A 50055-nucleotide genomic window follows, 5' to 3' on the forward strand; every position below is an offset into this window, starting at 1 on the left:
GGTCCAGCCTCTGGCCTAGGCCCAAGGCATCAAGCAGTTCCTTCGCCCGCTCTTCGCAAGCAGATCGCGGCTTGCCAGTGATGAGTTGCGGCAGCACCACGTTCTCGACCGCAGTGAAATCCGGCAAGAGGTGGTGGAACTGATAAACAAAGCCGATGTGATCGCGCCGGACTGCCGCGCGCTGATCGCGTCCCAGCTTGCTCGCATCGATTCCGGCGATCTCTATGCGCCCGCCAAAACCGCCTTCCAGCAAGCCAATCGCCTGCAGCATCGTTGATTTGCCCGAACCCGAAGGACCGAGCAATGCGACGATCTCACCAGGGCGTACCGCAAGGTTTACCCCCCGCAGGACGTCGATAGTGACGCCGCCTTGCTCAAAGCTGCGCGTCACATTCGCGAGGCGCACGACCGGATCAATGAGCGCATCACTCATAGCGCAGCACCTGCACAGGGTCAGTGCTTGCAGCCTTGAAGGCCGGATAAAGCGTGGCAAGGAAGCTGAATACCAGCGCCATCACGCAGATCACCGTAATCTCGACAGGATCGGGCCGGCTGGGCAGTTCGGTGAGGAAGCGGATGGACGGATCCCACAGGTTCTGCCCCGTCATCCGTTCGACCGTGTGAACGATCGGCTGCCGGAAATAGAGCGAAACCAGCCCCAGGAGCAGCCCGGAAACGGTGCCCAATGCGCCTATGCAAAAACCGGTGGTGACGAAAACCTTGAGCAGGGATCGCCGCGTCGCCCCCATCGTGCGCAGGATTGCGATGTCGCGCGTCTTGGCCCGCACCAGCATGATAAGAGATGACAGAATGTTGAACACCGCCACCAGCACGATAATCGAAAGCACCACGAACATTACAACGCGCTCCACCGCCAGGGCTTCGAACAAAGAGGCGTTGATGGTCTTCCAGTCGCTGATGATGGCGCGGCCCGCAAGTTTACGCTGGAGCGGAGCAAGAAGCTGGCCGACATGATCGGGATCATTGGTCGTCACCTCGATCATTCCGATCGTATCGCCCGTCAGCAGCAGGGTCTGCGCGTCAGGGATGGGCATGACGACGAAGGCGCTGTCATAGTCATAAACGCCGATCTCGAAGATCGCGGCGATCCTGTATGCAATCTGGCGCGGCACCGTGCCGAACGGCGTGGAGCGCCCCTGCGGATTGATGACGGTGATCGTGTCGCCCACCCGCGCTCCCAAATTCTGCGCCAGCTGCGACCCGATGGCGACATTGTTGCTGCCCACCCGCAATTCGTCGAGGTAACCGGCCTTGACCTTATCCTTAAGGCGATTGATGTCCTGCGCCGTGTTGCCACGCGCCAGGATCGCTTCCACCCGGCCATTGAAGCTCGCCAGCAGCGGCTGCTCTATCAAAGGGGAAGCACGCACCACGCCGGGCGTGGCGCGCACGTCCTTAAGCACGCCCTGCCAATCTTCCAGGCGGCCGCCGTAAGCCTGGATGATCGCATGACCATTCAGGCCAACGATCTTGTCGAACAGTTCGGCGCGAAAGCCGTTCATGACGCTCATCACGACAACCAGCGCCCAAACGCCGAGCATGACCGCAACCAGACTGATGCTCGCCACCAGCGTGATAAACGCCTCGCCTTTGCCGGGAAGCATGTAACGCTTGGCAATGGTCCATTCAAAGGGGGATAGGATCAAGCGACGGGTCCGTCTGTGATCGGGCTGATGCTGCGGCATTAGGATCATGGAGGGGCGCTGGCAAGCGGTGCGAAGGCCGAGAATAAAGTCATGAGAGAGCCAAGAAACGAGGTCGAGGCCATCTCCGGTCGAAAAGCGCCATCCGCCCCTTGCATTTGGATGCAATCGCTTCCAAATGCGCGGGCGTTTTGACGCGCCAGCGGGCCGGACGATTCCATGAACATAACACACCCCTTTCGAGACGCCGACGGGGACAAGCTGCGTGAAGAATGCGGCATTTTCGGCGTTATCGGTGCCAAGGACGCGGCTAACATCGCCGCTGCCGGTCTCCACTCCCTGCAGCATCGCGGGCAGGAGGCGGTTGGCATCACCAGCTTCTCCGGCAGCGAGTTCCACTCGCATAAGGGCCTTGGCCATGTAGCCCAGGTGTTCTCCCAAAAGGAATTGGACACCCTGCCTGGCACTATGGCGTCCGGCCACGTGCGCTATTCCACCACTGGTGGTTCGGGCCTGCGTAATGTCCAGCCGCTTTTTGCGGATCTCGCTTCAGGCGGATTTGCCATCGCGCACAACGGCAACATCTCCAATGCGATGGCGCTGAAGCGAGACCTCGTATCGAAAGGTTCGATCTTCCAGTCGACCTCCGATACGGAAGTCATCATTCATCTCGTTGCGACCAGCCGCTACCCTACCCTGCTGGACCGTTTCGTCGACGCCTTGCGGATGGTCGAAGGCGCCTATTCGCTGATCTGCATGACAGCCGAAGGCATGATCGCCTGCCGCGATCCCCTCGGCATCCGTCCGCTGGTGATGGGCCGCATCGGCGATGCCACGGTCTTCGCTTCCGAAACCGTCGCTTTCGATGTGATCGGGGCCGAGTTCATCCGCTCGATCGAACCCGGTGAGATGGTGCAGGTCGATCATAAGGGCACGATCTCCAGCCACCGGCCTTTCGGCAAACTGGCGCCGCGCCCATGCATTTTCGAGCACGTCTATTTCAGCCGCCCCGACTCTGTGATGGACGGCCGGTCAGTCTACCAAGTACGCAAGCAGATCGGCGTGGAACTGGCCAAGGAAGCTTTCACCCCCGCCGACGTGGTGATTCCGGTGCCGGACAGCGGTGTGCCGGCGGCCATCGGTTATGCCCAGCAGTCCGGCATTCCCTTCGAACTCGGCATCATCCGCTCGCATTATGTCGGCCGCACTTTCATCCAGCCAGGCGAGCAAGCCCGTCACGCCGATGTCAAACGCAAGCACAACGCCAACCGCGCCGTCGTGGAAGGCAAGCGCATTGTCTTGATCGACGACTCGATTGTTCGCGGCACGACTTCCAAGAAAATTGTCGAAATGATGCGCGATGCCGGCGCGGTTGAAGTGCACATGCGCATCGCCAGCCCGCCGACCGAACATTCCTGCTTCTACGGTGTTGACACGCCCGAGCGTTCCAAATTGCTCGCAGCGATGATGAATACCGAGGCGATGGCTGACTTTATCAAGGCAGACAGCTTGGCCTTCGTTTCGATCGATGGACTTTACCGCGCGGTGGGCGAAGCAAAGCGCAACCCCAAATGTCCGCAATTCTGCGATGCCTGCTTCACCGGTGACTATCCCACCAAGCTGACTGACTTTTCCGAACGCTTCGCCTCCGAACGCGACGCGGCGTGAGCATTGATGTGACGAACCAGCCATTCGACGGCGAAATAGCGCTCGTCACTGGGGCAAGCCGCGGAATCGGCGCTGCGACCGCCATGGCGCTGGCGGCAGCGGGCGCACATGTAGTGCTCACAGGGCGCGACACCAAGGCGCTGGAGACTGTCGAAGAGCAGATTTACCGGGCGGGTGGATCAGCCACTATTGCCCCGGTCGATCTTGTCGAGCCGGATGGCATCGCCCGCCTCGCCACGGCTTTGTCGCACCGTTGGCGCAAACTTGATATCCTTGTCATCAACGCCGCGATCCTACCGGAACTGACCAGCGTTGCCGATATCGACCAAAAGGCGTTCAACAAGGCGCTGACAACAAATGTCCTAGCCACGCAGGCGCTGATCGCTAATTTCGATCCACTTCTACGCAAAAGCGCAAATCCGCGCGTGATCGGCATGACATCCACGGTGGCGGCGGAGCCGCGGGCCTTCTGGGGCGCTTACGGAGCGACCAAGGCGGCCTTCGAGGTGCTGCTGGAATGCTATTCACAGGAAACCGCCAACATTTCGAAAGTGCGCGTCGCCATCGTCAATCCTGGCGCAACCCGCACGGCGATGCGCGCACGCGCTTATCCCGGCGAGGCGCCCGAATCCGTGAAACCGCCCGAGGTAGTCGCGGAACGGCTTATCGCCCTGCTTGGCGAATCCTTCATTACCGGACACCGCGAATCCGTTAACCCGCCGCGTTAAGTTCGCGGTAACCCATTGCTGACATCTTTTGCCAAAGCAGCGCCGAGGCGCTGCAAGGCTTGGGACTCAGCGTCGAGATGGTCCACACCGAACAAGAAAGATATGCGGCAGCGTCTCAGGAAGACCGCAGCGCGCCGCGCATCAAGATTTCGATACCGGCCACATTAAGGGCCTCGGGCTCAAAAGGGTTTCAGACGACGGTACGAGACCTTTCGCTTTCTGGCTTTTCCGCGACCGCCATCACTCGAATCCATCCTGGCACTTATTGCTGGTTGACTTTACCCGGTATGGAATCCCTGGCGGCCAAAACGGTGTGGTGGGACAGCGGCCTGATCGGAGGGGCTTTCGAACATCTGCTCAGCCCTATAGTGCTTGACGATATTCTCACGCGCTGGCGCGACAAAGGGATCTGAGAACGCAGGTCGTTATCTGGCCTGTTCCATCGAATGGAACGCCGTAAGTACACAATCGGCATTGGCTCGCCGCTCGATCTTTCCGATCGGCGTTTCAAAAACCTGATAGTCGACGAGCCTTGCCGTTTTTCGATCGAAAGCGATGCGACGAACCTCGCCACCTTGATCCAGATCGGCGAGCTTGAGCGGACTGGAGACCGGATCGGCAACAGGGTACGTCTGATCCGGACGGCAATAGGCATAACAATAGGATTTCAACGTCAGATCGACGCTGAAATCCAGCCGATAGGGTAATGTCCTGGGCTGGCCGTTGCCGATCCTGATCGCTTCGAAACCTCGGCAACTCTCACCGAAACGATTGGGAGACGGAGCCGCAGCAATAAGTGCGGCGGCGAGGATGACCAGGGCGACTTGCTTCATGCCGTTCTCCTGCGCCCCGAATGCAACGGAGCACTCCGGCGCATGAACGACGATTGAACGAGCCGGGTCAGCCCATCTTGACTAAGGTGACTTGCACCACGTCGATGCCGCCCCCCAGAAACCCGCCTTCGCAATACATCAAGTAGAAGCGCCAGAGCCGCACGAAACGATCGTCGAAACCGGCCGGTAAGCGTCCCTCCTCCACCGCCCGGTCGAAATTGCGGCGCCATTCGCGAAGGGTGCGAGCATAATCGGCGCCGAAGCCGCGACGATCTTCCCAGCCGAGTCCCCGCTCCGCCGCAAGGCGCCGAATTTCGCCCTCGTTAATCAGCATCCCGCCCGGAAATATGAAGGTCTGAATGAAATCGGCGCTGCGCGCATAACTCTCAAAGATCTCCTCGCGCATGGCGATGTACTGGATCGCGGCCCTACCGCCGGACTTGAGGTTACGGGCGATGCAATCCAGGAAATCGGGCCAGAACCGCCGGCCCACCGCCTCAACCATCTCGACTGAGATCACCGCGTCGTAAGCCCCGGCAACGTCGCGATAATCCTGCTTGCGGAAATCGAGGCTGCTTGCCGCGCTGCGCCACCGCTGCCGCGCAAAGGCCAGTTGTTCGTCCGAAAGGCTGATCGCGTCGACATGGACTCGCGCCTGCTCGGCTAGAAAAGCGGCCAGGGTGCCCCAACCGCAACCGATCTCCAGGACCCGGCCACCTGGCTCCAAATCTAGCCGTTCAACGATAGCCGCGACCTTCGCGGATTGTGCTGCATCCAGCTCGCTGACGAACTGAGTGAACGCATTGGGGCCGCCGCCCGCATCAGACCACAAGGCGCTGGAGTAAATCATCGATTCACCCAGCCACTGCTCATAGAAGTCATTACCAAGGTCGTAATGCGCGTGAATATTGCGCAGCGAGCCTGCGCGAGTGTTGCGGTGCAACCAATGGATGACGCGTGAAATCAGTCGCCACGGGCCGCGGGCTCGGCCCGCATCGCCGAGCGTCAGTGCGTTATCCATGAACAGCGCGAAAAGCGGAACCGGATCGGGGCTATACCACTCCCCAGCCTCCCACGCCTGATACCAGCCGACTGAGCCCGCCGTCGCCAACCGCAACAGCGCCCGCCAACTGCGTATCTCGACCACCGCCCCGAAGCCTGGCGCCCGTCCGCCCAGCACGCGCATGGTCCCACCGGGCAGCGTCGCCTGGATCGATCCTTTTACAAGGCCCTGATCGATTCGATCCAGGACCCGGTTCACCCCGCCCGACCATAGTAGCGCAAGCCAGCGCAAGCCAATGCCGACGGCACGGCCGCCCGCCACCAGCTCTTCCCCCCTGCCCGGAGATTGCGCATTCATAGGCGCGGGTATGGACCGGAATGAATGGACGGGCAATCCTGAGCGCTTACCCGTAGCCGCTGCCCAAACCCCTGTATGCTGCTAGTGATCGGTCTACTCCTCACCCACGTCGATTAGGCTGGAACCAGATCGTTCGAGGTGCGCGCATCCGCTCTCAGATCACTCCATCAGACCGTGCGCGGCCGCCTTCTCTTCCACTGTCCAGGTCTGCCCCTTGGCAAGTAACTTGCCGAGATCGGCGGTTTTGCCCTCGATCAGCTTGGCGCGTTCGGCCACGATGGCGCTTTCGAAGGTCGGCGCAGGATCATTGTAGATCACGCCGAGCGCCATCGGGAACGGACCGAAGGGCATTTCCACCAGCATGTGCGCCAAGCCGCGGTTCTTGACGTTGTGGATGGCGACATCAGCCGCCTGCCAATCGCCATCAACCACATCGACCACCTTGAGCGTCAGCGTCTCATGATCGAGCGACAGACCCTTCGTGCCCTTGGCGAAGAGCAAAGGTTCCCCATCATTGCACCACAGCTGCATGTCGTCAGACACGGCCTTCGCAGTGAAATCGTCGAAACGGTCCTTGTTATAGACGATACAATTCTGAAAAATCTCGACGAAAGCCGCGCCTTGATGTTCATAAGCGGCCTTCAGAACGTTCGGCAGCTCCTTCGATACGTCATAGCCGCGTGCGATAAAGCGTGCGCCCGAGCCAAGGGCGAAAGCGCAAGGCAGCGCCGGGCGGTCGACCGAGCCGATCGGCGATGACGGCGACGACGTGCCCACGCGGCTGGTCGGCGAATACTGCCCCTTGGTGAGGCCGTATATCTCGTTGTTGAACAGCATGATCTGGCAGTTCAGGTTACGGCGCAGCACGTGCATGGTGTGATTGCCGCCGATGGACATGCCATCGCCGTCACCTGTCACCAGCCAGACATCCAGATCAGGGTTGGCCAGCTTGATGCCAGTCGCAAAGGCCGGCGCGCGCCCGTGAATCGTGTGAAAGCCATAGCTTTCGACATAATAGGGGAAGCGACTGGAACATCCGATACCAGAGACGAACACGGTATTCTTCGGGTCCGCGCCGACCATCGGCAAAGTGCGTTGCACGGCCTTGAGGATCGCATAGTCGCCGCAGCCCGGGCACCAGCGGACCTCCTGGTCCGATTCCCAGTCCTTCAGCGTGGTCTGGATGGGGGTCATGTCATTCATTATCTGTCCCCTTAAGCCAACATGTCCCCAATCGCCGTTTCGATCTCGGCGATGGTGAAAGGCTGACCGCTGGTCTTGTTGAGGGGCTTGGCGTCGATCAGGAACTGATCGCGCAGCACGGTCTTGAACTGGCCGGTGTTCATCTCAGGCACCAGCACCTTATCAAAGCCCTTGAGCAGTTCGCCTAGATTGGCCGGCAATGGCCAGACGTGGCGGACGTGAATGTGCGAAACGGAAAGACCCTTGCGCCAGGCGCGGCGCACGGCCTGGTGAATCGGGCCGAAGGTCGACCCCCAGCCCACCACGGCCAGCTTGCCGGTCTCTTCACCCAGACACACCTCCTGCGCGGGAATGGCTTTCGCCACACCGTCCACCTTGGCCTTGCGCGCGTCCGTCTGGGCCTGGTGAACTACCGGCGAGTAATCGATGTCACCTGTGTCGATGCCCTTTTCGATGCCGCCGATACGGTGCATCATGCCTGCCGTTCCAGGTTTGATCCACGGACGTACTCCGCGCTCGTCGCGCTTGAAGGGCAGCACTTTACCGCTCGGATTATTTGTTTCCTCGAGGAAACTTATCGGGAACGGCGTGAAGCTTGCCGGATCAGGCACCTTCCACGGTTCGGAGGCATTGCCGATATAACCGTCAGTCAGCAGCATGACCGGGGTCATGAATTGCACGGCGATGCGGCATGCCTCTATCGCGCACTCGAAAGCGTCGGCGGGCGAGCGGGCTGCGATAACAGGCAGCGGCGCATCGCCGTTGCGGCCATAGACCGCCTGATAGAGGTCCGACTGCTCGGTCTTGGTCGGCAGGCCCGTGGACGGGCCGCCCCGCTGCGAGTTGACGATGACCAGCGGCAGTTCGGTCATGATCGCCAGGCCCATCGCCTCACCCTTGAGCGCGATACCCGGCCCGGATGAAGACGTTACGCCCAGTTGGCCCGCATAGCTGGCGCCAATCGCCGCACAGATGGCCGCGATTTCATCCTCCGCCTGGAAGGTGGTGACGCCAAACTCCTTCATCTTCACGAGGTTGTGAAGGATCGCGGAGGCTGGAGTAATCGGATAGCCGCCAAAGAACATCGGCAAATCCGCCAGCCGAGCGCCGGCGACGAGGCCCAGCGATACCGCCTCCGCGCCGGTAATGGTGCGGTAAAGTCCCGGCTCGGTCGGCACCGGATCGATATGTTGTTTCTTCAGCGGCCCGGCCAATTCCGCCGTCTCGCCGTAGGCGTGGCCGGCATTGAGCGCAGCGATATTGGCCTCAGCCAGCACCGGGTTCTTGGCGAACTTGGCGTTAAGCCAATCGATCAGCGGCTGCCGGTCGCGATCGAACATCCACAAGGCCAGGCCCAGCGTCCACATGTTCTTGCAACGCAGCGCTTCCTTGTTGCCGAGGCTGAACGGCTTCACGGCTTCCAGCGTCAATGCCGAAATATCGAAGGCCAGCACGTTCCACTTGGCAAGGCTGCCATCTTCCAGCGGGCTCGTTTCGTACTTCGCCTTTTCCAGGTTGCGCTTGTTGAACTCCCCTGTATCCGCGATCAGGAGCCCGCCAGGCTTCAGCGCCGGCACGTTCACCTTGAGCGCTGCGGGATTCATCGCGATAAGCACATCGGGGGCATCGCCAGCCGTGGTGATCTCGCTGGATCCAAAATTGATCTGGAAAGCCGAAACGCCGAACAGCGTGCCTTGAGGCGCTCGGATCTCGGCAGGGAAATCCGGGAACGTCGCGAGGTCATTGCCCGCAAGCGCGGTGGACAGCGTGAACTGGCCGCCAGTAAGCTGCATACCGTCGCCCGAATCCCCGGCAAAACGCACCACCACCGCTTCGGGAGCGGCGTTCTGTGCGGATGCCCCGATTTCGTGCTCGGCTAAAATTGTCGCCATCATAATCCTCTTCGGCAAGACCGCCGGAACCATTGTGTCATCTTCGCCCTGCGCGTCGGAGCCTTGCGAAGCAATTTAGAAAATCTCTCAAGGGAACAACCCTGACATTCTGCGTTGAATACCATAAATCCAGCTAGTCAAGAGCAATGCCTTGGGCCATTCTCCATTTCATGCACAGCGCCACGGTTACCGCCCCACCGAACGCAAAGCGCCCCTCCTTCTCCATACTTAGGAACCCGTTCTGAAGATGAAAGATCTCTCGAACTTGCCTTATCGCCCTTGCGTGGGGATCATGCTGGTCAATGCGGACGGCAAGGTCTTCGTCGGCAAGCGAATCGACAATCGCGAAGGCGACTGGTGGCAGATGCCGCAAGGCGGCGTCGACGACGATGAGGACCTGAAGGCCGCCGCTCATCGCGAGCTCTGGGAAGAGACGGGCGTGGCGGAACGCCACGTGACCTTCATTTCGCAAACTCGCGAAGAACTGCTTTACGATCTGCCCGAGGAACTGATGGGCAAGTTATGGGGCGGCAAATACCGGGGCCAGCGCCAATACTGGTTCCTTGGGCGTTTCGAAGGCAGCGATGCCGACATCGATCTCAATGCTCACCGGCCGCCAGAGTTTAGCGAGTGGAAATGGGTGGAATCCGAATTGCTGCCGGACATCATCGTCCCCTTCAAGAAGCGAGTCTATCGCGCCGTTCTGGAAGAGTTTCGCGAACTGATCTAAGCGCCCATTCGTGCCGGGCAGGATCAGTTCTCGCTGACCGCCGACTTAGCCGTGACCGCGTCAGCTGCTACCATTCGTGGAGATGGGCCTTTGGCGATAGCAGCCGCAAGGGTCTTTGCCTCGATACAATCCTTTCCGCACAGCGTCTGCAAGCGGGCCAGATTACGATTGGCTTTCTCCGTCGCGCCTTTCTCCGCCAACGCCATTCCTTCTCCCGCCAAGGCCGTCAGATTGCGCGGATCGCTGGCGAGCGCCACACGATAATAATGCAGGGCCTTACCCTGCAGCCCCTCGTTGCGGGTGGCATCGGCCAGCGCAAGGAGCACCGTGACGCTGCCCGGTTCCACTGCAAGGGCGGCTTCATAGGCATCAATCGCAGCGTTGTAATTGCCGCTGGCGGCAGCAGCGCGCCCCTCGCCCAGCAACGCGCCCGCCCGAGGATCAAGAGCTTCGGGAGCGGCCGAATAGCTAACACTTGAAGAAATGGCGGCAATTAGAGAAAGGGCAACGGCAATGGGCGTGTAACGCATCAGCAGGTCCTTGGCCGAGGGTTTCGTCCTCATCATGAGGGCGACGCTATCACAGCAAATCGAAGCGCGCGACGAAAAACCCGTCAGTGCCGTCACGGTACGGAGACAGCCGCAGTCCTGATCCTCGCGGTGCTCCAACCGGCAAGACCGGCGCCCGTACCAGCCAACCGGGATGTCTCTGGAGAAACCCTTCCGCCTGGCCGGCACCCTCTTCATCAATCAATGAACACGTGACGAAAACCAGTCGTCCGCCCGGTCGCACCAGCCCCGCCGCAATATCGAGCAGCCGGGCTTGCGTTTCCACGTAGCGCGCCAATTGCCGTTCCGTAAGGCGCCAACGCGCTTCCGGATTGCGCCGCCAGGTGCCAGTGCCCGAACAAGGCGCATCAACAAGAACCGCGTCAGCCTGACCGGAAAAGGAAGCAAGCTCTCCCGCTTCCCGGCCGGGGTCGAGAAGCACCGTTTCGATCCGCGAAACTCCTGCCCGTTGGGCGCGCGGTGCAAGACGGGACAGCCGAGTGCGATCGCTGTCACACGCGATAAGCCTCCCCTGATCCTCCATCGCGGCGGCGAGCGCCAGGGTCTTGCCTCCGGCGCCCGCACAGAGATCGATGACGATCTCGCCGGGTCTGGCGGCCAAGACCTCGCAAGTAAGCTGCGAGCCCGTGTCTTGAATTTCGATGGCGCCGGAAAGATAGGCGTCGGTATCCTCGATGCGTGTCTCGGGCGGATAACGCCAACCGTTTGCGGCCACTGTCCTTTCCCCCCCTTCCGGAAGCGAAAGGCACCCTGCCTTGAGCGTATTGACGCGAATGTCGAGCGGCGCGCGATCCAGCAGCGCCCTCGCTTCAATCTCGCCAATGCCGCTGGCTGCAAGCCTTTTCATCAACCAAGCCGGCGCAACACCGCTTGTCGCCACAGGTTCCGCTGGATCGATCGGCTGCGGCGCATGACGAGTGCCATCGAACAATGCGGTCACTTCCGGGTCTCCCGCGGCAAGCCGCAGCATGGCCGCGCGGCCGCTTGCAGGCATATCCCCGCAGGCCCGGATCGCTCGATAAGCAAGTTCGCGAACAGCCCTGCGATCCTTACTGCCGGCAAAGCGGCGTGGGCGGAACCAGTCTGTAATAATGCGGTCGGCCGGAGCGCCATTGGCGCGCGCCGCCTCTATCACCAAATCGAGCACGTCGATCGCGGCCTGAACGCGTGCGGCAGGCGTCATCGAACCAAAGCTCCGGCGCCAGCGCCTTCACCGCGTCGGATAATTCGGCGCCTCGCGCGTGATGGTGACATCGTGCACATGGCTTTCGCGCAGCCCCGCATTAGTGATCCGCACGAATTGAGCGTTCTTGCGCAGATCCTCGATCGAGGATGAACCGGTATAGCCCATCGCCGCCTTGATGCCGCCGACGAGTTGATGGATCACGTCCTTGGCGGGCCCCTTGTAAGCCACTTGCCCTTCGATGCCTTCGGGCACCAGCTTCATCTGATCCTTGATGTCGCCCTGGAAATAACGGTCCGCCGAGCCCCGGCCCATAGCGCCGACCGAACCCATGCCGCGATACGACTTGTAAGCGCGCCCCTGATAAAGGAACGTCTCGCCAGGTGCTTCTTCAGTGCCGGCCAGCATCGATCCGATCATGATGCTGGAAGCCCCTGCCGCCAACGCTTTGGCTGCATCGCCGGAGGTACGCAGTCCGCCATCGCCGATCACCGGGACGCCCGCCTTGTCCGCCTCTTCCGCGGCGTCCATGATCGCCGTAAGCTGTGGCACGCCAACGCCGGCCACGATACGCGTAGTGCAGATCGAGCCCGGCCCGATGCCCACCTTCACGCAGTCCGCCCCGGCATCAATCAAGGCGCGCGCAGCCTCCGCCGTCGCGATGTTGCCGGCGATCACTTGTGCAGCATTAGAAAGCTTTTTCACTCGCTCGACCGCCAGCGCCACATCCTTGTTGTGGCCATGCGCGGTATCAATCACCACTACGTCGCATTCGGCGGCCAGGAGCGCTTCGGTGCGTTCGAAGCCCTTGTCGCCCACGGTGGTCGCGGCAGCCACGCGCAAGCGACCGGCGGCATCCTTGGTGGCGTTGGGATAAGTCACCGCCTTTTCGATGTCCTTGACGGTGATGAGGCCGATGCAACGGAAAGCATCGTCCACCACCAGCAGCTTCTCGATCCGGCGCTGATGCAACAGCCGCCGCGCTTCGTCTTGCGTCACGCCCAGACCTACGGTTGCGAGATTCTCGTGCGTCATCAACTCGCGCACGGGCTGAGCGGGATTGTCGGCAAAGCGCACGTCGCGGTTGGTAAGAATGCCCACGAGCTTACCCGATGCTTCGACCACCGGAATGCCGCTGATCCGGTTGGCCTGCATGATCGCCTGCGCCTCGCCAAGCGTGGCTTTGGGCGTAATCGTGATGGGGTTCACCACCATCCCGCTTTCGAACCGCTTGACCTGACGGACCGCAGCAACCTGCTCCTCAATCGTAAGGTTGCGGTGCAGGACGCCGATGCCGCCCATCTGCGCCATCACGATCGCCATGTCCGCCTCGGTCACGGTGTCCATGGCGGAAGAGATCACAGGTATATTGAGACCGATCTCGCGAGTCAGGCGCGTGCTGGTATCGGCCTGGGTCGGCACGATGTCGGACCGGGCCGGACGCAGTAGAACGTCGTCGAAAGTAAGTCCGAGCCGAATATCCATGAGCGCCACCAATGCCTTTGCGGGGAGAATCGTGGCGGCCCATGTAATCAAGCCGAGAGGATTGGGCTAGAGGGCACTTTGCCTTACACGCGCAAGGCTACGCGTAATCGGCCATAAAACGCCTTACCTCGCCTTCAAAGGCACCTTTCTCGCATCGGCGAACCAGCGGCCCAAGGCCGTGAGCATCTTCACATCCTCCACTTCCCCGCCCAGCTGCAACGGATGGGAAAGATGGACAAGATCATCGCTCGGGCGATGATAGTCGCTCTCGAAGAATGCGCGCATGCGATCGATATCGCCGTAAGCAGTTGTCACCATCACCGCAGGAATATCGTGCTGCAGCAAGGCCCAGCCATCCTGCCGTTTCACATAGGCATTTGCTTCGTCGTTGTTACGCAGCTTGAAATGTTCGGCCTTTGCCACTTTTGCAATGTCGGCATCGAGGCTGGTCATACGGCGGCCCACGATCGCGAATGGGGCGCCTTGGGGTGCGATTGCTACGGAATCGATATTGAAGGCCGCAACGATCCGCTCCAGTGGCAATGGCGGGTCTTCGGCGAAGGCGTGGGCGCCCAACAGGCCCAGTTCCTCACCAGTCGTGGCGAGAAAATAGATATCGCGATCCATCTGCGGCATTCTGGCCAATCGCCGCGCCACCTCGGTCAAGGCGGCGACTCCGCTCGCATTGTCTATCGCACCGTTGCAGATTCTGTCTTCCGCAGTGGGTTCGCCACACTCGCCGAAATGGTCCCAATGCGCCAGAAAGAGGACCGCACCGGCTTCCGGGCGACGGCCTCGAAGCTTACCGATTAGGTTATGCGTGTGGATTGTCGTCTCGCGCGTGGTCGCCTCCAGCGTTGCCGTGATATCAAGAGCGACGGGCGCGAAATCCGGCTTCGCGGCCGCCGCTTCCAGATCATCGAGGGAATGCGAGGTTCCTTTCAGCAGCGCTTCGATCGCCTTGCGGCTGACGAAAGCCTCAAGATCGCCGCCCAGCGAATCATCGGCCAGGGCATAGCCCGAACGCTCCCGTCGCGCGGCCACTTGCGCTATGCTGCGCGGGCCGTCGAGCACGGTCAGGACGGCTGAAGCGCCCATTGCCAGAAGGACGTTCTGTCGCTCACCGTCCGGCGTATCGCCATCCAGGATAACCGCGACGCGGCCCGCAAGCTCGGCGCGGGAGAAGTCGACGCCCCGCGCGCGTCCGACGAAAAGCAGGGGCGCATTGCGCACCAGGCTGCGTTTGCCGGAAGTCAGCACCAGCATGTCCGCCGGGGAAAGCGAAGTACGATAGCCCTTACGCAAAAACTGGGCGCTGGAAAAAGCGGGCTCCCGCGCGACCAAGACGACCGGCGCGAACCATTCGTTGCCCGGATCATTGGTGCCTGAAACCAAACCGATATCGTACCACTGCCGGCCGAGATAACGCAGCGTCTTCGCTTCACCGGGAGTGCCAGGTTCACGACCATCGAAATCGTCGCTGGCAAGCACTTCGATATGCGCACGCAGACGCGCTTCCAGATCACGATCGGCGCGGTCGCTCGCGGCGAGCAATGGAGCGGACATCGCCAGCAAGGCGCACAAGCATGTCGTCCCCGCCCATTTCGCCACGCGCACCACCAAACCCCAGATCATCGAACCCGCTCTATACGATGAAAATTCCGCGCGCTTGGTAAATTCTGGCGCGATGGTTTTCGCATGTGCGTTTTTACGGAGAAGGCACAGTAGGCATGGCACTTGGGCAACACTTGCTCGGCCGCGAGCGGGAACGAGTGCATGCGCAGCACGTTGGACAAGATAGGCCAGGCGAGCGCTTGCGCGAGAATAGCAGGACCGAACAGGAGGAGAGAGGATGCGCTTTCTTTGGCTCTCGTGCTTTGCACTGGCTGCCGCTCTGGTCGCCGCACCTGCCGCAGCCCGGCACAGCGAAAGACCCATCACTAATCGCAATCCCGATGCCGTAGATGTCGCCAAGACGCCGATAACTGATTTGAATATCGGCCGTAACGGCGAAATTCCGCCGATTCTGACGGCAGCCGTTGACCAACCCTATGCCCTTGACGGCCTCAGCAAATGCCGCCGCCTGAACATTGCCGTCGCCGATCTGGACAAAGTGCTCGGCCCTGACATCGACCTCCCGCAGGAACAGCGCGATCGCATCAGCGGCGGTCGAGTCGCGCAATGGGTGGTGACGTCGTTCATCCCCTTCCGCGGCCTTATCCGCGAAGTTTCCGGCGCCAATGAGCAGGATCGCAAAGTCGGCGCGGCCATCCAGGCTGGCCTTGCGCGTCGCGGCTTCTTGAAAGGCGTGGGCGCCGCGCGTGGCTGCAAGTATCCCGCCAGGCCTGCTCCGGCCGCCCTCGTTCAGGCCCGCTACGACGAGATGAAAGCCAAGGAAGAGAAACGACGCAACCAAAAGGCCGACGAAGGAAACGAAGACAAAGCACCGCCAAAAAGCAACCTCGTCGACGAAGCGGGAACAGCCAGCAGGCGGCAACAACCGGATAAGCAATAGATCGACAAAGCCGTGTTGCGGGCAAACTGACGCATGCTACATGCTGGCTTATGCGCCTTTCCGATTGCCACAACATCGCCGATTTTCGCCGTCTCGCCAAACGGCGGCTACCTTGGCCGGTGTTCGATTACATCGATGGAGCGGCCGACGACGAACTGACCAAGGCTCGCAACACAGCCGCGTTCGAGCATGCGGACCTGGTGCCTGATGTGCTGGCCGGCGTCGCTGAAATTGACACCTCGATCACGGTCATGGGTCGCGAAAGCGCCCTGCCCCTGATCCTGTCCCCCACCGCGCTGCAGCGCGTGTTCCATTGGCAAGGCGAGCGGGCAGTCGCTCGCGCCGCGCAGAAGTTTGGGCTGTGGTTCGGCATCTCCAGCCTCGCCACCGTCGCGATCGAGGAAATCGGAGCGATGGGAGACAACCCAAAGATGTTCCAGCTTTATGTCCACAAGGACAAGGGGCTCAATCGCTCCATGATCGAACGCTGCAAGGCGGCCAGATTCGACGCCATAGCGCTGACGGTGGACACCATCGTGGGCGGCAAGCGGGAACGTTGCCTGCGCTCGGGCTTTTCCTCTCCGCCGCGCTTTACCGCTTCATCGCTGATGTCTTATGCGACCAAGCCGCGCTGGGCCTTGGATTATCTGCTTCGCGAGAAGTTCGCCCTTCCCAACCTGGACACGCACGTCATCGCCGGAACTGGCCAGGCGATGAGCATCCAGAGCTATTTCACCGAGATGCTGGACCAGTCTCTGGATTGGAAGACGGCGGCGCAAATCCGCGAGCAATGGGGCGGAACTTTCTGCCTGAAAGGCGTGATGAGCGTGGCTGACGCGCGACGCGCGCTGGAGATCGGCGCTGACGCCATCATGGTCTCCAATCACGGCGGTCGGCAACTGGACGGCAGCAGGGCTCCGTTCGATCAGCTTCGCGAGATCGCCGATGCTGTGGGCGGACAGATCGAAATCATCTGCGACGGCGGCGTGCGGCGCGGCACTCACGTTCTCAAAGCACTGGCTGCGGGCGCTACGTGCGCGGCAGGTGGGCGTCTTTATCTCTATGCTCTCGCAGCCGCCGGGCAGCCTGGTGTCGAGAGAGCCATCGACATTCTTCGCGAAGAGATCGTACGGGACATGAAACTGATGGGCGTAAGGCGGGCGGATCAACTTGCGATCGACAATCTGCGTTGGCGCTGAACCGCGTCAGCGGCCGACAATGGCGGCCAGCACAGCCAAACTCAGCACGATCAGAAAGCCGTTGAATAGGACCAGAAGCGAGCCAGGTAGATGCGGCGTGTCCGTGCGCGGCGGCGGCACCGCGCCGCGCAACTCCCGCCAGACACCCGCAACAAAGCAGAACTCGGAAAAGAGGATCAGCACGATCGAAGCGGCCAAGATCAGCCAGGGATGGACCAGGTCATCCAGCAATGCCTTCGCGCCGACCCCCGCCGCCCGCGCTGCAAGGCCCATGCGAACCCACGCCGCGTAAGTCCGCTCAGCGGCCAGCAGCGTGCGATCCGCAGCAAGCTGGGTACGTCGATCAGCGCTCTCTTCCTGATTTTCCGCGCTGGTGGCGAGGCGCGTTGCGCTTTTTGCGAGCTTGCCCTGTGCCTGCGCGCTGTCGCGTTCCGTTTCCGTAGCCATCGCATCGATAACGCATCAGCAGGACAAGGGTGCCCCGCCGACCGCTTCGCGCACTGCGGCGACAAGCAGTCGCGAGAACATCGCCAGAGTTGACATCAATGGTATATACATATTAATGTATATACATGATTGCGCAATTTGATACTTTCATGACCCTTGCGGACCCGACCCGCCGCCGCATCATCGCATCGTTGCGAAACGGCGAACGCCAGGTGAACGATATCGTCCGCGAAGCCGGCATTCACCAGTCCGGCGTCTCCCGGCACCTGCGTATCCTGCACGACGCCGGTTTCGTGACCGTTCGCGCGGACGGTCAGCGACGACTTTATGCACTTCGCGAAAATCCCTTCCGGGAGTTGGATGCGTGGCTCGCCGATTATCGTAGTCTCTGGGAAACCCGCCTCGACCGTTTTGGCGCCGCGATCGGGGAACGACGAAAAGCCCGCGCTGCAGATGACAAGGAGCCCCCCCGATGAGCGAAACGAGTACACCCGCGGCAACTGCCGAGCAGGCAGCGGTTGTCGTCAAGCGCAGTTACCGTGCGAGCATCGACGAGCTGTGGGATCTTTGGACAACCAAGGAAGGATTCGAATCGTGGTGGGGGCCGGAGGGCTTTCGTGTCGAAGTTCATACCATGGAAGCACGCGCAGGCGGAAAGCTCTCCTATGACATGATCGCGGATGCGCCCGAAGCGATCGCGGCCATGAAAAGCATGGGTCAGCCCATTTCCCACGGCACGAATGGTTGGTTCGACACGTTCGATCCGCCCAAGAGGCTGACACTCAAACATATGATCGACTTCGTTTCCGGCAGCGAACCTTACGAAACCTCAATCGAAGTCGATTTTCGTGAGGACGGCGATCACACGAAGATGATCGTCACTCTGCACCCCCATCCGGATCCGCGCTGGACGCGGATGTCGGTCGAAGGCTTCACCAGTCAGCTTACCAAGCTCGACTGCAGGTACGGATACGAGGGAATGGGAGAGTAGGCTCGGCCGTCGAGCGATCGCTGCACAAAAAAGGGCCGGGAGATTATACTCGCCGGCCCCCTTTTTTCGATGTGCAGACGAGCTTAGTACACGCGCGCCTTGGGCTTGATGTACTGCACGTCGTCCGTCAGCGTGTATTCGTGCACCGGGCGATAGTCGAGACGAACCTCGCCGCCCTTGCCTCCCCAGCCGTTGAACCAGGCAGCAGTGTGCTTCATCCAGTTCGCATCGTCGCGGCTGGGGAAGTCTTCATGCGCATGGGCGCCGCGCGATTCCTTGCGGTTCTGCGCGCCGTGGAGAGTGACGGTGGCCTGCGAGATCAGGTTGTCCAGTTCCATCGTCTCGACGAGGTCGGAGTTCCAGATCAAGCCGCGGTCAGACACGTGGATGTCTTGCATGCGCTCATAGGTCTTGGCCAGCTTTTCCTTGCCTTCAACCATGAGCTCGTCGGTGCGGAACACTGCGGCGTGCTGCGACATTGTGCGCTGCATCTCAACGCGGACTTCCGCGGTGGGCGAGCCTCCCTTGGCGTTGCGGAAGTGATCGAGGCGGGTAAGCGCGAGGTCGGCCGAATCCTTCGGCAGCTCGGCCTGCTTGGCGCCGGGCTGCAGCAGCTCTTTGAGACGGTGGCCGGTGGCGCGGCCGAAGACCACGAGGTCGATCAACGAGTTCGAACCCAGACGATTGGCGCCGTGGACCGAGACGCAAGCCGCCTCGCCCACCGCGAAGAGGCCGGGAACGACTGTTTCCGGATTGCCGTCAGCGCCGATGGTCATGACTTCGCCATGATAGTTCGTCGGGATACCGCCCATGTTGTAATGCACGGTCGGGACCACGGGCAAAGGCTGACGGGTCAGATCGACGCCCGCGAAGATCTTGCCGCTCTCGGTGATGCCAGGCAGACGCTCGGCCAGCACCTTGGGATCGATGTGGTCGAGGTGCAGGTAAATATGATCCTTGTTCGGACCCACGCCGCGTCCTTCGCGGATTTCCATGGCCATCGAACGGGAAACGACATCGCGCGAGGCGAGGTCCTTGGCAGAGGGGGCATAGCGCTCCATGAAGCGCTCGCCCTCGGAGTTAGTGAGGTAACCGCCCTCGCCGCGTGCGCCTTCCGTGATGAGCACACCGGCGCCGTAAATGCCGGTGGGATGGAACTGCACGAACTCCATATCCTGCAGCGGCAGACCGGCGCGCAGCACCATGCCGCCACCGTCGCCTGTGCATGTGTGGGCCGAAGTTGCCGTGAAATAGCAGCGGCCATAGCCGCCGGTCGCCAGCACGACCGCCTGCGAACGGAAGCGGTGAATCGAACCGTCGTCCAGACACAGGGCGATCACGCCGCGGCACTGGCCATCCTCCATGATGAGGTCGATTGCGAAATATTCGATGAAGAAGTCCGCGTCGTACTTCAGCGACTGCTGATAGAGCGCGTGAAGCATGGCGTGGCCGGTACGGTCGGCCGCGGCGCAAGTGCGTTGCACCGGCGGGCCTTCACCCATGTTCTGCATATGGCCGCCGAAGGGACGCTGGTAGATCGTGCCGTCAGCATTGCGACTGAAAGGCACGCCGGCATGCTCCAGTTCGTAGACCGCCTGCGGCGCTTCGCGCACCATGTATTCGATGGCATCCTGATCGCCCAGCCAGTCAGACCCTTTGACGGTGTCGTACATGTGCCAGGTCCAGTGGTCCGGCGTATTGTTGCACAGCGAGGCGGCAATGCCGCCCTGCGCCGCCACGGTATGCGAACGAGTCGGGAAGACCTTGGTGATGCACGCCGTTTTCAGGCCGGCTTCGGCCGATCCCATCGTGGCGCGCAGACCCGAGCCGCCGGCGCCGACGACAACGGTGTCATAAGTATGGTCGATGATCTTGTAAGCGGGCGCGGACATCAGACGTGAGCTCCCAGCGCGAGGCGGACGACGCAGAAGACGCCGAAAGCGGCGCCGGCGAAAGCGGCAAGATTAAGCGCAACGATGCACGCGAACTTGTTCGCATGCTCATGCACATAGTCCTCGATCAGGACTTGCAGGCCGAGGCGCGCATGCCAGAACGTGGAAATAATCAGCAGCACCATGGCGGTGGCGGGAACAGGGCGCGCCAGCCATTCCACAACCGAGGTGTATTTGAGGTCAGGCAGCAATACGATCGAGACCGCCAGCCAAAGACCCAGCAGCAGGTTGCCGACCGCGGTAAAGCGCTGCAGCAGCCAGTGATGCGTGCCGCTCTTCGCGGAGCCGAGGCCGCGCACGCGGCCGATGGAAGTTCCGTTACCCATGTTCCTTGTCCTCAGCGAAGCAGCAGAAGGGCCCAGAAGCCGGCAGTGAACACTACGCCCAGAACAGGGCAGAGGATCGACCAGGTCTTGTTTGTGTTCAGTTCAAAACCGGCGCCGACATCAAGCACGAAGTGGCGAAGGCCGCTCATCATGTGGCTGAAAAAGGCCCAAGACACGCCAACGAGCACGACGTAGCCCACCGGCGTGGTGACGGCCCACGAAAAGGTATCATATGCCTTAGGCCCGCGCGCGAGAGCGCCCAGCCACCACAACAGCAACCCGAGCCCGGCGAAAGCCATTCCGTCACCCGTCGCGCGGTGCAGAATTGAAATGAACATATGCGGGCCCCAGCGCCAGATCTGGAGGTGGGGCGAAAGCGGTCGGTTCCTGGTGCCGGCGGTGGCCATGCTCGTGCGAATCCCCTTGCCTGCGGCAGCGCCGCTGGCTGCCATCGTCGAAGCCCCCTTAGACAAATCGCGGGCTGGCGCAAGTTCCCAGCATAAGATCGCGCGGCGCGGGTGGCCTATCGAGAAAGCGGTGATTACATCGCGGGCATGACTCGCATATTCCCGATCTCGCCCGTCGCCCGGCCGCCGGCAACGTCATCCGCGAGCGCCCTCGCCGCGCCCGTTACCGCGTACCGGGAACGGGAGCAGCCGGCGGGTGACGAGGCGAAAGAAGCATTGCGGTGAGTTGGAAGATCATCGCCTACGCCCCGCGCCCATTGATCGAGGCCGCGCTGGTTGCGCACGAAGACGCATTCGATTGGGACCCGGAGATCGTTCTTTCAGGTTGCGAAGTTGCTGAGGATCGCCCCGACGACTGGCAACTGGAAGCCTGGCTTTCCCGGAAACCCACGCGGGCAGACGAGGCGGCGCTGGCCGCACTGTTCGCCGGGCCCGTTCCTGCTTTCGAAGTAGAAAAGCTGCCGGATGCCGATTGGCTTGTCGTCAGCCAGCAAGGGCTCGCGCCGATTCGCGCAGGCCGTTTCTATGTTCACACACCCGACTATTGCGCCAGCGATGAGGCCGGCGTGATCGACTTCGCCATCCCCGCGAGCCAGGCGTTCGGGACCGGCCAGCACGCCACCACCGCCGGTTGCCTAGCCATGCTCACGCATATGAAAGCACAGGGCCTGGTGGTGCGCAACTGCGCTGACATCGGAACCGGCACCGGTTTGCTTGCCTTTGCCGCGCTGGCCCTTTGGCCGCGAGCAATGGTCACCGCGAGCGACATCGATGCGGTTTGCGCGGAAGTGGTCGAAGCCAATGCGCGAGCTAATGGCATCGCCCTGGGCGCAAGAGGCGGCGAACTGCTGATGACCATTGCTGACGGTATGGCGCACCCCTTGCTCAATGCGCGCGGCCCTTACGATCTCATCATCGCGAATATCCTGGCCGGTCCACTGGTATCGCTCGCGCCGGATTTCGGCGCAGCGCTAGTGCCAGGAGGCCACCTTCTGCTGGCCGGGCTCCTGGAAACGCAGGAACCGGCAATACGTGCCGCGTGCCGCAAGGCCGGCCTCAGGATCGCGGCGCGAATAGTCAACGGCGACTGGTCCATTCTCTGGCTACGCAAGCGGTCTAAATCACCATCGTAGACCTTGGGACCGGGCCTCTGCCCGCCCCGAAACGCTTCTCGTTGTGCGACAACGCATGCGGCGGCGCCAGGTTTAGCCGCAACATTCCGTTGCGCGGAGGCTACGTTCTCACCCGGAATCGCAATTAAGAGAAGTATTGGGCCGCAAACGACCACGATACGCGTGCGCCTCGTTTTCCAAGCCTTTCGCAGAACCCTAATTATGAATCGCTAATTTCGAATTAACTATCTCGAGTCAGATCGTCTTAATGGTTTCGGCCAAAGATCGCCGGGCACGGGGGGTTGGTACTAGCAATTTGGAGAGACCAACCATGCTTCAATCTGATCGCAGCCGTCCCGAGGTGGTCACCGGCCCCCTTGGCGAGGCGATGAAGAGGGAGAGCCTGCCGCCACCGAACACGTCGCGATGGGTTGTGAGGCGCAAGGCGGAAGTCGTTGCCGCGGTCGATGGCGGGCTGCTCTCGATAGGGGAGGCTTGCGACCGTTACGGCCTGACGCTGGAAGAACTGGCGTCGTGGCAGCGCGCGATCGAACGGGAAGGGATGCCGGGGCTGCGCGCCACGCGTGTTCAGCATTACCGACAAGTCCACGAACGCCAGGGGCGCTGGTCCTAAGGGCCGTCCGTTTGGAGTTGAGCCGGATAGACTCTGGAATTTCCTTTGTTTGTCATAATTTCCGAGCCGAGACGGTTCATCGGCTCGGAACAACTCTAGCCGCTCCCGAGAATGGAGCGGTCGGGCGGAAATCGGAGGGCCGGGCTGAGGGGCACTTTGTTCAGCCGGCGGCCTTCACGATTTCCGCCCACTCCGCCTCATCAATCACCTTGATCCCAAGATCGGCCGCCTTCTTAAGCTTCGAACCGGCGCCCGGCCCGGCAACCACCAAATCAGTCTTAGGCGAGACCGATCCCGCGGCCTTTGCGCCCAACCGCTCCGCCTGAGCCTTCGCCTCGTCCCGGCTCATCGTTTCCAGTTTGCCGGTGAATACGACCGTCTTGCCCGAAACCGCGCTATCCCTGCTCTCAATGAGATAGGGCGGCGGCGACACCTCGGAAAGCAGATCGTCCCAGACCTGCTGGTTATGCGCTTCGTGGAAGAAATCGCCCAGCGCCTCCACAACAACGGGGCCGATACCTTCGATGGACAGCATTTCCGCCCGCGCCTCCTCTCCGGCGTCTTCATTGGGACGACTCGAAGATGGGAGGGCGAAAGCGCGTTCCACAACCTCTCGCAGCGCGGGCAGACTGGTGAACCGCTTCATCAGATCGCGCGCGGTCACTGCACCGACATGGCGAATGCCGAGCCCGAACAGTAGCCGCGCCGCATCCGGCACCCGCTTGTTTTCCACCGCTGCCAACAGGTTATCCACAGACTTATCCTTCCAGCCTTCCCGCTGAAGGATCTGTTCGCGGCGGTTCTTCAACCGAAAAATGTCAGCGGGGCTTTCCAGCCAACCCTGCGCGAAAAACTCGTCGATCGTCTTTTCGCCCAGCCCTTCGATATCGAGAGCGGCGCGACTGACGAAATGCTTCAGCCGTTCGGTACGTTGTGCAGGGCAGATCAGACCGCCGGTGCAACGCACATCGACTTCCTCCTCCTCCGCCACGGCTTCGGAACCGCATTGCGGGCAGTGATCGGGGAAAACATAGGCCGCACGCGCTTCTTCGCGGGTGAGATTGTCGACCACTTGCGGGATCACGTCTCCGGCGCGTTGCAGCACCACGCGGTCTCCCGGCCGCACGCCCAGCCGCGCGATCTCATCGCGATTGTGCAAGGTAACGTTCGTAACGGTGACGCCGCCCACCAGCACTGGTTTCAAGCGCCCCACCGGTGTCAGCTTGCCAGTGCGGCCGACCTGAACATCGATGGATTCAAGCGTGGTCTCGGCCCGTTCGGCGGGAAACTTGTGCGCAAGCCCCCAGCGCGGCGCCTTAGCGACAAAGCCGAGGCGTTGCTGCCAGTCAATCCGATCGACCTTGTAAACCACCCCATCGATCTCGAACGGCAGATCGGGCCGGCCCTCGCGAATCGCTCTGTAAGCGGCCAGCATCTCGTCCAGCGAACGGCACAGGCGAAACTGCGGCGAGACGGGCAGCCCCCACGTTTCGATACGGCGGATAACCTCATGCTGCGTATCGCCCGGCACGCAAGAAGCCGCACCCCAACCATGAGCCCAGAAGCGCAAGGGCCGCCTGGCGGTGACGCTGGCATCTTTCTGACGCAACGAACCGGCGGCAGCGTTACGAGGATTGGCGAACTGGCGAACCTTGGCTTCGTCGAACGCCTCGCTCTTCGCCTCCGCGTGCGCACGCGCTTCCTCCATGAGTTGCACGTTAAGCGCGCGAAAGGCCGCCTTTTCCATATAGACTTCGCCGCGCACCTCGAACACTTCCGGCATGTAGACGCCGCGCAATTGCTGCGGAATGTCAGCGATATGAGCGACATTGGCAGTAACGTCCTCACCCACTTGCCCGTCGCCCCGCGTGGCGGCGCGCACCAGCCGGCCGCCCTCGTAACGCAGCGAACATGACAGACCGTCGATCTTGTCCTCCGCCGTCACTGCCACCTCGGCGTTTTCCGACAGAGCCAGAAACCGCCGGATGCGGGCCACAAACTCCGCCACTTCCTCATCCGTGAAAGCATTGTCGAGGCTCATCATGCGAACCTCGTGCGTCACTTTGCCAAGCGGCGACGCAGCGACTCCGTGCCCGACATTGCGGCTCGGGCTGTCAGGCCGAATCAAATGGGGATAGGCCGCTTCCAACTCTGCGTTGCGGCGCACCAATGCATCGTACTCCGCATCGGAAATCTCCGGCGCATCCTGCAGGTGATAAAGCCGGTCATGGCGCGCTATCGCCTTTGCCAGACGCATCAGTTCGTTGGCGGCTTCAGCTTCGGAGACGGAGATTCCCATGTCTTACTCTTAAGCGTTCGCCTGCACCGTCGCCAGCCTTTCGCCGCACACCGTCATGCGCGCTCCAGCAAGCGGTCAGCCTGCGCGCGCGCCTCGTCAGTGACCTCTGCCCCGGAGAGCATCCGCGCGATCTCTTCCTTGCGAGCCCCTTCGTCCAGCAATGCGACGGACGTGCGCGTGACCGTCCCTTGGCTCGACTTCGCGATCATGTAATGTCGCCCGCCACGTGCGGCGACTTGGGGAGAGTGCGTGACTGCCAGCAACTGGCCGCCACCCGCCAGCCGTGCGAGACGTTCCCCAATCGCGCTGGCGACCGCGCCGCCCACTCCACGATCGATCTCGTCAAAGATCACGGTCGCGGCCCCGCCCTCTTCAGCGAGCGCCACCTTGAGCGCGAGAATGAAGCGCGAAAGCTCGCCCCCTGATGCGATCTTGGCCAGCGGGGCAAAGTCTGCGCCGGGATTGGTGCTGATGAGGAACTCCACAGTGTCAATGCCGTGCGGGCCCCAGCGGTCTTCGGGAAGCTTCACCACCGAAGTCTGGAAACGGGCGGCATCGAGCTTGAGCGGCGCCAATTCGGACTTCACCGCCATGTCCAGTCGCTTCGCAGCGGCGCGGCGCAGATCGTGCAGAGCTTCGGCCCGCTCTCGATAAGCCAGCGCCGCCTTGCCGGCCGCCTTTTCCAGCTCCGCCACTTGTTCCCCGCCGCCTTCGATAGCATCCAGCGCGGCGCGCATTTCGCGCATCTTCTCCGGGAGATCATCGACCTGGCAACTATGCTTGCGAGCGACGGCGCGTAGGTCAAACAGACGCGTTTCGATACGATCCAGCTCCGCCGGGTCAAACGCGAGGGCTTCTGCGGCCTGCCCCAGTTTGTCCTCCGCCTCGCCGCCCTCAATCACCGCGCGGTCTAGCGCGCCAAGCGCTTCTGCCAACAGGGGGTGTTCACCGGCGATGCGATCCAGCCGCCTGGCCGCGCCGCGTAAGATTGCCAGCGCCGAATCGGAACCGCTCCACAAATGCTGAAGCGCGGCGAGATCATCAGCGAGCTTTTCACCCTTCTGCATCGCCGCCCGAGCCAGGGCCAGGTGCGCTTCCTCTCCCGGATCAGGCGCCAGAGCATTCAATTCGGCCAGGTGCGCGAGCAGAAGATCCTGATCCTGCGCAGCCCGTTCAACAATCGTACGCGCGCTCTCAAGCGCATCTAGCGCCGTACGCCAAGCCTTCCAGGCCGCCTCCACCGCTGCCACATCGCCGCCAGCGAAACGATCGAGCAAAGCCCGATGCCCTCGTGAATTGACCAGGCCGCGATCGTCATGCTGGCCGTGAATCTCCACCAGCGCCGGCGCTATCTCGCGCAGAAGCGCCACACTGACCGGCTGGTCGTTGAGGAACGCCTTCGATCCTCCGTCGGCCCGCAACTGGCGTTTTAGCATCAGCGGCTCACCCGGCTCGACCTCCAGTTCGGCCTGCTCGATCACCATCCGCACGCCATCGGGCAGCGCAGCGAAATCGAAGCTGGCGGTGACGCTGGCGCGTTCCTCATTTGCCCGGACCAGGCCGCTGTCAGCCCGGTTTCCCAGGACGAGGCCCAACGCATCCAGCAGGATCGACTTGCCCGCGCCGGTCTCTCCGGTAAGGACGCCAAGCCCACCGGCGAAATCGAGATCGAGCGCCTCGATCAGGACAATATTGCGGATGGAAAGCCGGCTCAGCATGTTCGCGAAGCGTTCTAGCGAAGAGCGAAGCGCCCGTCACCCCGCTTCGCGCGCCGGAAACACGGTCACGTGGCGACGTTGGCCGGCGCGTACTTCCTCATCAGCTTGTAGGCGCGCTGATACCACACGCTGTTCGGATAGTTCGTTTCGAGAACGGCAGCAGCTTTCTGCGCTTCCTCCGGAATGCCGAGCGAGAGATAGCCTTCGACCAGGCGGTAAAGCGCTTCCGGCGCGTGACTGGTCGTCTGGAAGTTATCCACCACGTTGCGGAAACGAAGCGTGGCCGCGAGCCATTTGCCGCTATGCTCATAGAAACGGCCTATCGTCATTTCCTTACCGGCCAAGTGATCGTTGACCAGGTCCAGCTTGAGCTTGGCGTCAGCGGCATAGCTGGTGTTGGGATAGCGCCGGACGATATCAGTCAGCGCCTGCTTGGCCTGTTCCGTCGTCTTCTGGTCGCGTGTGACATCGCTGATCTGCTCGTAATAACAAACGGCGATGAGATAATAAGCGTAGGGCGCGTCCTTATTGCCCGGATGAATCGAGAGAAAGCGCTGAGCGGACTGCACCGCCTTGGTATAATCGCGCGCGGCGTAATAGCTGAACGCGCTCATCAACTGGGCGCGGCGCGCCCACGGCGAATAGGGATGCTGCCGTTCAACCTCGTCGAACAGGGCCGCGGCCTGCTTGGTCTGGCCCTGGTTAAGCCGCTGCTGGGCAGCCGCGTAAAGCGTATCCACGTCCCGTGCGACGTAGGCTGTGTCTTTGTTCTTGCCACCACGTCCGGCGCAACCGGCGGTGAGAACGAGCGCCCCGGCGGCGGCGGCGATCAGGGCGGTCTTCAGGCGCGTACGTTCCAGCATGGCGAGGGTCTATAGCCAGCGCGATGCTGAACGCCAAGTGAAGTTGCGCGGCGATCGGTCCGCTGTCCCCCATCGCGAGTAGCGACAAGGCGCCAGAGACAAGCGAAGGTGACAAACGTGCGCCCGCTGCCGTAGTAGCCAGGCATGGCCGGCAGCAGCGATCTCTATTCCCCCGTCATGTCCGACGCGCTCGTAATTCTGGGTGCAGCAGGCATCGTCATTCCCGTATTCCACCGTTTCCGCATCACTCCGGTGATCGGCTTTATCCTGATCGGGCTGCTCGTGGGGCCTTTCGGTCTTGGTCGGCATGTTCCGAACCATCACTGGCTCTATTACATAACGATCACGGCTCCGGGCGAACTCGACATCTTTGCCGAGTTCGGCATCATCCTGCTGTTGTTCTCGATCGGTCTGGAATTGTCGTTCGCGCGCTTGTGGCAGATGCGGCGGATGGTCTTCGGGCTGGGCTCGCTGGAACTGATCGTCACCGGCATCCTGCTGACCTTGATCCTTGCCGCCACCGGTCACGCTTTCGGTGCAGCGCTGGCGGTGGGGCTGGCGCTGGCCCTTTCCTCAACGGCACTAGTCCTCAAGATCACCAGCACGACAACGCCGGTCGGCCGTGCGGCTCTATCCATGCTCTTGTTCGAGGATATAGCGCTGGTGCCGATCATCTTCCTGCTCGGCGCTCTTGGCCCTAATGCGGAAAGCGGCGGCGTCGGCAATCTGCTCGGCACCCTGATCTGGGGCACTTTCGCAGTGGGCGGACTGCTGGTGGTGGGGCGCTTTGCCCTGCCCCCGCTTTTCGCGCAGGCCGCGCGAACCAAAAGCCCGGAGCTGTTCCTGGCCGCCAGCCTGGTGGTCGTGATTCTGGCTGCCCTGGCGACCGCGGCGGCCGGCCTTTCACCGATAGTCGGCGCGCTTGTCGCTGGGCTGTTGATCGCCGAGACCGAATATCATGCCGAAGTCGAACAAATCATCGAACCCTTCAAGGGCCTCGCTCTCGGCGTTTTTCTCATAACCGTAGGCATGAGCATTGACCTTCGGGTCGTGTGGAACAATTTCGGCTCCATCCTTATCGCCTCTATCGGCGTGATCGTCATCAAGGCGATCGTCACCGGTCTGCTGCTGCGCCTGATGGGCGCGCGGCGCGGCACCGCGGCAGAGACCGGCATCCTCATGTCCAGCCCATCGGAAACCACGCTGATCGTGCTGACCGCAGCCGCGTCCGCACGATTGATCCAACCTGACACGGCGCAATTCTGGCAGATCGTGACCGCGCTGGGCCTGACCGTCACGCCGCTGCTCTCCAAGACCGGAAAAATCATGGCGCAGCGCATTGACGGCATGGAAGAGCCCCCCGAACCGACGCTGGATGAGGGCAAACCACGCGCGATCGTCGTGGGTTTCGGCCGGGTCGGACGGCTCGTGGCCGATATGCTGACGAAGCATGGTCGCCCCTACACGGCAGTTGACAGCGACACGGATGCTGTGACCGAGGGGCGCCGGCGAGGCTATGCCGTGACATTCGGCAACGCCGTGCGGGGCGATGCCATGCAGCGTCTTGGCGCCGCTGATGCCGCTGCGGTGATCCTGACGATGGATGAGCCCGTGGCCGCCCAGCGGATCGTTCGCAAGCTGCGCGTCCAGTTCCCTGACTTGCCCATCATCGCTCGCGCCCGCGATGCGGAACATGCGGCGCTGCTCTATCGCGCGGGCGCCACGCACGCCGTGCCTGAAACGCTGGAAAGCTCGCTGCAACTATCCGAAGCGGCGCTGGTCGAAACCGGCGTGGCTCTGGGCCCCGTGATCGCATCCGTGCATGAAAAGCGTGACGAATTTCGCGACGCTATCATGCGGGAAGGCGGATTAGCCGAAAAGCCAAGACTCAAGAGCGCCGGGCTTCAGGAATAGCGTGTCGCTTTTCACCTGCGATGAGTGAGCGGCGAACCCTCTCAATCCGCCAGCACCGCGCGCACCGCCGCTATCGCTTCGGCCGCTCTGCTGCCGTCCGGCCCACCGCCCTGCGCCATGTCCGCGCGGCCGCCGCCGCCCTTGCCACCAAGCGCTTCCACACCCTTGCGCACCAGATCGACGGCGCTGATCCTGCCGGTGAGGTCGTCAGTCACGGCGGCGGCAATGCTGGCCTTGCCCTCGTTCACCGCAACGATAGCCGCGACGCCTGAACCGATGCGTTGCTTGGCCTGGTCAAGCAGGCCGCGCAATTCCTTAGGGTCCAACCCGTCCAGCACCTGGCCGGAGAACGTCACGCCGTTCACGTTTTCATCCGCGCTTTCCGCCTTGGCCGAGCCCCCGCCCAGCGCCAGCGCTTTTTTGGCTTCGGCCAGTTCGCGCTCCAGCTTCCGGCGTTCATCCAACAGCGCGGCGACGCGGGCCTCGACATCCTCGGGCGTCGTGCGCAGCAGCCCGGCCGCGCCTTTAAGCGCATCCTCTCGACCGACCAGCCATTGGCGAGCGCCTTCGCCGGTTAGCGCCTCGATCCGGCGCACTCCCGAACTGACGGCGCTTTCGGAAACGATGCGAAAGACGCCGATGTCCCCGGTCGCGCGCACATGCGTGCCGCCGCAAAGCTCGACGGAGTAAGCATGATCGGTGGCTCCCGACCCGAAAGTCCGCCCCATGGAGAGCACGCGGACCTCGTCCCCATACTTTTCTCCAAACAACGCCATCGCCCCGGCGGCAATGGCGTCCTCGGGCGTCATCAGACGAGTCAGCACCGGCTCGTTCGCACGGATTTCCGCGTTCACTTCGGCCTCAATCGCGGCAATATCTTGTGCTGACAGCGCCGTGGGGTGAGAGAAATCGAAGCGCAGGCGCTCCGCCGCGACCATCGAACCCTTTTGCGTCACATGATCGCCCAGGCGATTGCGCAAGGCCGCATGCAGCAGGTGCGTCGCCGAGTGATTGGCGCGAATCGCATCGCGCCGCTCAACATCAATGGCCAGATTGACGGTATCGCCCAATGTGATCGCACCCGCCTTGACCTCGCCGTTCATGGTATGGAGCCGTCCCAGCGGCTTGGCGGTGTCTGCAATGGCGATCCTGAGCCCGTTCGCGCCGGTGATCGTCCCGGCATCGCCTACCTGTCCGCCCGATTCGCCGTAGAACGGCGTCTGGTTGGTCAATACCGTCACCGCATCCCCAGCCGCTGCGGTCGTGACTTCCTTGCCGTCTTTCACCAGAGCAACCACTCGGCCCTCGCCCGAAGTGGCGGTATAACCGGTGAACTCGCTTGCGCCTTCGCGTTCGGCGATATCGAACCAGACTTCGCTGTCAGCCGCCTGCCCCGAGCCCTTCCAGGCGGCGCGGGCGGCGGCCTTCTGCCGCGCCATGGCGGCATCGAAGCCGTCCCTGTCAATGCCGATGCCGCGCGCGCGCAGCGCATCCTCGGTCAAGTCGTAAGGAAAGCCATAAGTGTCATAGAGCTTGAACGCGGTCTCACCCGGAAGCTCGCCGCCTTCGCTCATGCCGCCAGTCGCTTCCTCCAGCAGCTTGAGCCCGTTCGAAAGCGTGCGGCGAAACTGGATCTCCTCTCGCTGCAACGTCTCTTCAATCAGCGGCTGCGCGCGGCCGAGCTCGGGATAAGCCTGCCCCATTTCGGCGATCAGGGCAGGAACCAGGCGATGCATCAACGGGTCCCGCGCGCCCAGCAGATGCGCATGGCGCATAGCGCGGCGCATGATGCGGCGAAGGACATAGCCGCGCCCCTCGTTCGAAGGCAGCACGCCGTCCGCGAGAAGAAAGCTGGTCGAGCGCAAATGATCGGCAATGACGCGGTGGCTCGCCTGATGTTCGCCTTGCGCGGCCACCCCGGTCAGGCTTTCGGACACGGCGATCAGGGCTTTGAAAGTGTCGATATCGTAATTGTCGTGCTCGCCCTGCAGCACGGCCGCCACGCGCTCCAGGCCCATGCCGGTATCGATCGAGGGCCTGGGCAGATTGCCGACGATCTCGCCGCCGGCCTGCTCGAACTGCATGAACACCAGATTCCATATCTCGATGAAGCGATCGCCGTCCTCATCCGGCGATCCCGGCGGGCCGCCCCAAATATGCTCCCCGTGATCGTAAAAGATTTCCGAGCACGGGCCGCACGGGCCATCATCGCCCATGGCCCAGAAATTGTCCTTGGTGGGAATGCGGATGATCTTGCTTTCGGGAAGACCGGCAATCTTCTTCCAGAGATCGAAAGCTTCGTCATCCGTGTGATAGACGGTGACCAGCAGCTTCTCGACAGGCAGCGCCCATTCCCTGGTCAGCAAGGTCCAGGCATGCGTGATCGCCTGTTCCTTGAAATAGTCACCGAAGGAGAAATTCCCCAACATTTCGAAGAAGGTATGATGACGCGCGGTATAGCCTACGTTATCGAGATCATTGTGCTTGCCGCCCGCACGCACACACTTCTGAGAAGACGTGGCGCGCGGAACGCCGCGCGTCTCCAGCCCCGTGAACACGTTCTTGAACGGCACCATGCCCGCGTTCACGAACATCAGCGTCGGATCGTTGTAAGGCACTAGCGGCGCGGACTGCACCACTTCATGGCCTTGCGAGCCGAAGTAATCGAGGAAGGACCGGCGGATCTCGTTGGTCGTCTGCATGTTCGCGCCGATAAGCCAGGCGCGCGATGGCGGCAAGCGGCTTGGTGCGGTCAGAGTGTTCGAGAAATGCGATGGGCAACGGCCGAGCCGTCCCGAAACAGGCCGACAGTTGCTCAGCGGTGCTGGCGGAAGTCGGTAATGGGAATCGGACCGAACAGTTCGCCATCATCCCACGCGACATCATGATAGCGCGCACTCGGCATGCCAAGCTGCGCAAGCGGGGTATAGACGTAGCGGCTGAAGACGAAGACCTTCTGCACGTGGCCAAGCGCGGCCCGAACCTGCGGCGCGGATACCGGCGGATGACTATCACCGCCGAAAGCCCAGCTATCAGACCGTGCCGGATTCCGCATCACCACCAGCGGGAACGGACAGCCCGGTGCGTGAAACTCCAACATGCACGCCTGGGTGACCACGACGCCCATCGATTCGTGCGACACCAGCAATGCGGCGTGAGGGACATGCGCCACCCTCTGAACGGTATAATGGAAATCCTGCGGCTTGGGGATCCAGATGTCGTCACGCAGTTCCATAAGGCCGTCGCCAATGAGGGCCACGGTGGCAGCCGCCGCGGCAGCGTAACCGGCGAATTGCCAGACCAGCCGCGGTCTGTGTTGCCAATTGGCGAAGGCGGCCGCGGCCAGAAGTACGGTGAAGTTCGCGCACCAATGCATCGTATAATCGGAGATGATCGGATGGACCCGGTCGGCCACCTTGAACGCGATCAGCGTGCTCACGACGATAAACAGCGACAGCCGCGTTACGCGATTGCGAAAGCTGCGAAGAATCCCCACGATCATCAGTGCGGCCATCAGCGCTGAATTGATCGTGCCGTCCAGCAGGAGTTGGAGGTTCAGACTGGAGCCGTAATCCTCCAGGGACAGCGGCTTGATCCAGGAAATATTGGCCGAACGGTTGTGCAGCTGCTCTATCGCGAACCACAGCACCCAGCATGAAAACACGGCCACCGCGAGGTTCGCCAGAACCAGCGCCATAAGGCGGGCGCAGCTGAACTTCCGGCACAAGGCCCACTCGGCCAGCACCGCGATCGAGGCGATTCCAGGCCAAAGCAGCATCGTAGTGTGGCTGTAGATCGCGACCACGGCGCCGCCGGCGTAAGCCGCCCATCCCCGCCACGTCGGATGGTTCTTATCCTCCATGGCCGATACCAGCCCGATGAACGAGACCACCACCGCCAGCTTGGCCAGAACGTAGCCGCGCACATATTCGGACTGGTAGATATCGGAGGGCGAGAGCGCGAACAGCACAACGCAAAACACGGCGGCGAGACCACCGTAAGTTTTCCCGGCAAAACGCGCGAGCAGGCCGATCTGCGCGAGCGAAATCAGCAACGGCAGAAGCCGCAAGGCCGGCTGGCTTTCCGGCAAGATCAGACGCCAGAGCTTCAGAATGGAGTAGAACAGCGGCGGATTGGTCTCCCGCAGCATCCACCATCCCCAAAGCTGGCCCAGCGTATGCTGCGAAAAGTACATCGAGGCAAATTCGTCAAACACCATCGGCGCCCGCGCCTGCTGCAGCCGCAGCACCAGCGCGAGCACGAAAGCGGCGGCCACGAGACAACCGATCAGGACGGGGCGAAAAGCAGACCTGGCGTACATCGAGTCCCTTGCCGCGCGACGTTATGTGCGCCCCGTCGATAGGGTGCGCGGCGGCGGGCTGCAAGCATTGGCCGGAACGGGAGGCCCGTGGACCAAAGCGAAAACGGGCACGCGCGAACCGGCGTCGTTACTTAGGCCGACGAAAATATGAATCCGTGCCAGATTTGACCTTGTGGTCTCAAATCACCCGAATGACGGCACTAACGATTTCAAAGAGCGAAGGTGGAAATTATAGCGACCAAACGAAACCGGATAACAGCGCTTCTCCGCCACCCTTCAGCCCCGCCTCGAGACAAGCTTGGGGAGGAGCAAGCGCCATCATCAACTCGATTTACTCGGCGTCATCCTCATCCGTGGGGCCGGCCATCATCTCCTCGGCCAAGCCTTCGGTGCGGGAACGGATAGCTTTTTCCAGACGATCGCAGACTTCCGGGTTTTCCTTCAGGTAGGTCTTGGCGTTCTCGCGCCCCTGGCCGATGCGGATCGAATCGTAGCTGAACCAGGCGCCGGACTTCTCGACCAGACCGGCCTTGACGCCAAGGTCAAGAATTTCGCCGATTTTGGATACGCCCTCGCCATACATGATGTCGAACTCGACCTGCTTGAACGGCGGGGCGACCTTGTTCTTGACCACTTTCACGCGGGTGGCGTTGCCGATGATGTCGTCGCGGTCCTTGATCTGACCGGTGCGGCGAATATCAAGACGAACCGAGGCGTAGAACTTGAGCGCATTGCCGCCGGTGGTCGTTTCCGGATTGCCGTACATCACGCCGATCTTCATGCGCACCTGGTTGATGAAGATCACCAGGCAGCGCGAACGGCTGATCGAGCCGGTGAGCTTGCGCAGCGCCTGGCTCATCAGCCTGGCCTGAAGACCAACGTGGCTGTCACCCATCTCGCCCTCAATCTCAGCACGGGGAACGAGCGCGGCGACTGAATCCACCACCAGCACGTCAATCGCGTTCGAGCGCACCAGTGTGTCGGTGATCTCCAGCGCTTGTTCGCCGGTATCGGGCTGCGAGACGATCAGCTCATCGATATCGACGCCCAGTTTCTTGGCATAGACCGGATCGAGCGCGTGTTCGGCATCGACGAAGGCCGCCGTGCCGCCCATCTTCTGCGCCTCGGCAATGGCATGCAGCGCCAGCGTGGTCTTGCCCGAGCTTTCCGGCCCATAGATTTCCACGATGCGTCCGCGCGGCAGTCCACCGATGCCCAAAGCGATGTCCAAACCCAGCGAGCCGGAGGAAATCGCCTCTATCTGCATCGCTTCGCGACTGCCGAGCTTCATCGCCGAGCCTTTGCCGAACGCGCGATCGATCTGCGCGAGCGCGGCTTCAAGCGCCTTCTGACGGTCCATCGAATCCTTTTCCTTGCCTTCCTGGATCAGCTTGAGCTGAGCAGCCATTTCACTTCCCCTTTGCTACTGGTCTGACCGGAAAGGTCAATGTCACGACCCGCAATGTATTGCTTTTGTTCCTGTAGAACAAGAGGGGAACGAAGAAAGTTTTCCCAAATTTAATCGCTGGGCTGCTTGGCGGTGCGAGCCAGCACCTCTCCCACCTTCTCCGACAGCTGCTGCACGGAGAACGGTTTGGGCATGAACCAGGCATTGGCGATGCCGATTTCCTTGCGCAGCTGCTCCTCGGCATAGCCGGACATGAACAGGACCGGCAGCTCCGGCGCGATTTTACGGATTTCGCGCGCCATGGCCGGGCCATCCATCGTCGGCATCACGACATCGGACACTACCAGATCGAACTGCCCCCCTTCCCGCACCAGTTCCAGCCCTTCTTCCCCGTCGCAAGCGCAAGTGACCACGTAGCCCTGACGCTTGAGCGACCGTTCCGCCACGATGCGCACGGGGTCCTCATCTTCCACCAGAAGGATGGAACCGCCGCCGGCCCATTGGCTGGGCGCAGGTTCCGCCTGCGCCGCCGAAGGTTCCGGCGCGGCACCGGGCGCGACATGGTAAACCGGCAGGTAGACAATGAAGCGCGTGCAGCCGCCTTTCCCGTTCTGGCTCACCTCGCTTTCGACGAAGATGAAACCGCCGGACTGCTTGACGATGCCATAGACGGTCGAAAGGCCAAGGCCCGTGCCCTTGCCCTGCTCCTTGGTGGTGAAGAACGGTTCGAAGATCTTGCCGAGATGCTCGGGCGGGATCCCGCTGCCCGTATCCTCCACGATAAGCGCGGTATATTCGCCCGCCGGGATGATCTCGCTGCGCATCGCCCGCACGTCAGTCGTGGTCACCTTGCGCGTCGCCAACGTAAGCCGGCCCGAACCATCCCCGCGCGACTGCATGGCATCGCGCGCATTGACCGCCAGGTTGACGATCACCTGCTCCAGCTGCGTCGGGTCCGCGCGCACGGGCCCCAGATCGCGGTCATGCGTGACGACGAGCTGGATCTTCTCGCCAATCAGCCGTCGCAGCATCTGCGAAACGTCCGCGACGACATCCGGCAGCTGCAACACCTCAGGGCGCAGCGTCTGCTGGCGCGAAAAGGCGAGGAGCTGGCGCGTCAGCGAAGCGGCGCGGTTGGAATTGGCGCGGATCTGCTGAATGTCGTCATAGTCCGAATCGCCGGGCGTATGGCGCATCAGCATAAGATCGCAGGTGCCCAGGATCGCGGTCAGCACATTGTTGAAATCATGCGCGACTCCGCCGGCGAGTTGCCCCACCGCCTGCATCTTGGTGGCCTGAGCCACTTGTCGCCTAAGGCGGGTCTCCTCGGACGTATCGGTGAGGCCCAACAGCACCGCCGCCTCGCCCAGCCCGCGCACGCCGGCAAGGCTGAGCGAAACCGGATCGTCGGGCTGAGTGGTCAAGCGAATGGCGATGTCGCCGGCGGCGGCAGGCCCTTGAGCAAAACGGCGAATCGCTTCGGACAAGGCGCGCTTGTCTTCCTTGACGACAAGGTCGGTCGGATAAGTCGGCGGCAGCTGCGCCTCGCGCCCGGCCGCGCGCATGAAAGCCGGATTGGCGAAAAGCAGACGCCCATCCCGGTCGGTCATGGCCAGCCCCAGCGGAAGCTGGCTGAGCAAGGCTTCCAGATGGGGCACGGCGGCGCCGCTACCCGCACTCGCGCCGATCCCCTGACCGGCATTCATCACCAGCATCAGCGACGGCGTGGTGTTCGGATCCGGCTCCAGCGAGAAATCAGGATCGGCGACCGGCACATGATAAAGCACCAGAGGCCCTCCGCGCCCGGCATCCCGAACCCAGCCGATCCGCCCGCCCTCTTCCTGTGCAAGCAACGAGACGAAATCCTGACCGGTCATATCGGCCATAGCATCGCCGGTGGCGCGGAGCGCGAAGCCGGCACTGGCGGCGCGGATCGTGCCGTCCGGATCGACCAGCGCGGCGGCGATGCCGCCTTTGGCGAGCCCCCTGCCTAGCTTGCCGTCAAGATGGCCGACCAGTTCCGCCACCAGATCCACCGAATGCACTTGCGTCATTCGCCAGATCAGAAAATCATCCCCCCGCCCCGACCGGCGCGCCTCGACCCGCCAGCCTTGGCCTTGCTCGCTTGAGACTTCGGCCCCGCCCGAACCGTCGCGCCAGGCCGATCGCATGGCGTCAGCAAGCCGATCGAGCGAAGCGGCGTCAATCGGCAGACGGGGCGGCGCGGCGCCACCGAACCAGTCTTCATAACAGGAATTGGCGCAAGTGAGGCGGCCGGCCCGATCCGTCACCGCTATCGCCATATCCGGTCGGTCAATGGCAGCGACCGTCACGGACCAGTCCGGGAGGGCAAATTCAGGCTCCGGCACAGTCACGCGCCTGCCGGAAATCATCCAGCCGATCGTGGCCAACACCGCCATGGCCGCCAGGAACGCGGCAAAAAGGACAACATCACCGGAAACCAACCATACGAGAATGCTGCTCACCACCAGAGCCAGGGCCACCAGCAGCGTCGCCCGCGACTGGCGCAAGGCTTCAGGCTCCTCCGTCATGCGGGCGCATCCGGCCCAGCATCGCGGAGCGCATCACGCCAGCGGTGCCGACGCGCATGATGCTTGCGCCCGATCCAGAAGCGCCAGAACCATACTGCCGCGACATATCCGATAACCGCCGCCGGGATTGCGATCAGGAAGAGCCCCGCGAGCAAAGCGGGCCCCGCGTCCGAAAGGACCCACCGGAGCCAGTCGGACATGCCTGCCCCGCTCTGACAGAGCGCATAGAACGTGGAAAGGTCGGCATGATAGCCCAGTCGATTGCCGATCCAGATCGAGGCCGCAAGAATCAAGGGAGTGGTCGCCGGATTCGACAGGAAGGTCATGGCCGCCGCCAGTGGGATATTGGCGCGCAGCGGCACGCAGATAAGCGCGGCCCCCGCAATCTGTACGCCCGGAATCATTGCCAGAATGCCGACCAGCAGCCCGACCGCGACACCGCGCGGCACGGAGCGGCGCGTAAAGCGGAACAGTTCCTGCCTGCGCGCGAAAGGCGCGGTGAAGCGATTCGCCTCGAGCTGCGCATGAGTTGGCATCAGGCTATGCAGCCAGCGGGAAAGGCGGGAAAGAAAGATGCTCATCGGTTGTCCCGCAAGATCCTGCCCTGTTCACGCTTCCAGTCGCGTTCCTTGATGGTATGACGCTTGTCCGCCGCGTTCTTGCCCTTGGCAAGCGCCAGTTCCACTTTCGCCCTGCCTCGGCTGTTGAAATAAATCGACAACGGCACCAACGTCATGCCCTTGCGCTCAACCGCGCCCTGCAGGCGGGCGATTTCCCGCTCATGCAGGAGCAGTTTGCGCGGACGCTTGGGCTCGTGATTGAAGCGGTTGCCATGGCTGAATTCGGGCACGTTGGCATTGACCAGCCAGCATTCGCCATTGCGGATCTCAGCATAGGATTCCGCAATGGAGCCTTCACCGAAGCGAAGCGACTTCACCTCGGTGCCGGTCAGCGCAATGCCGGCCTCAAAGGTTTCATCGATATGATAATTGAATCGGGCCTTGCGGTTTTCCGCGACGCTTTTCTGCTTGTCGAATGTCTTGTTCTGCGGGCGTGCCATGGTGGACCGCCATGTAGGGACGCGCGCCAAAAAAGGGAACGGGCGATTCGAACAACACAGAGAACGCCGCCCCAAGCCGTCGACCGACGGGCGGGATCGAAACCAGTGAGACAGGCCCACCTGGACTTCTACCAGCAGTCATCCCGGCCTATTTGTCTGACTTGAAGCGGAACGAAAATTCTTCAAAAGAAAAGTCGGGAACGACGGGGGTACATCAGTTGCGTTCGATAACTTTTTTGCTGACTTCTGCCAGCTTGTTTGCTTCGTCCACCGTCCTGGCAGCACCGCCTGCCCCGCCGCCGCTCGAAGCTTATGGCGAACTGCCGGCGATAGAAAAAACGGCGATCTCGCCCAGCGGGGCCGGCGTCGCCGCGGTCATCCAATTTGGAGGGGCCAGCAAACTGACGGTGCTCGATGCCCGGATGAAACCGCGTTCCGCGGAAAATCTGGGGAATATCAAGGTCCGGAATCTGGAGTTCGTCGGCGAGGACATGGTTATCCTCCATTATTCGTCGACGGTCCCCCTGGGGCCTGATTTCACGACCGACAAAGCTGAACTGGACGCGGCCCTTCTCGTTTCCCTCGACGGGTCGAAGCCCCGGATGGTCCTCAACAACAGCCGCATGTTCGCCAATACGACGCGCGGCGATTTCGGCATCCGCAATATCGACGGTCGCTGGATCGGCTTCTTCGGCGCGATCCGCGTCGACACTCCCGCGCTCAACACCAACGCCGCGCTCGCCAGGGTGGACCTGGCCAACAATTCGGCGCGACAGGTCAGCCCCGCTCTTGAAGGCGATATCGAACAGGACTGGTTGGTCGACGGCAACGGCGCTCCGCAGGCCAACTTCGTGATACGCAACAAGGAGGGTTCCTGGACGATCAGGAACGCTGCCGGCAAAACGATTGCTTCCGGAGCCGATAAGCTCGGCCATGTGGGGCTGCTCTGCTTTGGCAAGGATGGTTCCACCGTTATCTACACGGTGCGAGACAGTGGCGGCCTCACTCACTGGATGGAACTTCCCCTGGCGGGCGGCACACCGCAAGAAATCCTGGCGGACGTGGCCATCAAACGCATCTTCGTGGATAAGACCAACTCGCGGCTGCTTGGGTATCTTGAAGACAGTGAAAAGCCAAAGCCGGTATTTTACGATCCGGCAAAACAACTGGCAGCGCGCAAAATCTACAGAGCCTTTCCCGATCTTAGCGTGGAGCTGGTCGACTGGACGTCCGATTTCAGTCACGTACTGGTTCGCACCAGCGGAAATGGGGACAGCGGCACTTACTTCACCGTCGACGTGACCAGTCACCGGGCCGACCCGCTAGGGTACGAACGAACCGCTATCGCCCCCGAACAGGTGGGCGCTATCTCGACCGTACCGTACAAGGCGAGCGACGGACTGGACATGGATGGAATCCTTACACTGCCGCCCGGTCGCGAACCCCGAAATCTGCCAGTGGTGGTCTTTCCTCATGGTGGCCCCCATGCCGCGGACAAGGCCGAATTCGATTGGTGGGCTCAGGCGTTCGCGTCACGGGGTTACGCCGTGTTCCAACCGAATTTTCGCGGTTCAACCCAGCGGGGCGATGTGTTCCGCAACGCGGCGCGCAACGAATGGGGCCGCAAGATGCAGACGGATATCTCCGACGGTCTGGCAGAGCTTGTGAAACGGGGTATCGTCGATGGAAAGCGGGCCTGCATCATGGGCGCCAGCTATGGCGGCTATGCTGCGCTCGCCGGTGTAACCATTCAGCACGGCCTCTATCGCTGCGCCGTTGCCGTCGCGCCGATCTCAGACCTTCAGATGTTCTATCAATCAAAGATCGCAGCGGATGATTATTCGCCGATGTCGTGGCGTTCCATGCGCGAGTTCCTGGGAGACGATCCCAAGCTTTACAAGGCCGTATCGCCGCGCCAGCATGCCACGGACGCGGACGCCCCCATTCTGCTCGTTCACGGCAAGGACGATACCGTGGTGCCGTTCCATCAATCCGAAGTCATGGCAAACGCCTTGACAGAGGCTGGAAAGCCACATGAATTCGTCGTCCTTGCGCATGAGGACCACTGGCTGTCAGTCAGCGACACGCGGGTACAAATGCTGCAGGAGGCTATGCGGTTCGTCCAGCAATACAACCCGGCCGACTGATGCCGTCCCGCCGGGTTACAGCAGTCCGGCGTGAACCAGCGCTTCGTCCACGGCCTTGCGGGCCTTGTCGTTGCAAGGCACCAGCGGCAGGCGCAGTTCGTTCTCGATCCAATCGTGAACTTGCGTGAGCGCGTATTTGCAGGGGCCCGGCGAGCTGTCTTCGAACATGGCGTAATGCAGCGGATAGAGCTTGTCGTTAAGTTCACGCGCGGTTTCCAGATCGTTGGCCGCGCAAGCCGCCTGGAACTGAGCGCAGAGTGCCGGGGCGACATTGGCCGTCACGGAAATGCAGCCGACGCCGCCGGCGGCGTTGAACGGCAGGGCCAGTCCGTCGTCACCGCAAAGCTGACAGAAGTCCTTGCCGATGCCCAAGCGGTGATCGGTCACCCGGCTGAGATCCCCGCTGGCGTCTTTGATCGCGATGAAGCGGTCAGGATATCGACGCGCCAGTTCGCACACGGTCTCGGGCAAGAGGTCCGTCACAGTGCGTCCGGGCACGTTATAAAGCACGATCGGCAACTCGTTATGCTCGGCCAGATAACTGAAATGCGCCAGCAAGCCTTCCTGACTGGGGCGATTGTAATAAGGCGCCACCAGCAGCGCGGCGGCGGCGCCGCACTTCTTCGAAAAATTCATGTGGAGAAGCGCGTTCATCGTGTCGTTGCTGCCGCAACCTGCGATCACCGGCACGCGGCCGGCGGCCTGTTCGATGCACACTTCGATCACCCGGTGATGCTCGGCGTTCGAGAGCGTGGAATTTTCGCCCGTCGTGCCGCAAGGAACCAGCGCCGAGGACCCGCATTCGATCTGCCAGTCCACCAGCCGGCGAAACGCCTGCTCATCAAAGGCGCCATCACGAAATGGTGTGACAAGTGCCGGAATGGACCCCGAGAACATGGACTTTACCCCTGCTGACGTTCAATTATCGGCCTGGCCGGGGACCATCCCCGCCGCAACGGCCGTCACGTTCAGCGCCTGATAAGGAGCCTCTTTCCAAAATGTCCAGCATGTTGCGCGTCTCACCCCTCATTCTGGCCGTTTCCCTTGCATGTTTCGGAGCACCGGCCTGGAGCCAGGACGGCCGCGAATGGGACGTCGCGCGGGCGCAATCCATGCAGAAGCACGATGTGGCCGTGCACCAGGCGATTGACCAATGGAAATTACTCGTGGCGCAGGGCGGCATGGGTTTTTCCACTTACGCCAGCTTTCTGCTGACCTATCCGGGATATCCGCAGGAAGAGAAGATTCGCGGATTCGCCGAAAAGGCGCTCATGAACGAATCGCCCGATCCGACGACCGTGGCTGCTTTCTTCGATCGTTATCCGCCGCTCAGCAGCGAAGCCGCCGGGCGCTATGCCACGGCCCTTTCCGCCATGCGCCGATATGACGCGCGCGAGAAGGCGGTTGAAGCCTGGCGTCGCGGCAGCCTGGCGCCCAATGCTGAAGCCACTCTCCTCTCGCTTTACCGCGATGTCCTGGCACCGGCCGATCACGACGCGCGGATGGACGCCTTGCTTTGGCAAGGGCAAACCGATCAGGCGGAGCGGCAGATTTCCTTCGTTTCAACCGGCAAGCGCGCGGTATTCATGGAGCGGCTGGCGCTGTTGCAGGGCGCTGCGCCCGGATCGCTGGGCCTGACACTTCCACCCGCGGTCGCTTCAGATCCCGGCTATGTCTATAACCGCGCGGTGCAGGCACGGCGCTCCGGCGGTCTTCCGGGCGAGATTGCCTTGCTCGCCAGTCGCCCCCCTTTTTCCGCGCCCGTTCCCTATCCCGAAGCATGGATCCGCGAGCTTTTGAACGCCGCGCGAGGGGCCGGCTCTGATGCGGCGGTGCGAATCGCCGGATCGGTCGACGATGCCTTTGCACCAGGCACTGACATCAGCCAAGCGTCCTATCGCCTGCGTGATGATTATACGACGCTCGTTTGGCTGGGCGGCACGAAAGCCTTGTGGGAATTGCGGGACCCGCGCCGGGCAGCGCCGCTGTTCTACCGCTATGGCGCGGCGGCCCAGACGCCCGGCACCCGTTCCAAGGGCTTTTATTGGGCGGGCCGTGCAACAGCGCTGGCCGGTGACATACAGGGCGCCAACCGCTATTTCGAAATGGCCGCCCAATATCCGCAATATTTCTACGGTCAGCTGGCATTGGAACGACTGGGGCGGCCGCTGCCCAGCCTGAATACCGTGCCGCGGATCGTGCCGACGCAGGCGGAACGCCGGGCCTTCATGGCCCGACCGATCACGCAGGCCGTGCGCGACGTGGCGCAGGACGCCGACTGGCGAACCACCGTCCAATTCTTCCGCCAGATCAGCGATCAAGCCAAGAGCGAGGCCGATCACGTGCTGGTCGCGGAGCTCGCGCGGGAGATCGGTCGACGAGACCTGGCGGTGATCCTGGGGCAGGAAGCCCACGCCGATGGCTATGGCGAATTTGGCGAAATCGCTTTCCCACTGATCCCGACGCCGCCAGGCACGAATTGGACGATGATCCACGCCCTCACCCGGCAGGAAAGCCAATTCGCGCAGAACGCCGTCAGCTATGCCGGCGCGCGCGGGCTGATGCAGCTCATGCCGGGCACCGCGCGCGAGCAGGCGGGCAAGCTTGGCCTCGGCTTCGACCCTTCCCTGCTGACGACCGACGCGACTTACAACATCCGCTTGGGAGACGCCTATTTCGGACGCATGATGGATTATTTCGGCGGAGCCACGCCGCTGGCCGTCGGCGCTTATAACGCCGGCGCCGGCAATGTGAACAAGTGGCTGCGTGATAACGGCGATCCACGTACCGGCATGGTAGACTGGATCGAATGGATCGAGAAAATCCCTTATTACGAAACCAAGAACTACATCCAGCGGGTGCTGGAGAACGCCGTGGTTTATGAGGCGATGTATCCGGACAAGTCCGATTACAACGGCCTGAATAAGCTCACGCATCTGATGCCGGGCAAACGCGCGCCCGGCTGACGGTAGGATCGTCGTCTCTTCCGTTCGACACGAACCACTTCAAGTTCTGAATGAATTTCGGCTAAGCGCCCTTCATGAAACCCGCCGGTCCCCCTATCACCCCCGCAGGCATGGCCGCGATGCGCGCGCGTTACGATCATCTCCTCGGCAAAGAACGGCCCGAAATTGTCGAGATCGTCTCATGGGCGGCCGGTAACGGTGATCGTTCGGAAAACGGCGATTACCTTTACGGGCGCAAGCGCATGCGCGAGATCGATCGGGAACTGGCGCACCTTGCGCGCCGCATGAAAGCGCTTCGCGTGGTCGATCCGGCAATTCAGACGGAGCGTGGAAAGGTATTCTTCGGCGCTACCGTGGAACTCGCCGATGAGGACGACAATCGCATCACCGTTACGATCGTCGGCGATGACGAGCAGGACGCCGGCGCCGGCCGCATCGGCTGGAGCGCGCCACTTTCCCGCGCCCTGCGCGGCGCCGGAGTTGGAGACTTGCGCGTGGTCCGTCTCCCTTCGGGCGAGAAAGAGTGGGAAGTGCTTGAGATCGCATATCCGCATGGCTGAGAGTTCCTCCCTCTCCGCGGCGTTTTCCGCGCCGCCCACGTTTCATCTGCGCCCCGGTCAGCTATAGCCGCAAACATGCTTCGCTCACCGGCCCGCATTTTTGCCGTCATCTGCGTCCTGGCCCTGACCGCAGGCACGGTTCAGGCGCGGGAGAGCCTGGGCCTTTACGGCAGTTGGGGGGCATTTCGCGATCCTCTCATTCCCCGCTGCTATGCCATAGCCATGGCCGAGCCAAGCGCGTCTCGGCGTGATTATCAGCCTTACGCGGCGATCGGCACCTGGCCTCGGCGCGGCGCTCGCAATCAGGTGCACTTTCGGCTTTCGCGCAAGTTGGGTGCGGACCCGACGATCACCCTGCACATCGGGGCCGAACGCATTGGCCTGATAGGCGGCGGTGGCGACGCATGGCCGGCAAACGATCGCGACAATGCCGCCATCATCGCAGCCATGCGGTCAACCACCAGCATGACGGTCAATGCGCGCGATGCGCAGGGGCGGCTCTTTGCCAACAGCTGGCCGCTCGCCGGCGCCGCCTCCGCCATGGATGCCGCAGCCATTGGGTGTGCGCGGCTACGTTGAGATAACGGGCGAGGTCGCGTTTCGCCGTTCGCCAAGCGTAGCGAACGCCCCTTCTTTCGCTTCGCCTCAACTTGCACTATATGCGCCCCGATCATGTCAGAAACGAACACCAGTCCCGCCGGCGGCGGCTTGATGCCGATTCCCGGCCACATTGACCCGGTTCCCGTTCCGCGCGACGTTACCCCGCGGGCGGATGGACGTGTCGACCTGATTGGCCTGCCCAGAAAACGCATTGCCGAGATGTTCGAAGCTGCAGGGCTTGATGCCAAAGCCGCAAAGCTGCGCGCAAAGCAAGTCTTCCATTGGCTTTATCATCGCGGCGTCACCGATTTCGAGGCGATGACTGATATCGCCAAGACCATGCGCCCCTGGCTGACCGAGCGCTTCGTGATCGGTCGCCCGGACGTCGTCGCCGCGCAGCATTCCAGTGACGGCACGCGCAAGTGGCTCCTGCGTACGGCTGACGGTCACGATTTCGAGATGGTCTTCATTCCCGACGCGGACCGCGGCACCCTCTGTGTCTCCAGCCAGGTCGGCTGCACGCTCAATTGCCGGTTCTGCCACACCGGCACCATGCGCCTGGTCCGCAACCTGACCGTGGGCGAGATCGTCGGGCAAGTCATGCTCGCGCGGGACGCTCTCGGCGAATGGCCCAAGGGCGTCCATGACACTCGGACCGCCACGATGGCCGGACTGGACGACGAGGAGGACGAAGGCTCCTACTGCGCCGATGGCCGTCTGCTCACCAATATCGTGATGATGGGCATGGGCGAGCCGCTCTACAATTTTGACAATGTGCGCGACGCCCTCAAACTGGTCATGGACGGCGACGGCCTTGCCTTGTCCAAGCGCCGCATCACGCTTTCCACTTCCGGCGTCGTGCCAAAGATGGCGCAATGCGGTGAGGAAATTGGCGTGAACCTTGCCGTTTCGCTTCATGCGGTAACCAAGGCGGTGCGGGACGAGATCGTGCCGATCAACAAGAAGTACGGCATCGAGGAACTGCTGCGGGCCTGCGCCGACTATCCCGGCGCGAGCAATGCGCGGCGTATCACTTTCGAATACGTGATGTTGAAGGACAAGAACGACAGTGATGAGGACGCGCGCGAGCTGGTCCGCCTGATCCGGCGATACGATCTGCCGGCGAAGGTCAATCTGATCCCCTTCAATCCCTGGCCAGGCGCCCCTTACGAGTGCTCCACGCCCGAGCGGATCAAGGCGTTCTCCAACATCGTCTTCGAAGCAGGCATTTCCGCCCCGGTGCGCACGCCGCGCGGTCGCGATATCGATGCCGCGTGCGGCCAGCTCAAGACCGCCGCCGAAAAGAAGAGCCGCGCCGAGCTGGAACGACTCTACGCAGAGAAGGAACAAGCGTTGGCCTGAGGCGAATGCCTACGCGGTCAGACGCCGATCATAACTGGGCAGCCGCCTCCAGCGCCAGCAGATAGCTTTGTGCGCCGAACCCGGCCACCGTACCTTTCGCAGCCTGACCCACCCATGACTTGTGGCGAAATTCCTCGCGCCGCTGCGGGTTAGACAGATGAACTTCGATCACCGGCACGGCGATCGAACGGATGGCGTCAAGCAGGGCGACTGAAGTATGCGTATAAGCGCCCGCGTTAAGAAGCACGGCGTGCGCGCCTTCCTCTTCCGCCTCGTGGAGCCAGTCGACCAGATGACCTTCATGGTTTGATTGGCGCATCTCGATATCCAGCCCCAGGGCTTCCCCGCGCTCAACCAGCAAGGCGGCGATGTCGTCGAGCGTCTGCGCTCCGTAGATCTCGGGTTCGCGCTTGCCGAGCCGACTGAGATTGGGCCCGTTGAGAACATAGATCAGCTTGTTTGCCATGGTTTGGAAAACCCCCGACGCCCGCTTGTAAACGACTGGCATTGACCTTTAACGACGGCGCGCGGACGCGCAAGCGGCACCGGAAAGCCGATGCAGCAGTTTCGGCTCCCCACCTGTCACCGGTCTGACCCTTTGACTTTGCCCCACTGCCTCATGGCCGAATAGCCGAGGTAACCCGTACCGAAGAGCGCATAGAGCGGCTCGGGAATACCGGCCAGATAAGCGTTGATGCCAGAAGAGATTGCGCGTGCCATCGCCGGATTGAACGCGGCGATCACACCCATCGGCAACGCCCAGAGAATCATGGCATACATCACGTAAAGAAAGCTCGGCCGTGCCCGGCTGGTCCACGGATCAGGTGATCCGGCTTCCGCGATAATGGCTGAAAGACTAGCCTGAAGCGTTTGCAATTCATGGGAATTATCAAGCTTTAGCAGCTCCAGCTTGGCCCTGTCCCGTGCTTCAGGATCGACGATTACCTTGTCGATAAGGCGAGTGATAGGACCAAAGAGGGAATCGAGAAGCGGCACGAGAGTCCTCCAAATTCAGTGAGCGACTCCCCATCATATAACCATATTGGTTTTTGTAGGAAAGCATTTTTCGCCTCCCATGAGGCGGCGCCCCGCCTGCCGTGCGGCTATGGACGGCACAAGCATCAATCATGATGATTTTCGCGACGGGACGTGCCACGTACTCACCAGACTTGGATGAGGGAGATTTAGGATGAGCAGAATCACGCTGAAGGCGGCGGACGCGATTATCACGGCCGCCTTGGTCGACAGCCGCGAACGCGGTCTCAAGCCGATGACGATCGTGGTTCTTGACGCTGGCGGACATCCCATCGCGCTCCGGCGCGAAGACGGTGCTTCCTTCATGCGCGCCGGCGTCGCGACCGGCAAGGCAAGCGGCGCGCTCGCACTGGGGATGTCGTCGCGGGCTATTGCCGAGATTGCCGAAAACAGGCCCAGTTTCATTGCTTCGCTCGGTTCGATTGCACCGGCCGGCATGGTGCCAGCCGCGGGCGGGGTCATCGTAGTCGATGATAACGGAGCGGTTCTGGGCGCCGTCGGTTCAAGCGGCGACACCCCCGACAACGACGAAGCAGTCGTGCTGGCGGGGCTCAGGCAAAGCGGCCTGAGAGCTCAAAGCTGACGATTTTGCAAATTGGCTAGCCGCCCGGACCGTCTGAAATAATGCGCCGCGCGTGACGTGAGTAATGGTGAGCCCTGCTGGATTCGAACCAGCGACCTACTGATTAAAAGTCAGTTGCTCTACCGACTGAGCTAAGGGCCCCCGAGCCGTAGTGGCTGTGGAAGGGGTCACCTAGGGGCCGGATGAGGCTTGGTCAAGCGGGCTGATAATTGCTTTACGGTAAGTCCGGTAAGTGGGTCGCGCCAAGTGCCGGCAATGGCGGCGGCCGGGTGCAGCACGAAGTCGCGGTCACGGAACGCAGGATGGGGGATGACCAGGCTGGCCTCGTCCCCTTCATCTGCCCAGGCGCCCCCGCTCCACAGAATGATATCAAGATCGAGCACGCGGGCGCCCCATTCCAGTCCGGTGCGTCTACGGCCGAACGCTTGCTCGATCTTGCGCAGCTTGTGCAGCATTTGCTCGGGATCGCGTTTGCCGTGGATGATCGCGGCGGCGTTGGCATAACGTCGCCGCGAGGGGCCAAGAGGCGTCGTCTCTATCACTTTGGAGGCAGCTCGCACCTCCAGTTTGCCGTGGTCCAGCGCGGTCAACGCGGCTGCGATCACGCGGCGCGGGCTGCCGTAGCGGACATGGCGCATGTTGGACCCTAGGGCGATGAGATAATGGTGCTTGCCCAAGGTTTTCAGATGTCCTGCGCGATCCGGGTGTAAAGCTGCGGGCGGCGATCGCGGAAGAAGCCCATGCCGGCACGGTGCTTCGCCGCGCGGTCAAGGTTTATCCCGGCGATGAGCACGCCGGTCTCTTCCTTGCCAAATTCGTCAAGGAAATCGCCCCACTCGTCCGCAATGAAGGAATGGCCGTAAAACGCCTGCTCGCTCACACCTTCGGCTTCCACGCCGATGCGATTGGCGGCGATCACCGGCATGCAGTTCGAAACCGCATGACCCAGCATCGCCCGGCGCCACATACGGCTGGTATCGAGATCGGCGTCATAAGGCTCCGATCCGATCGCGGTGGGGTAGAACAGCATCTCAGCGCCCATAAGCGCCATCACCCGCGCACATTCGGGATACCACTGGTCCCAGCAGATGCCCACGCCGATGCGGGTGCCGAACACCTCCCACACCTTGAACCCGTCATTGCCGGGCCGAAAGTAATACTTCTCCTCATAGCCCGGCCCGTCAGGAATATGGCTCTTGCGGTAAGTACCCATGATCGCCCCGTCAGGACCGATCATGGCAAGCGTGTTGTAATAGTGATGACCGTCACGCTCAAAGAAACTGGTGGGAATCGCCAATTCCAGCTTCGCTGCCAAAGCCCGCATAGCAATGACGGAAGGATGCTCCGCAGTAGGGCGCGCCAGGGCGAACAGTTCCTCTTCCTCCGCCTTGCAAAAATAGGGGCCGGAAAACAATTCCGGAGGCAACACGATCTGCGCGCCCTTCCCCGCCGCCTCTTCCACCAGCGCGGAAACGGCGGCGATGTTCTCCCGTTCGTCGGGCGAGCCGAGGGCGAGTTGCAGGGCGGCGACAGTGATCTCTCTCATGTGCCGCGCCTTACCAGCCCCGCTTACCGAACAGAAGCGTGATCCGCGCGATCATGCCGTTTCGAAAGGATAATCACGCAAGTCCTAGGCGGCGTGGACAAATTCCCCGCAGCCACGGTTGCCCTGTAATAGGCCCTGGCAAGGCGCGGGGCCGCAGACAGAG

At 62.0% G+C, this 50055-nt stretch carries 45 protein-coding genes and 1 tRNA gene (1 of these 46 cut by a window edge); 17 read left to right on the forward strand and 29 right to left on the reverse strand.

What is annotated here, in order from left to right; all coding sequences use genetic code 11:
- Both V7D69_RS02660 and V7D69_RS02665 read right to left on the reverse strand, forming a co-directional pair.
- On the reverse strand, nucleotides 1-433 hold the 5' portion of the coding sequence (locus V7D69_RS02660; protein WP_324063389.1) for an ABC transporter ATP-binding protein. The gene continues 254 nt to the left of window position 1, outside the view; only the first 433 of its 687 coding nucleotides appear in the window; the start codon lies at nucleotides 431-433; its stop codon lies beyond the left edge, outside the window.
- Nucleotides 426-1667 carry a lipoprotein-releasing ABC transporter permease subunit gene (locus tag V7D69_RS02665; protein ID WP_333605002.1) on the reverse strand — a complete coding sequence of 414 codons (1242 nt, stop codon included), beginning with the start codon at nucleotides 1665-1667 and terminating at the stop codon, nucleotides 426-428. The genes V7D69_RS02660 and V7D69_RS02665 overlap by 8 nt, the downstream gene beginning before the upstream one ends.
- 216 nt (nucleotides 1668-1883) lie before the next feature.
- Between V7D69_RS02665 and purF the strand changes: the two genes are divergently transcribed.
- The 3 genes from purF to V7D69_RS02680 all read left to right on the forward strand — a co-directional run bounded on the left by purF (nucleotide 1884) and on the right by V7D69_RS02680 (nucleotide 4473).
- Nucleotides 1884-3332, forward strand: a complete 1449-nt coding sequence (gene purF, locus V7D69_RS02670) for an amidophosphoribosyltransferase (RefSeq protein WP_333605003.1) — start codon at nucleotides 1884-1886, stop codon at nucleotides 3330-3332.
- Complete coding sequence (locus tag V7D69_RS02675; protein ID WP_324063395.1) at nucleotides 3329-4060, forward strand: SDR family NAD(P)-dependent oxidoreductase; 732 nt, start codon at nucleotides 3329-3331, stop codon at nucleotides 4058-4060. Before purF ends, V7D69_RS02675 begins: the two co-directional genes overlap by 4 nt.
- A gap of 77 nt (nucleotides 4061-4137) precedes the next feature.
- A complete protein-coding gene (locus V7D69_RS02680) occupies nucleotides 4138-4473 on the forward strand; it encodes a PilZ domain-containing protein (protein ID WP_324063404.1) in 336 nt (111 codons plus the stop codon).
- A 12-nt stretch (nucleotides 4474-4485) separates the two neighbouring features.
- On the opposite strand, the gene V7D69_RS02685 is transcribed toward V7D69_RS02680, so the two are convergent.
- The 4 genes from V7D69_RS02685 to V7D69_RS02700 form a co-directional block, all read right to left on the reverse strand.
- On the reverse strand, nucleotides 4486-4893 hold the full coding sequence (locus tag V7D69_RS02685) for a hypothetical protein (protein WP_324063396.1): 408 nt from the start codon (nucleotides 4891-4893) through the stop codon (nucleotides 4486-4488).
- Between the two features lie 67 nt (nucleotides 4894-4960).
- A complete protein-coding gene (locus V7D69_RS02690; RefSeq protein WP_333605004.1) occupies nucleotides 4961-6253 on the reverse strand; it encodes a cyclopropane-fatty-acyl-phospholipid synthase family protein in 1293 nt (430 codons plus the stop codon).
- Between the two features lie 159 nt (nucleotides 6254-6412).
- Nucleotides 6413-7456 carry a 2-oxoacid:ferredoxin oxidoreductase subunit beta gene (locus V7D69_RS02695; protein WP_324063400.1) on the reverse strand — a complete coding sequence of 348 codons (1044 nt, stop codon included), beginning with the start codon at nucleotides 7454-7456 and terminating at the stop codon, nucleotides 6413-6415.
- Nucleotides 7457-7467: 11 nt separating this feature from the next.
- Nucleotides 7468-9348, reverse strand: coding sequence for a 2-oxoacid:acceptor oxidoreductase subunit alpha (locus V7D69_RS02700; protein WP_333605017.1), 1881 nt, complete (start codon nucleotides 9346-9348; stop codon nucleotides 7468-7470).
- A gap of 247 nt (nucleotides 9349-9595) precedes the next feature.
- On the opposite strand from V7D69_RS02700, the gene V7D69_RS02705 reads away from it, so the two are divergent.
- A complete protein-coding gene (locus tag V7D69_RS02705) occupies nucleotides 9596-10078 on the forward strand; it encodes an RNA pyrophosphohydrolase (RefSeq protein ID WP_324062875.1) in 483 nt (160 codons plus the stop codon).
- Between the two features lie 23 nt (nucleotides 10079-10101).
- On the opposite strand, the gene V7D69_RS02710 is transcribed toward V7D69_RS02705, so the two are convergent.
- The 4 genes from V7D69_RS02710 to V7D69_RS02725 form a co-directional block, all read right to left on the reverse strand.
- A complete protein-coding gene (locus tag V7D69_RS02710) occupies nucleotides 10102-10608 on the reverse strand; it encodes a tetratricopeptide repeat protein (RefSeq protein ID WP_324062873.1) in 507 nt (168 codons plus the stop codon).
- A 49-nt stretch (nucleotides 10609-10657) separates the two neighbouring features.
- Nucleotides 10658-11830 carry an RsmB/NOP family class I SAM-dependent RNA methyltransferase gene (locus V7D69_RS02715; protein WP_324062871.1) on the reverse strand — a complete coding sequence of 391 codons (1173 nt, stop codon included), beginning with the start codon at nucleotides 11828-11830 and terminating at the stop codon, nucleotides 10658-10660.
- Nucleotides 11831-11857: 27 nt separating this feature from the next.
- Nucleotides 11858-13315 (reverse strand): IMP dehydrogenase, encoded by a 1458-nt coding sequence (guaB, locus tag V7D69_RS02720; RefSeq protein ID WP_324062869.1) that lies wholly within the window; start codon nucleotides 13313-13315, stop codon nucleotides 11858-11860.
- Nucleotides 13316-13438: 123 nt separating this feature from the next.
- Complete coding sequence (locus V7D69_RS02725) at nucleotides 13439-14881, reverse strand: M28 family peptidase (RefSeq protein WP_442947036.1); 1443 nt, start codon at nucleotides 14879-14881, stop codon at nucleotides 13439-13441.
- A gap of 286 nt (nucleotides 14882-15167) precedes the next feature.
- Here V7D69_RS02725 and V7D69_RS02730 point away from each other — a divergent pair, with 286 nt between their 5' ends.
- Both V7D69_RS02730 and V7D69_RS02735 read left to right on the forward strand, forming a co-directional pair.
- Nucleotides 15168-15830: a hypothetical protein gene (locus V7D69_RS02730; protein WP_333605006.1), complete on the forward strand. Its 663-nt coding sequence runs from the start codon at nucleotides 15168-15170 to the stop codon at nucleotides 15828-15830.
- A 50-nt stretch (nucleotides 15831-15880) separates the two neighbouring features.
- Nucleotides 15881-17029 carry an alpha-hydroxy acid oxidase gene (locus V7D69_RS02735; protein ID WP_324062863.1) on the forward strand — a complete coding sequence of 383 codons (1149 nt, stop codon included), beginning with the start codon at nucleotides 15881-15883 and terminating at the stop codon, nucleotides 17027-17029.
- Between the two features lie 6 nt (nucleotides 17030-17035).
- On the opposite strand, the gene V7D69_RS02740 is transcribed toward V7D69_RS02735, so the two are convergent.
- On the reverse strand, nucleotides 17036-17476 hold the full coding sequence (locus V7D69_RS02740) for a YidH family protein (protein ID WP_324062862.1): 441 nt from the start codon (nucleotides 17474-17476) through the stop codon (nucleotides 17036-17038).
- A gap of 149 nt (nucleotides 17477-17625) precedes the next feature.
- On the opposite strand from V7D69_RS02740, the gene V7D69_RS02745 reads away from it, so the two are divergent.
- Both V7D69_RS02745 and V7D69_RS02750 read left to right on the forward strand, forming a co-directional pair.
- Nucleotides 17626-17952, forward strand: a complete 327-nt coding sequence (locus V7D69_RS02745; RefSeq protein WP_324062861.1) for an ArsR/SmtB family transcription factor — start codon at nucleotides 17626-17628, stop codon at nucleotides 17950-17952.
- Nucleotides 17949-18467: an SRPBCC family protein gene (locus V7D69_RS02750; protein ID WP_333605007.1), complete on the forward strand. Its 519-nt coding sequence runs from the start codon at nucleotides 17949-17951 to the stop codon at nucleotides 18465-18467. The genes V7D69_RS02745 and V7D69_RS02750 overlap by 4 nt, the downstream gene beginning before the upstream one ends.
- Nucleotides 18468-18550: 83 nt before the next feature.
- Here the strand turns inward: V7D69_RS02750 and sdhA are convergent, their stop codons facing one another.
- From sdhA to sdhC, 3 genes are read right to left on the reverse strand one after another with little or no spacing between them, the layout of a single operon-like run.
- On the reverse strand, nucleotides 18551-20359 hold the full coding sequence (gene sdhA / locus V7D69_RS02755) for a succinate dehydrogenase flavoprotein subunit (protein ID WP_324062857.1): 1809 nt from the start codon (nucleotides 20357-20359) through the stop codon (nucleotides 18551-18553).
- Nucleotides 20359-20745: a succinate dehydrogenase, hydrophobic membrane anchor protein gene (gene sdhD, locus V7D69_RS02760; RefSeq protein ID WP_324062855.1), complete on the reverse strand. Its 387-nt coding sequence runs from the start codon at nucleotides 20743-20745 to the stop codon at nucleotides 20359-20361. The genes sdhA and sdhD overlap by 1 nt, the downstream gene beginning before the upstream one ends.
- Before the next feature lie 11 nt (nucleotides 20746-20756).
- Complete coding sequence (sdhC, locus tag V7D69_RS02765) at nucleotides 20757-21152, reverse strand: succinate dehydrogenase, cytochrome b556 subunit (RefSeq protein WP_324062876.1); 396 nt, start codon at nucleotides 21150-21152, stop codon at nucleotides 20757-20759.
- A 281-nt stretch (nucleotides 21153-21433) separates the two neighbouring features.
- Here sdhC and V7D69_RS02770 point away from each other — a divergent pair, with 281 nt between their 5' ends.
- On the forward strand, nucleotides 21434-22345 hold the full coding sequence (locus V7D69_RS02770) for a 50S ribosomal protein L11 methyltransferase (RefSeq protein WP_324062853.1): 912 nt from the start codon (nucleotides 21434-21436) through the stop codon (nucleotides 22343-22345).
- A 310-nt stretch (nucleotides 22346-22655) separates the two neighbouring features.
- Nucleotides 22656-22958 (forward strand): CtrA inhibitor SciP, encoded by a 303-nt coding sequence (sciP, locus tag V7D69_RS02775; protein WP_324062851.1) that lies wholly within the window; start codon nucleotides 22656-22658, stop codon nucleotides 22956-22958.
- A 160-nt stretch (nucleotides 22959-23118) separates the two neighbouring features.
- Here sciP and ligA read toward each other — a convergent pair whose 3' ends face one another.
- The 3 genes from ligA to V7D69_RS02790 all read right to left on the reverse strand — a co-directional run bounded on the left by ligA (nucleotide 23119) and on the right by V7D69_RS02790 (nucleotide 27838).
- A complete protein-coding gene (gene ligA / locus V7D69_RS02780; RefSeq protein WP_333605008.1) occupies nucleotides 23119-25257 on the reverse strand; it encodes an NAD-dependent DNA ligase LigA in 2139 nt (712 codons plus the stop codon).
- 53 nt (nucleotides 25258-25310) lie between these two features.
- Nucleotides 25311-26975: a DNA repair protein RecN gene (gene recN, locus V7D69_RS02785; RefSeq protein WP_324062847.1), complete on the reverse strand. Its 1665-nt coding sequence runs from the start codon at nucleotides 26973-26975 to the stop codon at nucleotides 25311-25313.
- 65 nt (nucleotides 26976-27040) lie between these two features.
- Complete coding sequence (locus V7D69_RS02790) at nucleotides 27041-27838, reverse strand: outer membrane protein assembly factor BamD (protein ID WP_324062845.1); 798 nt, start codon at nucleotides 27836-27838, stop codon at nucleotides 27041-27043.
- Nucleotides 27839-27982: 144 nt separating this feature from the next.
- Between V7D69_RS02790 and V7D69_RS02795 the strand changes: the two genes are divergently transcribed.
- Nucleotides 27983-29752: a cation:proton antiporter domain-containing protein gene (locus V7D69_RS02795; RefSeq protein ID WP_333605009.1), complete on the forward strand. Its 1770-nt coding sequence runs from the start codon at nucleotides 27983-27985 to the stop codon at nucleotides 29750-29752.
- 41 nt (nucleotides 29753-29793) lie between these two features.
- Here V7D69_RS02795 and alaS read toward each other — a convergent pair whose 3' ends face one another.
- From alaS to smpB, 6 genes are all read right to left on the reverse strand, one after another.
- Nucleotides 29794-32454, reverse strand: coding sequence for an alanine--tRNA ligase (gene alaS, locus V7D69_RS02800; RefSeq protein WP_333605010.1), 2661 nt, complete (start codon nucleotides 32452-32454; stop codon nucleotides 29794-29796).
- Nucleotides 32455-32567: 113 nt separating this feature from the next.
- Nucleotides 32568-34073, reverse strand: coding sequence for a hypothetical protein (locus V7D69_RS02805; protein WP_324063731.1), 1506 nt, complete (start codon nucleotides 34071-34073; stop codon nucleotides 32568-32570).
- A gap of 331 nt (nucleotides 34074-34404) precedes the next feature.
- Nucleotides 34405-35481: a recombinase RecA gene (gene recA, locus V7D69_RS02810; RefSeq protein ID WP_324063730.1), complete on the reverse strand. Its 1077-nt coding sequence runs from the start codon at nucleotides 35479-35481 to the stop codon at nucleotides 34405-34407.
- A gap of 110 nt (nucleotides 35482-35591) precedes the next feature.
- Nucleotides 35592-38033, reverse strand: a complete 2442-nt coding sequence (locus tag V7D69_RS02815) for a response regulator (RefSeq protein ID WP_333605011.1) — start codon at nucleotides 38031-38033, stop codon at nucleotides 35592-35594.
- Entirely contained in the window at nucleotides 38030-38614 is a 585-nt protein-coding gene (locus V7D69_RS02820) for a DUF2062 domain-containing protein (RefSeq protein ID WP_324063728.1), read from the reverse strand. The genes V7D69_RS02815 and V7D69_RS02820 overlap by 4 nt, the downstream gene beginning before the upstream one ends.
- Complete coding sequence (gene smpB / locus V7D69_RS02825) at nucleotides 38611-39093, reverse strand: SsrA-binding protein SmpB (protein ID WP_324063727.1); 483 nt, start codon at nucleotides 39091-39093, stop codon at nucleotides 38611-38613. The genes V7D69_RS02820 and smpB overlap by 4 nt, the downstream gene beginning before the upstream one ends.
- Before the next feature lie 236 nt (nucleotides 39094-39329).
- Here smpB and V7D69_RS02830 point away from each other — a divergent pair, with 236 nt between their 5' ends.
- Complete coding sequence (locus tag V7D69_RS02830) at nucleotides 39330-41240, forward strand: alpha/beta hydrolase family protein (protein WP_324063919.1); 1911 nt, start codon at nucleotides 39330-39332, stop codon at nucleotides 41238-41240.
- Between the two features lie 15 nt (nucleotides 41241-41255).
- On the opposite strand, the gene dapA is transcribed toward V7D69_RS02830, so the two are convergent.
- On the reverse strand, nucleotides 41256-42137 hold the full coding sequence (dapA, locus tag V7D69_RS02835) for a 4-hydroxy-tetrahydrodipicolinate synthase (RefSeq protein WP_324063920.1): 882 nt from the start codon (nucleotides 42135-42137) through the stop codon (nucleotides 41256-41258).
- A gap of 101 nt (nucleotides 42138-42238) precedes the next feature.
- Here dapA and V7D69_RS02840 point away from each other — a divergent pair, with 101 nt between their 5' ends.
- The 4 genes from V7D69_RS02840 to rlmN all read left to right on the forward strand — a co-directional run bounded on the left by V7D69_RS02840 (nucleotide 42239) and on the right by rlmN (nucleotide 46728).
- The gene (locus tag V7D69_RS02840; protein WP_333605012.1) at nucleotides 42239-44206 is read left to right on the forward strand and encodes a lytic transglycosylase domain-containing protein; all 1968 of its coding nucleotides are present in this window, start codon (nucleotides 42239-42241) and stop codon (nucleotides 44204-44206) included.
- A gap of 74 nt (nucleotides 44207-44280) precedes the next feature.
- Nucleotides 44281-44766, forward strand: a complete 486-nt coding sequence (gene greB / locus V7D69_RS02845; protein WP_324064350.1) for a transcription elongation factor GreB — start codon at nucleotides 44281-44283, stop codon at nucleotides 44764-44766.
- 75 nt (nucleotides 44767-44841) lie between these two features.
- A complete protein-coding gene (locus tag V7D69_RS02850) occupies nucleotides 44842-45345 on the forward strand; it encodes a hypothetical protein (RefSeq protein WP_333605013.1) in 504 nt (167 codons plus the stop codon).
- A 93-nt stretch (nucleotides 45346-45438) separates the two neighbouring features.
- Nucleotides 45439-46728, forward strand: a complete 1290-nt coding sequence (gene rlmN, locus V7D69_RS02855; RefSeq protein WP_324064348.1) for a 23S rRNA (adenine(2503)-C(2))-methyltransferase RlmN — start codon at nucleotides 45439-45441, stop codon at nucleotides 46726-46728.
- 28 nt (nucleotides 46729-46756) lie between these two features.
- On the opposite strand, the gene aroQ is transcribed toward rlmN, so the two are convergent.
- Nucleotides 46757-47194 (reverse strand): type II 3-dehydroquinate dehydratase, encoded by a 438-nt coding sequence (gene aroQ / locus V7D69_RS02860; protein WP_324064347.1) that lies wholly within the window; start codon nucleotides 47192-47194, stop codon nucleotides 46757-46759.
- Nucleotides 47195-47310: 116 nt separating this feature from the next.
- The gene (locus V7D69_RS02865; RefSeq protein WP_324064346.1) at nucleotides 47311-47724 is read right to left on the reverse strand and encodes a holin family protein; all 414 of its coding nucleotides are present in this window, start codon (nucleotides 47722-47724) and stop codon (nucleotides 47311-47313) included.
- Nucleotides 47725-47917: 193 nt separating this feature from the next.
- Here V7D69_RS02865 and V7D69_RS02870 point away from each other — a divergent pair, with 193 nt between their 5' ends.
- Entirely contained in the window at nucleotides 47918-48346 is a 429-nt protein-coding gene (locus V7D69_RS02870; RefSeq protein ID WP_324064345.1) for a GlcG/HbpS family heme-binding protein, read from the forward strand.
- A 65-nt stretch (nucleotides 48347-48411) separates the two neighbouring features.
- Here V7D69_RS02870 and V7D69_RS02875 read toward each other — a convergent pair.
- The 3 genes from V7D69_RS02875 to aguB all read right to left on the reverse strand — a co-directional run bounded on the left by V7D69_RS02875 (nucleotide 48412) and on the right by aguB (nucleotide 49892).
- Nucleotides 48412-48487, reverse strand: a tRNA-Lys gene (locus tag V7D69_RS02875).
- Between the two features lie 26 nt (nucleotides 48488-48513).
- Entirely contained in the window at nucleotides 48514-48984 is a 471-nt protein-coding gene (folK, locus tag V7D69_RS02880) for a 2-amino-4-hydroxy-6-hydroxymethyldihydropteridine diphosphokinase (RefSeq protein WP_333605014.1), read from the reverse strand.
- A 44-nt stretch (nucleotides 48985-49028) separates the two neighbouring features.
- Nucleotides 49029-49892, reverse strand: a complete 864-nt coding sequence (gene aguB / locus V7D69_RS02885; RefSeq protein ID WP_333605015.1) for an N-carbamoylputrescine amidase — start codon at nucleotides 49890-49892, stop codon at nucleotides 49029-49031.
- Between the last annotated feature and the right edge of the window lie 163 nt (nucleotides 49893-50055).

This window comes from Novosphingobium sp. (assembly GCF_036733805.1).
Lineage (GTDB): Bacteria > Pseudomonadota > Alphaproteobacteria > Sphingomonadales > Sphingomonadaceae > Novosphingobium.

Excerpts from the sequence above, each read along its gene's own strand:
- V7D69_RS02850 (WP_333605013.1), top strand. The coding sequence starts at position 44,842 with ATGCTTCGCTCACCGGCCCGCATTTTTGCCGTCATCTGCGTCCTGGCC.
- greB (WP_324064350.1), top strand. The coding sequence starts at position 44,281 with ATGAAACCCGCCGGTCCCCCTATCACCCCCGCAGGCATGGCCGCGATG.
- sdhA (WP_324062857.1), bottom strand. The coding sequence starts at position 20,359 with ATGTCCGCGCCCGCTTACAAGATCATCGACCATACTTATGACACCGTT.
- V7D69_RS02680 (WP_324063404.1), top strand. The coding sequence starts at position 4,138 with ATGGTCCACACCGAACAAGAAAGATATGCGGCAGCGTCTCAGGAAGAC.
- V7D69_RS02790 (WP_324062845.1), bottom strand. The coding sequence starts at position 27,838 with ATGCTGGAACGTACGCGCCTGAAGACCGCCCTGATCGCCGCCGCCGCC.
- V7D69_RS02805 (WP_324063731.1), bottom strand. The coding sequence starts at position 34,073 with ATGTACGCCAGGTCTGCTTTTCGCCCCGTCCTGATCGGTTGTCTCGTG.
- V7D69_RS02710 (WP_324062873.1), bottom strand. The coding sequence starts at position 10,608 with ATGCGTTACACGCCCATTGCCGTTGCCCTTTCTCTAATTGCCGCCATT.
- V7D69_RS02730 (WP_333605006.1), top strand. The coding sequence starts at position 15,168 with ATGCGCTTTCTTTGGCTCTCGTGCTTTGCACTGGCTGCCGCTCTGGTC.
- recN (WP_324062847.1), bottom strand. The coding sequence starts at position 26,975 with ATGCTGAGCCGGCTTTCCATCCGCAATATTGTCCTGATCGAGGCGCTC.
- aroQ (WP_324064347.1), bottom strand. The coding sequence starts at position 47,194 with ATGGCAAACAAGCTGATCTATGTTCTCAACGGGCCCAATCTCAGTCGG.
- V7D69_RS02745 (WP_324062861.1), top strand. The coding sequence starts at position 17,626 with ATGACCCTTGCGGACCCGACCCGCCGCCGCATCATCGCATCGTTGCGA.
- V7D69_RS02725 (WP_442947036.1), bottom strand. The coding sequence starts at position 14,881 with ATGTCCGCTCCATTGCTCGCCGCGAGCGACCGCGCCGATCGTGATCTG.
- V7D69_RS02735 (WP_324062863.1), top strand. The coding sequence starts at position 15,881 with ATGCGCCTTTCCGATTGCCACAACATCGCCGATTTTCGCCGTCTCGCC.
- rlmN (WP_324064348.1), top strand. The coding sequence starts at position 45,439 with ATGTCAGAAACGAACACCAGTCCCGCCGGCGGCGGCTTGATGCCGATT.
- V7D69_RS02690 (WP_333605004.1), bottom strand. The coding sequence starts at position 6,253 with ATGAATGCGCAATCTCCGGGCAGGGGGGAAGAGCTGGTGGCGGGCGGC.
- V7D69_RS02695 (WP_324063400.1), bottom strand. The coding sequence starts at position 7,456 with ATGAATGACATGACCCCCATCCAGACCACGCTGAAGGACTGGGAATCG.
- V7D69_RS02740 (WP_324062862.1), bottom strand. The coding sequence starts at position 17,476 with ATGGCTACGGAAACGGAACGCGACAGCGCGCAGGCACAGGGCAAGCTC.
- dapA (WP_324063920.1), bottom strand. The coding sequence starts at position 42,137 with ATGTTCTCGGGGTCCATTCCGGCACTTGTCACACCATTTCGTGATGGC.
- V7D69_RS02700 (WP_333605017.1), bottom strand. The coding sequence starts at position 9,348 with ATGGCGACAATTTTAGCCGAGCACGAAATCGGGGCATCCGCACAGAAC.
- sdhD (WP_324062855.1), bottom strand. The coding sequence starts at position 20,745 with ATGGGTAACGGAACTTCCATCGGCCGCGTGCGCGGCCTCGGCTCCGCG.
- V7D69_RS02705 (WP_324062875.1), top strand. The coding sequence starts at position 9,596 with ATGAAAGATCTCTCGAACTTGCCTTATCGCCCTTGCGTGGGGATCATG.
- ligA (WP_333605008.1), bottom strand. The coding sequence starts at position 25,257 with ATGGGAATCTCCGTCTCCGAAGCTGAAGCCGCCAACGAACTGATGCGT.
- V7D69_RS02750 (WP_333605007.1), top strand. The coding sequence starts at position 17,949 with ATGAGCGAAACGAGTACACCCGCGGCAACTGCCGAGCAGGCAGCGGTT.
- V7D69_RS02840 (WP_333605012.1), top strand. The coding sequence starts at position 42,239 with ATGTCCAGCATGTTGCGCGTCTCACCCCTCATTCTGGCCGTTTCCCTT.
- V7D69_RS02685 (WP_324063396.1), bottom strand. The coding sequence starts at position 4,893 with ATGAAGCAAGTCGCCCTGGTCATCCTCGCCGCCGCACTTATTGCTGCG.
- aguB (WP_333605015.1), bottom strand. The coding sequence starts at position 49,892 with ATGAGAGAGATCACTGTCGCCGCCCTGCAACTCGCCCTCGGCTCGCCC.
- recA (WP_324063730.1), bottom strand. The coding sequence starts at position 35,481 with ATGGCTGCTCAGCTCAAGCTGATCCAGGAAGGCAAGGAAAAGGATTCG.
- alaS (WP_333605010.1), bottom strand. The coding sequence starts at position 32,454 with ATGCAGACGACCAACGAGATCCGCCGGTCCTTCCTCGATTACTTCGGC.
- sdhC (WP_324062876.1), bottom strand. The coding sequence starts at position 21,152 with ATGGCCACCGCCGGCACCAGGAACCGACCGCTTTCGCCCCACCTCCAG.
- purF (WP_333605003.1), top strand. The coding sequence starts at position 1,884 with ATGAACATAACACACCCCTTTCGAGACGCCGACGGGGACAAGCTGCGT.
- V7D69_RS02715 (WP_324062871.1), bottom strand. The coding sequence starts at position 11,830 with ATGACGCCTGCCGCACGCGTTCAGGCCGCGATCGACGTGCTCGATTTG.
- V7D69_RS02870 (WP_324064345.1), top strand. The coding sequence starts at position 47,918 with ATGAGCAGAATCACGCTGAAGGCGGCGGACGCGATTATCACGGCCGCC.
- guaB (WP_324062869.1), bottom strand. The coding sequence starts at position 13,315 with ATGGATATTCGGCTCGGACTTACTTTCGACGACGTTCTACTGCGTCCG.
- folK (WP_333605014.1), bottom strand. The coding sequence starts at position 48,984 with ATGCGCCATGTCCGCTACGGCAGCCCGCGCCGCGTGATCGCAGCCGCG.
- V7D69_RS02795 (WP_333605009.1), top strand. The coding sequence starts at position 27,983 with ATGGCCGGCAGCAGCGATCTCTATTCCCCCGTCATGTCCGACGCGCTC.
- sciP (WP_324062851.1), top strand. The coding sequence starts at position 22,656 with ATGCTTCAATCTGATCGCAGCCGTCCCGAGGTGGTCACCGGCCCCCTT.
- smpB (WP_324063727.1), bottom strand. The coding sequence starts at position 39,093 with ATGGCACGCCCGCAGAACAAGACATTCGACAAGCAGAAAAGCGTCGCG.
- V7D69_RS02820 (WP_324063728.1), bottom strand. The coding sequence starts at position 38,614 with ATGAGCATCTTTCTTTCCCGCCTTTCCCGCTGGCTGCATAGCCTGATG.
- V7D69_RS02815 (WP_333605011.1), bottom strand. The coding sequence starts at position 38,033 with ATGACGGAGGAGCCTGAAGCCTTGCGCCAGTCGCGGGCGACGCTGCTG.